36 protein-coding genes, 1 tRNA gene and 1 pseudogene (2 of these 38 cut by a window edge) are annotated in these 57671 nt (G+C 67.2%); 18 read left to right on the top strand and 20 right to left on the bottom strand.

Annotated elements, in window-relative coordinates; translation table 11 throughout:
• Together U0177_RS10850 and U0177_RS10855 are read right to left on the bottom strand one after the other, a co-directional pair.
• Positions 1-362, bottom strand: the start of a protein-coding gene (locus tag U0177_RS10850) for an ABC transporter permease (RefSeq protein ID WP_409570646.1). 754 nt of this gene lie to the left of the window's left edge; 362 of the gene's 1116 nt are visible here — the first part of the coding sequence; it begins with the start codon at positions 360-362; its stop codon lies beyond the left edge, outside the window.
• A 201-nt stretch (positions 363-563) separates the two neighbouring features.
• Positions 564-3248, bottom strand: coding sequence for a helicase (locus tag U0177_RS10855; protein ID WP_409570647.1), 2685 nt, complete (start codon positions 3246-3248; stop codon positions 564-566).
• A gap of 760 nt (positions 3249-4008) precedes the next feature.
• Between U0177_RS10855 and U0177_RS10860 the strand changes: the two genes are divergently transcribed.
• Positions 4009-8121 carry a S8 family serine peptidase gene (locus U0177_RS10860; RefSeq protein WP_409570648.1) on the top strand — a complete coding sequence of 1371 codons (4113 nt, stop codon included), beginning with the start codon at positions 4009-4011 and terminating at the stop codon, positions 8119-8121.
• 212 nt (positions 8122-8333) lie between these two features.
• Here the strand turns inward: U0177_RS10860 and U0177_RS10865 are convergent, their stop codons facing one another.
• Both U0177_RS10865 and U0177_RS10870 read right to left on the bottom strand, forming a co-directional pair.
• The gene (locus tag U0177_RS10865; RefSeq protein ID WP_409570649.1) at positions 8334-9671 is read right to left on the bottom strand and encodes an NAD(P)/FAD-dependent oxidoreductase; all 1338 of its coding nucleotides are present in this window, start codon (positions 9669-9671) and stop codon (positions 8334-8336) included.
• Positions 9672-9877: 206 nt separating this feature from the next.
• A tRNA-Leu gene (locus U0177_RS10870) sits at positions 9878-9961 on the bottom strand.
• A 155-nt stretch (positions 9962-10116) separates the two neighbouring features.
• Between U0177_RS10870 and U0177_RS10875 the strand changes: the two genes are divergently transcribed.
• The 15 genes and pseudogenes from U0177_RS10875 (at position 10117) to U0177_RS10945 (ending at position 25319) form a co-directional block, all read left to right on the top strand.
• Positions 10117-10422, top strand: coding sequence for a hypothetical protein (locus tag U0177_RS10875; RefSeq protein ID WP_409570650.1), 306 nt, complete (start codon positions 10117-10119; stop codon positions 10420-10422).
• A gap of 21 nt (positions 10423-10443) precedes the next feature.
• On the top strand, positions 10444-11454 hold the full coding sequence (locus U0177_RS10880) for a peptidase C39 family protein (protein ID WP_409570651.1): 1011 nt from the start codon (positions 10444-10446) through the stop codon (positions 11452-11454).
• Positions 11455-11872: 418 nt separating this feature from the next.
• The gene (locus U0177_RS10885; RefSeq protein WP_409570652.1) at positions 11873-12055 is read left to right on the top strand and encodes a hypothetical protein; all 183 of its coding nucleotides are present in this window, start codon (positions 11873-11875) and stop codon (positions 12053-12055) included.
• A gap of 207 nt (positions 12056-12262) precedes the next feature.
• On the top strand, positions 12263-13621 hold the full coding sequence (locus U0177_RS10890; RefSeq protein WP_409570653.1) for a glutamine synthetase family protein: 1359 nt from the start codon (positions 12263-12265) through the stop codon (positions 13619-13621).
• A 37-nt stretch (positions 13622-13658) separates the two neighbouring features.
• Positions 13659-14501, top strand: a complete 843-nt coding sequence (locus U0177_RS10895) for an ABC transporter ATP-binding protein (protein ID WP_409570654.1) — start codon at positions 13659-13661, stop codon at positions 14499-14501.
• 83 nt (positions 14502-14584) lie between these two features.
• Positions 14585-15283 (top strand): ABC transporter ATP-binding protein, encoded by a 699-nt coding sequence (locus tag U0177_RS10900; RefSeq protein WP_409570655.1) that lies wholly within the window; start codon positions 14585-14587, stop codon positions 15281-15283.
• Between the two features lie 112 nt (positions 15284-15395).
• Positions 15396-16373: a branched-chain amino acid ABC transporter permease gene (locus tag U0177_RS10905; protein WP_409570656.1), complete on the top strand. Its 978-nt coding sequence runs from the start codon at positions 15396-15398 to the stop codon at positions 16371-16373.
• Between the two features lie 215 nt (positions 16374-16588).
• Positions 16589-17611, top strand: coding sequence for a branched-chain amino acid ABC transporter permease (locus U0177_RS10910; protein ID WP_409570657.1), 1023 nt, complete (start codon positions 16589-16591; stop codon positions 17609-17611).
• A gap of 118 nt (positions 17612-17729) precedes the next feature.
• A complete protein-coding gene (locus U0177_RS10915; protein ID WP_409570658.1) occupies positions 17730-18941 on the top strand; it encodes an ABC transporter substrate-binding protein in 1212 nt (403 codons plus the stop codon).
• Positions 18942-19188: 247 nt separating this feature from the next.
• A complete protein-coding gene (locus U0177_RS10920; RefSeq protein WP_409570659.1) occupies positions 19189-21132 on the top strand; it encodes a PAS domain S-box protein in 1944 nt (647 codons plus the stop codon).
• Between the two features lie 191 nt (positions 21133-21323).
• Positions 21324-22673: a glutamine synthetase family protein gene (locus U0177_RS10925; RefSeq protein ID WP_409570660.1), complete on the top strand. Its 1350-nt coding sequence runs from the start codon at positions 21324-21326 to the stop codon at positions 22671-22673.
• A 258-nt stretch (positions 22674-22931) separates the two neighbouring features.
• Positions 22932-22997 (top strand): annotated as a pseudogene (locus U0177_RS10930) (hypothetical protein); the annotation flags it as partial.
• A 152-nt stretch (positions 22998-23149) separates the two neighbouring features.
• On the top strand, positions 23150-23515 hold the full coding sequence (locus tag U0177_RS10935) for an aldo/keto reductase (protein WP_409570779.1): 366 nt from the start codon (positions 23150-23152) through the stop codon (positions 23513-23515).
• Positions 23502-23843 (top strand): aldo/keto reductase, encoded by a 342-nt coding sequence (locus U0177_RS10940; RefSeq protein ID WP_409570661.1) that lies wholly within the window; start codon positions 23502-23504, stop codon positions 23841-23843. Before U0177_RS10935 ends, U0177_RS10940 begins: the two co-directional genes overlap by 14 nt.
• A gap of 348 nt (positions 23844-24191) precedes the next feature.
• Positions 24192-25319: an amidohydrolase family protein gene (locus U0177_RS10945; protein WP_409570662.1), complete on the top strand. Its 1128-nt coding sequence runs from the start codon at positions 24192-24194 to the stop codon at positions 25317-25319.
• Between the two features lie 3 nt (positions 25320-25322).
• Here U0177_RS10945 and U0177_RS10950 read toward each other — a convergent pair whose 3' ends face one another.
• From U0177_RS10950 to U0177_RS11010, 13 genes are all read right to left on the bottom strand, one after another.
• Positions 25323-26579, bottom strand: coding sequence for an ATP-binding protein (locus U0177_RS10950; protein WP_409570663.1), 1257 nt, complete (start codon positions 26577-26579; stop codon positions 25323-25325).
• On the bottom strand, positions 26557-27399 hold the full coding sequence (locus U0177_RS10955; RefSeq protein ID WP_409570664.1) for a response regulator: 843 nt from the start codon (positions 27397-27399) through the stop codon (positions 26557-26559). The genes U0177_RS10950 and U0177_RS10955 overlap by 23 nt, the downstream gene beginning before the upstream one ends.
• Positions 27396-31358 (bottom strand): PAS domain S-box protein, encoded by a 3963-nt coding sequence (locus U0177_RS10960; protein ID WP_409570665.1) that lies wholly within the window; start codon positions 31356-31358, stop codon positions 27396-27398. Before U0177_RS10960 ends, U0177_RS10955 begins: the two co-directional genes overlap by 4 nt.
• Positions 31336-32490, bottom strand: coding sequence for a PAS domain-containing sensor histidine kinase (locus tag U0177_RS10965; protein ID WP_409570666.1), 1155 nt, complete (start codon positions 32488-32490; stop codon positions 31336-31338). Before U0177_RS10965 ends, U0177_RS10960 begins: the two co-directional genes overlap by 23 nt.
• 42 nt (positions 32491-32532) lie before the next feature.
• Entirely contained in the window at positions 32533-33333 is an 801-nt protein-coding gene (locus tag U0177_RS10970; RefSeq protein WP_409570667.1) for an alpha/beta fold hydrolase, read from the bottom strand.
• 13 nt (positions 33334-33346) lie between these two features.
• A complete protein-coding gene (locus U0177_RS10975) occupies positions 33347-37324 on the bottom strand; it encodes a PAS domain S-box protein (RefSeq protein ID WP_409570668.1) in 3978 nt (1325 codons plus the stop codon).
• A gap of 592 nt (positions 37325-37916) precedes the next feature.
• Positions 37917-39614: a glycoside hydrolase family 66 protein gene (locus U0177_RS10980; RefSeq protein WP_409570669.1), complete on the bottom strand. Its 1698-nt coding sequence runs from the start codon at positions 39612-39614 to the stop codon at positions 37917-37919.
• 124 nt (positions 39615-39738) lie between these two features.
• The gene (locus tag U0177_RS10985) at positions 39739-41616 is read right to left on the bottom strand and encodes a glycoside hydrolase family 66 protein (protein WP_409570670.1); all 1878 of its coding nucleotides are present in this window, start codon (positions 41614-41616) and stop codon (positions 39739-39741) included.
• Positions 41613-42680 carry a glycoside hydrolase family 15 protein gene (locus tag U0177_RS10990; RefSeq protein WP_409570671.1) on the bottom strand — a complete coding sequence of 356 codons (1068 nt, stop codon included), beginning with the start codon at positions 42678-42680 and terminating at the stop codon, positions 41613-41615. The genes U0177_RS10985 and U0177_RS10990 overlap by 4 nt, the downstream gene beginning before the upstream one ends.
• A gap of 65 nt (positions 42681-42745) precedes the next feature.
• Complete coding sequence (locus tag U0177_RS10995; RefSeq protein ID WP_409570672.1) at positions 42746-43579, bottom strand: carbohydrate ABC transporter permease; 834 nt, start codon at positions 43577-43579, stop codon at positions 42746-42748.
• 64 nt (positions 43580-43643) lie between these two features.
• Entirely contained in the window at positions 43644-44576 is a 933-nt protein-coding gene (locus U0177_RS11000) for a carbohydrate ABC transporter permease (protein WP_409570673.1), read from the bottom strand.
• A 92-nt stretch (positions 44577-44668) separates the two neighbouring features.
• Positions 44669-46060, bottom strand: a complete 1392-nt coding sequence (locus U0177_RS11005; RefSeq protein ID WP_409570674.1) for an extracellular solute-binding protein — start codon at positions 46058-46060, stop codon at positions 44669-44671.
• Between the two features lie 181 nt (positions 46061-46241).
• Positions 46242-47459, bottom strand: a complete 1218-nt coding sequence (locus U0177_RS11010) for an ROK family protein (RefSeq protein ID WP_409570675.1) — start codon at positions 47457-47459, stop codon at positions 46242-46244.
• A gap of 493 nt (positions 47460-47952) precedes the next feature.
• Here U0177_RS11010 and U0177_RS11015 point away from each other — a divergent pair, with 493 nt between their 5' ends.
• The gene (locus U0177_RS11015) at positions 47953-52632 is read left to right on the top strand and encodes a glycoside hydrolase family 66 protein (protein ID WP_409570676.1); all 4680 of its coding nucleotides are present in this window, start codon (positions 47953-47955) and stop codon (positions 52630-52632) included.
• A gap of 547 nt (positions 52633-53179) precedes the next feature.
• On the opposite strand, the gene U0177_RS11020 is transcribed toward U0177_RS11015, so the two are convergent.
• The 3 genes from U0177_RS11020 to U0177_RS11030 all read right to left on the bottom strand — a co-directional run bounded on the left by U0177_RS11020 (position 53180) and on the right by U0177_RS11030 (position 57403).
• Positions 53180-55219, bottom strand: a complete 2040-nt coding sequence (locus U0177_RS11020; protein WP_409570677.1) for an SPFH domain-containing protein — start codon at positions 55217-55219, stop codon at positions 53180-53182.
• 195 nt (positions 55220-55414) lie between these two features.
• Complete coding sequence (locus U0177_RS11025; RefSeq protein WP_409570678.1) at positions 55415-55783, bottom strand: VOC family protein; 369 nt, start codon at positions 55781-55783, stop codon at positions 55415-55417.
• 198 nt (positions 55784-55981) lie between these two features.
• On the bottom strand, positions 55982-57403 hold the full coding sequence (locus tag U0177_RS11030) for an NAD(P)/FAD-dependent oxidoreductase (protein ID WP_409570679.1): 1422 nt from the start codon (positions 57401-57403) through the stop codon (positions 55982-55984).
• 145 nt (positions 57404-57548) lie between these two features.
• Here U0177_RS11030 and U0177_RS11035 point away from each other — a divergent pair, with 145 nt between their 5' ends.
• Positions 57549-57671: the start of a lipopolysaccharide assembly protein LapA domain-containing protein gene (locus U0177_RS11035; RefSeq protein WP_409570680.1), read on the top strand. The gene runs 237 nt beyond the window's last position; the window shows 123 of its 360 coding nt (coding positions 1-123); the start codon lies at positions 57549-57551; the stop codon falls past the right edge of the window.

Below are 57671 nucleotides of genomic sequence, written 5' to 3' on the forward strand. Positions count from 1 at the left end.
AGGAACGCCACCTCGGCCGGCTGGCCCTTGCCCAGGTCGCGGCCGAACTCGGCCGGGATGACGATCGCCGCGCGCGCGTCGCCGCGGTCGATCACCTGCTTGGCTTCGGCCAGCGAGCTGGCGACCGGGCCGGGCACGAACTGGCCCGAGGCCATGTACGCCTGGATGAGCGCGCGGCTATCGGCGGTGTTGCTCTGGTCGACGATTGCCAGCGAGATGTTTTTGATCTGGCCGCTGGTGGCGTAGCCGATCACCAGCAGCTGCAGCAGCGGGGTCATCAGAATGAAGATCAGCGTGCGCCGATCGCGCAGCATCTGGTAGAACTCTTTTTTCGCGATCGGCCAGATCCGTGCGGTGCGCATACCAGAGCCTTTCTAGGACTTATGCAGCTGGCACCCTCAGCCCTCGGCAGAGCGGTACTTTTTCATGGATAGTGCTCAGATTTTAGCGCTTTGCGCCAAAATCTGAGCACAAAAGAAAGAGAAGCATCAAATAGTTAGTATGCTAATTGTATGCTGAAGCAAACAGGTTGTCAAACGTGGGAAGGGGCGCAGCAGGTGTGATCAGAGCAAGTCGTCGTCGGGGGCCGGTGCGTCGAGCTTGCGCACCAGGTTGATCATCGGGTCGATCGTCAGCTCGCCGAGGTCGGGGAAGGCGACGGTAAGCAGCTCGCGGCCGTCTTCGACGCGGCTGTCGCGCACTTCGCCATCGCCGTAAGGTAGGCAGAACACCCGGTCGCCGGCGGCGAAGCGCTGCTCGACGGCGAACGAGGCCTGGTGGGGTTGGGGTGCCCGCTCGCGCGCGAGGCCGAGCTGGGCTTCGCGCTGCTGGCGCTGGCGGCGCAGCCGCTCGATCAGCGCCTGTGGGTCGGGCGCGGCGTCGTCTTCGCGCGCGGGCGGCTGCGGCATGCGCGCAGGCGGCTCGTCGCGCTGGCGCGGCGGCGGGGCCGGCTCGCGTGGCGGCGGAGCATTCGGGCGTGGCTCGTCGCGCTGGCGTGGCGGCGGGGCATTCGGGCGCGGCGAGACATTCGGGCGCGGCTCGTCGAGCGGCTCGATCGCGTCCCACAGCGGCATCGGCCGCTGGCCCTGTGGCGGGCGGGCCGGCTCGGGCGGTGGCGGCGGCTCGGGCGGTGGCGGCTCAGGCGCTTCGACATACTCGATCTGGCGGGCGGGCCGGCGCGCCGGCGCGGGCGGATCCTCGCGCGGCTGTGGGGCGGGTGGCTCGGGCGCAGTGCGGCCCAGCAAGATCAGCAGCCAGTCCATATCGACGCGGCACAGCGGCTCGAGCAGCGGGTCGCCGCGGCAGGCCAGCGCCACGTCGTAGGCTAGCGGCAGCAGCTCCTCGGCGTTGGCGTAGGCCCAGGCCGAAAAACCATTGCCGCCGGGCTGAGCGTCGATCAGGTACAGCCGGCGTGCCTCGGGATCGTAGCAAGGCACGACATCGGTGAGATCGGCCAGCGCGCGCAGCTGCAGCGCCGCCGCCAGGCTCCAGCCGACAAACTGGCCCTGCGCTGGGATGTTCGTCTGCAGGTCGAACCAGCACGCCGGCGCGGCCCAGCGCGTATTCAGCTTGTTTGCCAGCGCCACATCGGCCGGCGCGCCGCTGCTGGAGGCCTCGCGGTAGCCGTAGATCTCTTCAGACACCACCACGCGGCCCCAGCTGAGCGTGCGATTGCCGACCATCGCGCGCGTGTCGCGCGTGTCGCGCACGGCGACGGTGCAGCGCCGCAGCGGGTAGGTGCGCCGCCCACTGCCGTCGAGCCGCAGCGTCAGCGCGCCGGTGTCTTCGTTGCGCGCCATCACCTTGAAGCCGCCGGCGCCGGGCGGCAGCGCGGCGTTGGGGAAGGCCCAGCGATCGTAGATATCGGGCTCGACGGTGCCGAGGATCTGCGATTGCTCGTTGCGCGCCAGCAGCGCCGCGCCGCTGGGCGAGCGCACGCTCCACTCGGCGTACGGGTCGTCGGCGGCGGCAGTCGGCTTCCAGGCTACCTCGGGGTCGGGCAGATCGACAAGCTGGCCCTGGCCCACCAGCCGCTCGACGATATCGTGCACGCCCCAGGCGGCGGCCTCGGCTTCGGTGAGCGGCAGCTCGCTGGCGGCGCACAGCACGTGGCTGGCCAGGATGTAGGCATTGGCGCTGGGGGCGACCCAGCTGCTGGCGGGCGCGCTGGCGATCTGCTGAGCCTGGCGCGTGAGCGCCTGCTCGTGCGGCAGCTCGCCGAGCACCAGCACCACTGCCTGGCTGCCGGCGCGCAGCATGCGCCGCAGCGCGCTGTGGCCGGCCGGAAAGCCTGCGGCGATCAGCACTTGCGCCGGCGCAAGCTCGGGGCCGAACGTTACGCGCGGCAGGTCGCCAATAATCGGCGCCAGCAGCGGGCGCTCGAGCGGCCGGCAGACGATATGCACCTGGTAGCCCTGGCGCTGAAACGTCGTGGCTAGCTCGGTCACGTCGCGCCGCCAGCCGGCCCCGCCGCGCCACACCGCCAGCGCCGAAGGGGCGCGCGGCCCGTCGTCGGCCGCCACCACGCGCCAGGGCTGGCCGAGCATGCCTCCCAGCACCGTGTCGGCATCGGCGACATCGTGCAGGGTGGCCAGCAGGCCGGGGGCGTGCCCGCCGTGCAGCGTGGCCACGCGCTGCGCGCGGAATAGCAAGTCGGCCAGGTGCGCGGCGGCCACGCCAGTGAACTGCTGAACATCGGGCAGCAGCACCAGCCGCAGCCGCGCCCAGAAGCCGGCCCAGCCGCGGTCGTGGTGGCGCAGCAGCCGCGCGTGCAGCCCTGCCGGCGCGGCCACCACCGCGCGGGCCAGCGCGTCGGGCCGGCGGTTTGGGCCGAGCGGCAGCGCGTTAAGCTGCATGGCGCGCGGCAGATCCTGGTTGAGCTGGGCGATGCTGGCCCACGCCGACTGCACCACGAGGTCGTCGGGCGCAAGGATGAGCGCGGTGGCGGATGGCTCGGCCAGCAGTGTGGCGTAGAGCAGCAGGTACGCGGTGAGCGCGACATCGGCGTTGGCTGCGCGCAGGGCCACCGGCTCGCCGCGGCGCAGCGCCGTGAGCGCGTGGGCCTGATGTGGCCGGAACGGCTCGCCGGTGAGCGCAACCCAGGCCTGAGCCAGCTCGGCGTCGATTGGCAGGTGCGCGATCCGCTCGCCGTTCGTGCCCTCAAGCGCCACAAATGCAAGCAGCGGGGTTGCGTCGCCGCGCCCACGCTGCCGGGCAATCGTCTGAAGAATCTCGCTGATGCTCTGCACCGCTCGCCGCCTTCTGAAGATCGCCGCTTATGGCCTGCAAATGCGGCTATTGTAGCACAGGCATGCATGTGCGGCAATCCAAGAGTGGTGATTGCCAGGGCTCGTGCAACGCCTGTAGAACCTACGCAGCTGGCGCGCTCGGCCTTCGGCTTCGGCTGTAAAACCACCGGAATAGCGCATTGCTGTACGTTTCTATGTGGATAAATCTTTTTTCATCTAGGCGCGCCGATTTTTTGGCGCGAGGCAACCGATTTATCGCATTGCGATGGGTTAAAACGCGGTTGACAAGGCCAGGCGCGCGCGAAAGAAAGCCTTGACATACTAAGTATGATAGAGGGGAAGTTATACGAATGTTAATAGAGCTACGCCGGCACATGCCGGGCATCGACGGCCCCTCTGAACCGATCAAGAGGCGGCTGGTTTTGCATTGTCTCGCGTGCCGCGTAACGAAAGGAGGCCACCGCTATAACAATAGCGAGCCGGCGTTGCAACGTTTCAGCATGCGTCTCACATTACTCCTCGAACCCGCCCGCCCATCCTAGCAAGCCAGAGCACCCGGAACTTCGCTCGACGCAGAGAAGAGAACCTCAACCTAGCCAGTGCGACAAGCCGTGCACGTTTGCCGCAGCCTGCCCTCGCCCGGCCCTGCCGCGCGGCGCCCATGGCTGTAGCGCGTTCAATGCTTCGCGCACGTGTCGCCGCGGCTACGGCCGCCTTCGGCATGTTGATCATGTTCGAAACGTAGGAGGGAGCTTCTGGTATGACAATAGCCAAACACCGGCTTGCGCACAGGCTGCTGAGCCTGGCGCTGCTGCTCAGCGCGATGCTGGCGTTCCAGCCGGCCGCGCTCGCGCACTACCCAAGCGCCGCGTCGTCGCCGGCCGCCCGGCCCGACCCGCGCACGAAGATTCATCCAAACCTCCTCAACGATATCGCTAGCGCCAACCGCGCGGCGCAGACCAACCGCACCGCGCCTAGCCAGATCGGGTTTGTCGCGCGGATCAAGGCCGGCACCAGCCTGAGCGCCTACACCAGCCGCTGGTTCGCGCGCCCATTTGTCGACCCGACCGGCGGCACGGTGGCGTATGGCCTGGCCTCGCCCGCCGGCATCCTCAAGCTCGCCGCGCTCGACGGCGTGCTGTACCTGCAGCGCCCCGAGTCGCTGATCCAGCGCCCCGTGCCGCCCGACCCCGAGGCGCCGTCGCTGAACCGGGCGCTCAAGCTCAAGCCGGCGATCAACAAGCAGCCGAGCATCGGCCCGGCGCCCGATGGCTGGTACGACACCGGCCGCGCCATCCATGGCTCGAAGCAGGCCTGGGATAAAGGCTACACCGGCGCCGGCGTGCGCCTGATGGTCGACGACTCGGGCGCCGACTACTGCCACCCCGACCTGTACGGCACATGGGCGTATATCAACGATAAGAGCTCGCCCTACAACGGCCTGCCCGAGATGTTCGACTCGATCTCGTCGTTCTACGCTGCGGCCGACTTCTACCTCGGCACGTCGTTTGTGGCCGACGGCCAGGCCGATTTCGTCGATACCTCGACCAAGGTAAGCGGCAGCAGCGCGGCATACCAGCCGCTCGGCGCGGAGGCCGCGCACACCTACAAGCTGCCGCCCGGCAGCAAGAGCGGCGTGTACCATATCGGCTCGCACCCCGACGTCGCCCTCTCGACCGACGCCAGCCTGCTCAGCGGCGCGTTCGGCGATGGCAGCGCCGTCGATGGCGAGCGCGCGGCGGTGCTGGTTGTCGACTCGAAGCAAGCCGGCGTCTACGATCGCGTGTATGTCGACCTGAACTACAACTTCGACTTCACCGACGACAAGCCGGCCACGCTCGACCGGCGCTTCCGCCGCCACGAAGCCGCCTGCCTCGACTATAACAACGACGGCCTGAACGACGTCTCGGGCGGCCTGGTGTACTTCATCTCCGACGGCGCCACCGCCGTGCCGACGCTCGACTGGTACTGGGGCGTGCCGGGCAATGCCTACGGCCCGGGCGACCTGGTGGCGTTCCACGTGATGGACTTCCTCGGCGCTGGCGGCGACCACGGCATGGGCTGCACCTCGGTGGCGGTGGGCCAGGGTCGCGTGCGCGGCTCGATCTACTACACCGACGGCCCGCCGCAGGCCAAGGGCAAGGGCCTTGTGCTTGGCCCCGGCAAAGATGTGGAGACGGTGCAGAATGGCGACACCTACGCGACGCCGTATGTCGAGGATGCCTACATCTACGCCGGCCTGGGCTACGATGGCGAGCCTGGCACCGGCGACGATGTGCAGATCGTCAGCGACTCGTGGGGCTACAGCGGCACCGACAACGACGGCTGGGATGGCACGTCGCGGCTGATCGACCTGATCAACCGCGTGATCGCGCCGAACACCACCATCCTGCGCTCCACCGGCAATGGCGCGGCCGGCTACGGCACGATCACGCCGCCCTCGGGCCCGAACGTGATCAGCGTCGGCGCCTCGACGCTCTACGACGACATCGGCGCGTTTGAGCCGATCGCCTCGGCCAAGCAGATCGTCGGCGGCGACGCGATGTCGTGGTCGAACCGCGGCCCCGGCGCGAACAACACCAACGGCCCCGACGTGCTCGCCACCGGCGCGTTTGGCGTCGGCTCGATCCCGCTGAACAGCATTCTTGATGGATCGATCGCCACCGCCGACTTTGGCGGCACCTCGATGGCTACCCCGGTGGCGGCAGGCAACCTGGCGCTGATCGTTCAGGCCTGGAAGCAGCGCACCGGCAGCTGGCCGACGTTCGATCAGTCGCGCGCGCTGCTGATGGGCTCGGCCCGCGACTCGAACCACGATGTGTGGTCGCAGGGCGCCGGCCTGGTGAATGCCGACGAGGGTACCGACGTGGCCGGCGGCCGCTCGGGCGCGTACGCCACACCGGCCGAGTGGACGGCGGGCGACTACCGCGGCAAGGAGTACGGCGGGTTCACGAATATCATCAAGCCCGGCGGCTCGGACACCCAGACATTTACGCTGTGGAACCCGAGCAACAAGCCGATCAAGATCGACCTCGACGCGCGCTGGTTCAAGCAGATCGGCACCAAGGACTACTCATTCCGCTCGCTCGACGCGTCGCTCGACCACGGCGACTTCGTCAACCCCGACTACGTGCGGCGGATCGACCAGGACATCCCGGCCGGCACCGACCTGCTGCAGGTGCGCGAGGCGTACCCCTACAGCGAGTTCAACCCCAGCGGCAGCCTCGGCGGGGGCGCGGTGTTCAACAACTGGCGCATCCACCTGCTGAACTGGACCGACCTGAACAAGGATGGCAAGTTCTGGAACGACGCCAACAGCAACGGCAAGGTCGACCTGACCTACGACGACCAGGGCAATCTCACCGGCTCGGAGATGGAGCCCGAGGAGTTCGTGCGCTTTAGCTACGGCTACAACACCGGCCCAACCCAGCAGGCGCGCGTCGGCAGCCCGCTCAAGCGCAAGGCCGACGGTATCCTGCTCTCGTTCCGCCACTCGTCGCGGCCCGCCAGCGTGCCGAATACCGACCTGAAGGTCGAGGCGTCGTTCTGGAAGCAGGTGAGCTGGCCGTGGGCGTCGTTCGGCAAGCGCAGCCTCACCATCCCGGCGCGCGGCAAGGCGACGTTCGATGCCACGATCAGCATCCCCGCGAACACGCCCTACGGCATGTACGAGGGCTCGATCGCCGCTAGCTACAAGGGCCACAAGGGCGACGAAGAGGTGCTGATCCCGGTGACGGTGGCCGTGGCCGCGCAGGGCACGAGCTTCAACATCGGCGGCGCGCAGTCGGCGGTTGGGCCGCAGCTGTACGATAACAGCGCGCTGTTCGGCTATACCGACTACACCTGGCGCGCCGAGTCGGGCGACTGGCGCTTCTTCTGGACGGACGTGCAGAGCAGCGATCTGCCGGCCTCGGGTAGCTCGTACCTGCTGGTGAACAACAGCTGGGCCGGCGCGAAATCCGATATCGACACGATCGTGCTTGGGCCGACGCCCGATTGCTACAGCAATGGCTTTGGCTGCACCTCGCCGTTCTCGAGCTTCCCCGGCGCGCCCGACTTCTACGGGCCGTACACGCTCGCGCCGGTGGGCAACAGCACGAATACCTACGTCGGCAGCGGTCGCTGGGCCTACCAGACATCGTCGGGCGGGCCGAACGACCTGATCGCCGCGCCGGCCCAGGAGGGTCTGCACGGCATTCTGCTGCACCAGGTGCGCGTCGACGGCAGCCAGCTCGACGAGCCGTTCGCGGCTCAGGTGGGCCTGGCCAACCTCAACCCGGCCGCAGTCGACGGCGGTGCGGGCACGGGCTCGGCGACGGTTACGCTCAAGAGCGAGCTGGCGCTCAACAACTTCGTGGCCGATGGCTTCGGCCTGAGCCAGCCGGCAACCACCAGCGAGACGGCGAAGCAGGACGACCCGAACGACTACACCACCGCTTCGTTCGTCAAGAAGATCAGCATCAGCCACGGCGCCGAGCTAAATGTCAGCACCACCAGCGATGTCGCCGGGCTGGATATCGACCTGTTCGTGCTCGACGCGGACGGCAATCTGGTGGCGGGCTCCACCTCCTCGACGCCTGACGAAGCCGTGTCGATCCCCTTCCCCGCCGACGGCGAGTACACCATTCTGGTGCACGGCTACAATGTGCCGGGTGGTACGGCGCCGTTCGACCTGACGGTCGACGCGGTGCAGGGTAGCGACGTGACTGTGAGCGGCCTGCCCAGCGCCATCCCGGCGGGCGGCTCAGCCGAGATCACGGTGAGCTGGAACGCGGCCGGCAAGCCGGCTGGTACCTACAATGGTCTGGTATTGATGGGCCCGTCTAACGCGCCGGGGCTGTTCCGCGTGCCGGGGACGGTGACGGTGCCATAGGGCGTTGGCCTGACCTTCACTCCCGGCGCGGCCGAAGCCAGAGCAGCTTCGGCCGCGCCGGGCTTTCTTTTAATACCAACCCGTTTGATTACTTGTGTTTTCTTGTGCGGCGCCCGGCGCCGCTGAAAAGAAATACTGCGTGGCGAAGCCACGCAGTGCAATACAGAAAGATAGCCGGGGCGGCGAAGCCGCCCAAACCCCACCAATTGGCATTATTGCTTGCGCGTAGCGTCGCTGGTGATCAGCCGCACGCCGCGATCGTAGGTGAAGTAGTTATACACCCAGTTTGCCAGCACCACCACGCGGTTGCGGAAGCCGATCAGCTCGATCAGGTGCACGAACAGCCAGCCGGCCCATGCCAGGAAGCCACTCAGGCGAACGCCAAATGCGTCGAACACGGCCGCGCGCCGGCCGATCGTGGCCATCTGGCCTTTGTCGCGGTAGCGAAACGCGCGCATCGGCTGGTCGGCGAGCTGCGCCAGGATGTTGCGCGCGGCCTGCGCGCCCTGCTGGATGGCCACCGGCGCGACCATGGGGTAGGCCTGGCTGCCTTTGTAGCCCTCGAGGTAGGCCATATCGCCGATCACAAACACCTCGGGGCGCCCCGGCAGGTTCAGCGTCGGCGCGATCTTCACGCGCGCGCCGCGGCCCATCTCGGCGCCCAGGCGGTCGCCTAGCCGCGCGCCGCGCACGCCGGCGGCCCACACCACCGTGCTGCTCGCGAGCGCGTCGCCGCCCTTGAATGCCACGGTATCGCCCGCCACGCTCTGCACCGCCGCGCCAAAGCGCACTTCCACGCCCATCGCGCGCAGCCGCCGTAGCGCCGCGCGTTGCAGCTTGGCCGGGAAGCTCGCCAGCACCCGGTCGCCGGCCTCGACCAGGATCACGCGCGCCTGCGCTACGTCCAGCATCGGGTAGTCTTTGCGCAGCACGTGGCGGATCAGCTCGGCGAATGCGCCGGCCAGCTCTACGCCGGTCGGCCCGCCGCCGACGATCACAAATGTCAGCAGCGTCGCGCGACGGGCCGGGTCGGCCTCCTGCGAGGCCCGCTCGAACGCCAGCAGCACCTGGCTGCGCAGCCGCTCGGCCTCGTCGATGTCCTTCATGCCGAAGGTCTGATCCGCTAGCTGCTCGTTGCCGAAGTAGTTGTTCGCGCTGCCCGCCGCCAGCACCAGGTAGTCGTACTCGATCGGCTGGCCGCTGGTATGCACCAGCCTGCGCTCGAGGTCGACGCCGCTGACTTCGGCCATGCGGAAGTTCGTGCGCGGGTATTGGCGCAGGATCGCGCGCGCCGGGTAGGCGATCGACTCAGGCTCAAGGCCGGCGGTGGCCACCTGGTACAGCAGCGGCCAGAAGCCGTGGTAGTTGTTGCGGTCGAGCACCAGCACGTCTACTTCGGCGCGGGCCAGCGCCCGTGCGACGCTCAGGCCGCCAAATCCGGCGCCAACCACCACCACGCGCGGCCGCCCGCTGCGGCGTGGCGCCGCCGTAATCCCAGGCGCGCTGGCTGCGCGCTCGTCGGTATGCGTGTCAAGGTCGATGATCGCCATGGCATTCCTCACTTCGTTCTACCTATCACAATCTATGTATAGTATATGTGAATGATGTCACAATATCAATCGGCCGGATGATGGATGCGTGGCAACCGCCGTGCCATTGGAGGGCGCATATGCGGCGTGAAGCAGGGTGGGCGGGCAGCAGAAAAAAAGCCCCTACCGCTGCAAACGGTAAGGGCGTTTTCCGCTTTGGTATCGTATGGTGGGGACGGAGGGAGTCGAACCCTCACGGATTGCTCCACAAGTTCCTAAGACTTGCGCGTCTGCCATTTCGCCACGTCCCCTGGCCGATCGCATTGTAGCATAGCGTAGCGGCACGCGCAACCGTGTGCTTGGGCGCGGCTGCCGAATGCTTGACGCGCCTGCGACTCGGTGCGATCATGCCGCCAGCGTGCCGCGGCAGGCGTGCGCGCCACTCGTTCGCCAGGAGGTTATAGCAATGGATGCGATGCAGCTTGTGCCCGCAGCTGGCAGCACGCCCTACACCGGCGCGACGATCAGCGTGGCGCGATCGGCCGACGGCTCGATCTTCTGGTCGTGCCAGGCCGACGACCAGCAGAAGGTGTTTCACCAGGTAGGCGCGGCCTCGACGCTTGTGGAGCTGCCGTTCGCGCCGACTGGCCGCGGCCAGCTGGCGGTGCTGGGTGGCGAGCTTTACCTGGTGACGTGGAACGAGCACACGAGCGGCGAGTACAAGGCCGGCGCCTACCTGATCGGCCCGATCGCCGGCTACCAGGCGCCGTAGTGCCGTAGATGGAGCAAGATCATGCGAGGATTTATTGGCTGGGACGCGTTTGGCGCCGAGCAGGGCTGGCGCGCCGAGCCGCTGCCCGAAGGAGCGCCGGGGCTGATGCTCACCGGCCCGGTGGCCGCCGCGCCCGCGCCTTTCAGCGCCGCCGTACCTTCGTGGGTTGCCAGCACACCCCCGGCGAGCTGGATCGAGCTGCAGCTGCGCGCTGGCGCGGGCGAGCGCTGGACGGCGTTCTACCGCGTCGCGCAGTGGGACGATCTGCCCGCCGGCAGCCGCCGCACTAGCTTTGGCCCCCAGCGCGACGCCGATGGCTTCGTCGCCACCGATACGCTGATCCTCAGCGCCCCGGCCGAGCGCGCCCAGGCGCGCGTGCTGCTGTACGGCGCGCCGCCGCCCACGCTGCACCGCCTGGCGCTGGCGCTGAGCGGCCCCGGCGCGCCGGCTGCCGCTGGGGCGCTGCCGGCGCTCGAGCTGGCGGTGCCGCCGCGCGCCCAGCTCGATTACCCCGACGGCCCGAATATCTGCAGCCCGACGTCGGTGTCGATGGCGCTGGCCTACTGGCAGGCGCGCACCGGCGACCCGCAGCTGGCGCCGTTTGCCGAGCGCCGCGCCGTGGCCAAGATCGCCACACCGCGTGTGTACGACCCCGCCTACGACGGGCATGGCAACTGGAGCTTCAACACCGCCTTCGCCGGCAGCCTGGGCTTGGATGCGGCGGTAGCGCGATTTGGCAGCCTGGCCGAGCTGGTGCCCTGGCTGCAGGCCGGCGTCCCGGTGATCGTCAGCGTGGCGTGGCGCGCGGGCGAGCTGGCGAACGCGCCTATTCCGGCCAGCCGTGGCCATCTGCTGGTGCTTGCCGGTTTCGACACCGGCGGGCGCGCGATTGTGGCCGACCCGCGCGGCGATACTGAGGCCGAGGTTCGGCGCCTGTACGACGCGGCCGAGCTTGAGCGCGCCTGGCAGGCCAATTCCGATGGCACTGTCTACCTGATCTACCCGCGCGGCTGGCAGGTTCCAGCGCTATAGCTCGCCCGTCTGGCGGTATACAATGTGCTGAGAAGCTGGTTGAAATCGTTGTAGGAGCTACGCACTTGCGTGTTTCGGCTTCCTAAAGGCAGGAGATTGAGCCTGCGGCACATGGTACTTGTTCATCTTTTGTGTGCGGTTTTTCCGCGCACAGCGCGGAAAAACCGCACATGATACAGAGAATGCGATTTCTGCGCTGCCGCTTGCTGTATGTGCGGCTCGAGGGCGGCGAAGCCGCCCCGAAACGAGGTATAAACAACGCAGCTGCGTAGGTTCTACAGGCGCTGAAAACCGATTGTAACAATCACGAGCGCGTTTCGGTCGGAATATGTATGGCGCGAAGCGCCCGATCGTGGTAAGCTATAGCTGAATGATTTAATGATCATTCACAAACTGTTACAGAATTGGAGTCTTCCCGATGAATGCCGACACTGCCGCTAAGCGTGCATATATTGATCAGCTGATTAACCGGCTGCGCCGCCAGTACGAAGAGCAGCGGCTGCTGCCCGCGCGCGAGGAAGGCGCCGAGGGCGAGCCGCTCTCGATGTCGCTGCTGCAGCGGCTGTATCGCCACGTGCTGAGCGAGGGCTACGGCGAGTAACGCCGCCGCTTTCTCTATAATCACCGAGGCCCGCGGCATCGCCGCGGGCCTCGTTTGATTCGCCCGCAATTTGACACCTGCGCCGCGCTCGGCTACACTATCGGCCATTCCCACACGCAGCCGGCCAAACCAAGCCCTCACAGCGCCTGTGAGCACCCGTGCAGTATCGCGGAGTCTTCGTGTTTTCTGAAACGAGAGGAAGCTGGTATGGAGCTAGCTGACATCAAGCAGGCGATCGCCGACCAGCGCGTCGAGTTTGTGCGCTTCGAGCAGAGCGATACCCACGGCATCTCGCGCTCGAAGCTGATTCCCGCGCGCCACGTCGAGCGCTTCGCCGCCGATGGGCTGAACTTCCTGCTGGGCCAGCTGGGCTTCGACGCGCAGGGCGGCGTCGCGCTTGGCACCGGCTATCTCGAAGACCTGGGCTTTCCCGACAGCAAGATCTTCCCCGACCTCGCCACCTTCCGGGTGTTGCCCTGGCTCGACGCGACCGCGCGCGTGCTGTGCGAGCCGAAGTTCTACGATGGCCGGCCAGCCGGCGCGGCCCCGCGCTACCTGGCGCGCCGCCAGCTCGCCGCGCTGCGCGAGCTGGGCTACCGCATACGCGTGGGCTACGAGTACGAGTTCTACCTGGCCAATACCGGCTCGGGCGCGCCGCCATACACCGGGATCCAGATCTTCGCCACGCTGCGCAACGAGTTCGACGGCGCGTTCATCCGCCAGGTCATCCGCGACCTGCGCGCCGTCGATGTCGATATCATCACCGCGAACGCCGAGTATGGCCCCGGCCAGCAGGAGATCAACTTCGCACCCGATTGGGATATCGCCGCCGCCGACGCCGCGTTCGCGTTTAAGCAGGGCGTCAAGGAGATCGCGCTGCAGCATGGCTACACCGCCTCGTTCATGACCAAGCCCTACGCCGATCAGAGCGCCAGCGGCTGCCACTTCCACCACTCGCTCTATCGCCTCGACGACGGCGCGAACGCTTTCGACGACCCGAACGGCGCCGACGGTCTCTCCGACCTGGCGCGCCAGTTTATCGCCGGCCAGATCGCCCACGCGCCGGCGCTGGCCGCGCTGTACGCGCCAACCGTGAACTGCGCCAAGCGCTACCGCCTGTACTCGTTCGCGCCTACCAACGCGACCTGGGGCCTCGAGAACCGCACCGTCGGCCTGCGCATCAAGGGCATCCGCGGCGCCAATACCCATGTCGAAAATCGTATGCCCTGCGCGGCTAGCAACCCCTACCTCGTGCTCGCCGCCACGATCGCCGCCGGTATCGACGGCATCACGCGCGGCCTCGAGCCGCCTGCGCCAGTGTCCGGCATCGCCTATGGTCTCGCAGGCGTCACCGACCTGCCAACCACGCTGCCAGCCGCGCTCGACGCGCTTGAGGCCGATGCGGTGCTGCGCGCGGCGCTCGGCGACGAGTTCGTCAAGCTGTTTCTGGCGGTCAAGCGCCACGAGATCGCCAAGGCCCAGGCGGCGATCGATAACTTCGATGCGCCTGAGTTCCGCGACACTGTTGGCCAGTGGGAGCGCGACGAGCTGTTCGAGTTCTTATAGAAGACTTCAGCGGTGTGAGCAACTACGTAGTGTAGCTATGCCAGACGCCCTACTCGAGGTCGACAACCTGTCCAAATCGTTCGCGGGCGTGCATGCGCTCGAGGGCTACTCGCTGCGCCTGGCCCCGCTGGCCATCCACGGCGTGATCGGGCCGAATGGCGCCGGCAAGACCACGCTGTTCAACCTGCTCACCGGCTTTCTACGGCCCAGCGCCGGGCGCATACGCCTGGAAGGCCGCGACATTACCGGGCTGCCGGCCTACCGCGTCGCCCGGCTGGGCCTCGCCCGCACATTCCAGAACATCCGGCTGTTCGGCGCGCTGACCGTGCTGGAAAACGTCCGTACCGCGCTGCAGAGCCAGGCGCCCGCGCCGCTGCTCGGCACGCTGCTGAGCAGCCCCGCGTTCCGGCGGCGCGAGCAGGCGCTCACCGAGCAGGCCGACGCGTTGCTGGCGCGGCTCGGGCTGGCCAGCCGGCGCGACCAGCTTGCGCGCAACCTGCCGTACGGCGACCAGCGCAAGCTCGAGATCGCCCGCGCGGTGGCGCTGCGGCCGAAGGTGCTGCTGCTCGACGAGCCAAACGCCGGCATGAACCCGGCCGAAACCACCGAGCTGCTCGGGCTGATCCGCGCGCTGCGCGACGACCTGCGGATTACGATCGTGATGGTTGCGCACGATATACCACTGGTGATGAACCTGTGCGAGCGCATCCAGGTGCTGAACTACGGCCGGCTGATTGCCGAGGGCGACCCGCACGCCGTGCGCACGAACCCCGAGGTGATCGCGGCGTATCTCGGCCAGCCGGCCGAGGCTGTCGGTAGCCTGCCGGCTGTCGAAGCCCCACTCCCTAGCCCCTTCCCCGCGCGCCGGGAGGGGGAATAGGTGTGGCGTGGGCGGCGCTGCGCAGGCGCCGCCAGCGTGTTTGAGAACCGAGCATTTGGCGAACAGGAAGCCGCTGCACGAGCATGCTAGAGATAGATAACATCCACGTCGCCTACGGTGGCATCCGCGCGCTGAACGGCGTATCGCTGCGGGTTGGGCCGGGCGAGCTGGTGGCGCTGATCGGCTCGAATGGCGCCGGCAAAAGCACCACGCTGCGGGCGATCTCGGGGCTGCTGCGCTCGCGCCAGGGCCGCATCGTCTACGACGGCCACGACATCACCCGCGCCGCCACCGACCGGATCGTGGCGCTGGGGATTTCGCACTGCCCCGAGGGCCGGCGGATCTTTGGCGGCCTGAGCGTGCGCGAGAACCTGGTGCTCGGCGCGGTGCGGCGCAAGGGCGCGCTCGAAGAAGATCTCGGCCGCGTGTATACGCTGTTCCCGCGCCTGCGCGAGCGGCTAGCCCAGGCCGGCGGCACGCTCTCGGGCGGCGAGCAGCAGATGCTGGCGATCGGCCGCGCGCTGATGAGCCGCCCGGCACTGCTGTTGCTCGACGAGCCCTCGCTCGGCCTGGCGCCGCTGATGGTCGAGCATATCTTCAACGTGGTGCGCGAGCTGAAGCGCCAGGGCACCACGATGCTGCTGGTCGAGCAGAATGTACACCACGCGCTCGACGTGGCCGACCGGGTGTATGTGATGGAGACCGGCCGGATCACGCTGGAGGGGCCGGCCGCCGAGCTGCGCCGCAACCCGCAGGTCGAGCGATCGTATCTCGGGCGCTAGCAGGTTTGCAACTTAGCAAGTTGCAGGTTTCCGACCGCCGCACACCGATACCGAAGCAAGGAGCGCTCGGCCGAAGACGGAGCGCGCCAACTGCGTAAGCTATACATACGTTATGAGCTTGCTTTACTACTTTATCCAGCAGCTCGTGAATGCCCTGAGCATCGGCAGCCTGTACGCGCTGATGGCGGTGGGCCTGGCGATGGTGTTCGGCATCCTGCGGCTGATCAACTTCGCCCACGGCGATATGATGATGGTGGCGGCCTACCTTGCGGCGTTCGCGCTGTTCGCCGGGCTGCCGCTGGGCCTGGCGCTGCCGCTGATGATCGTCGGCACGGTGCTGATCGGCCTGCTGATCGAGCGCGTGGCCTACCGGCCGATCCGCGGCGCGCCCGACGTGGCGGCGCTGCTTAGCTCGTTCGCGGTTGGCCAGATGCTGCAGAACGGCACGCTCTTGTGGATGCGGCGGATTGGCCGCCCCGACCAGATCGCGTTTCCCGCGCCGGCGCTGCTCAGCGGGGTGTTCGCGTTCGGCCCGATCACCGTGCCGCGCCTCAACGTCGTGAGCCTGGTGTCGGGCGTGGTGCTGCTGGTGCTGCTGTCGCTGTTCGTCACCCGCACGACGCTGGGCCTCTCGATGCGCGCCGCCGCCGAAGACCTCGACGCGGCGCGGCTGATGGGCATCAACATCAACCGCGTGGTGGCCAGCGCCTTCGCGATCGGCTCGGGGCTGGCGGCGGTGGCTGGCCTGCTGTTCGCGGTGCAGGCCGGCCAGATCAACCCGTACATGGGCTTCTCGCCGGTGCTGAAGGCGTTTATCGCCGCGGTGATCGGCGGCTTCGGCAGCATCGCCGGGGCGGTTGTGGGCGGCTATGCGCTCGGCACGCTCGAGGTGCTGCTCACGGCCCTGCCGGGCATCGGCGATATCCTGCCCGCCGGCATGGTGTCGCCGGCTACACAGGCCGCGCTGCGCCAGTGGCTGCCAAGCTCGCTGGCAGGCTACCGCGACGCGTTTGTGTTCGTGGCGCTGATCCTGATGCTGCTGTTCCGCCCGAACGGCATCCTCGGCAAGCGCGGCCGCGACGAGATGTAGACCAAGAGCCAAAAAGCACCAAGGATGAAGTACAGGCTACCGCAGGTTCGATCCGAGTTTTCAGGACGAAGGACAAAAGACAGAAGATGAAACAGCGCCGTCTTTCGTCTTTCGTCAAACCCGGTTTGGATGTGTGATAGCCTGCACCAAGGATACGATGTTCGTTTGGTCGTTGATCTGTGCTTATCGGGCCCGACGCGAGGAAATAGAGAGTGATGAACACCCGCCGCCTGCTCGGCCCGCTGGCCGCCATTCTGCTCCTCGCCGCGCTGCTGGCCGCGCTGCAGGCCGCCGGCCTGGCGTTCTGGCAGGGCCTGTTCGTCAATATTGGTCTGTTCCTCATCCTGGTGCTGAGCCTGAACCTGGCGAACGGCTTCACCGGCGTGTTCTCGCTTGGGCACATCGGCTTCATGGCGCTGGGCGCGTACGGCTCGGCCATCCTCACGCTGCCGCTGCGCGAAAAGCAGAGCTACCTGCCGAACCTGCCGGCCTGGCTGGCCGGCGTGCACCTCGACATGGTCGTCGGCGGCTTCCCGCTGGGCTTCCTGCTGGCCTCGCTGATCGCCGCCGGGCTGGTGGCGCTGGTGGCGCTGCTGGTGGGCCTGGTGCTCATGCGGCTCTCGGGCCACTTCGTGGCGGTGGCGACGCTCGGCTTCCTGGTGATCGTGCGGGTGATCCTGTTCAACGCCGACGCCTTCACGCGCGGCTCGCGCACCTTCTCGAACGTGACGCCCTACACCAACCTGTGGTGGGTGTGGGCCTGGGCGATCGCCACGCTGTACGTGGTGTGGCGGCTGAAGGAATCGCCGTTTGGCCGCGCCATGCTGGCGCAGCGCGAGGATCGGCTGGCGGCCCAGGCGATCGGCATCGCGGTGATGCCGCCGCGCCTGCTGGCGTTTGTGATCAGCGCGTTCTTCACGGCGGTGGCCGGCGCGCTGTACGCCCATTTCATTACCTCGTTCTCGCCCACGGTGTTCTATTTCGACCTGACCTTCCGCGTGGTGACGATGCTGGTGATCGGCGGCATGGGCTCGGTGAGCGGCTCGGTGCTGGGCGTGGTGTTTGTGCTGGCGCTGGCCGAGTTGCTGCGGCGCCTCGAGGATGCCACGCAGCTCTTCGGCATCAGCCAGTCGGTGCTGGCGCTGATTTTTCTGCTGGTGATTATCTTCCGGCGCGAAGGGCTGCTCGGCCAGCGCGAGATCGCGCTCGACCGGCTGTTCGCGCGGCGCGCGCGCTAGGCCGGAACCGCCGGCCGCGCCAGCCTTCTCGATGGTCGTCGATCTGCGGGATGCTTGTGCTCGGCGCGCGAGCGCCCACACCAGATCAGATGTTGCGTCATTTGGAAAGGAACGCACCATGAGAATCAGATTCCTACCAATCCTGTTCGCCCTGGCGCTGATGCTGGCGGCATGCGGCGGCGCGGCGGCGCCGGCTGCCTCGGGTGGGGCGGCCGCGCCTACCGCTGCGGCGGCCGGCGGCGGCCCGATCGCGGTTGGCGGCGGCTTCGCGCTCACCGGCGACGAGTCGGCGCTCGATCTGCCGGCCGCCAACGGCGCCAAGCTGGCCGCCAAAGAGATCAACGCGGCCGGCGGCGTGCTGGGCCGCCAGATCAACCTGGTGGTGCACGATACCCAGTACAAGATGGACGTGACCGCCCAGGTGGCCAAGCAGTTCGTCGAGCAGGACAAGGTCGTGGCCGTGGTTGGCTTCACCGACACCGACTCGGTGCTGGCCGCCGGGCCGACGATCCAGGGCGCCGGGCTGCCGTTCATCACCGCCGGCGCGACCTCGCCGAAGATCCCCTCGCAGGTGGGCGACAAGATGTTCCTGGCGTGCTTCGGCGATAACGTGCAGGCTGCGGCCGGCGCCGAGTTCGGCTTCAAGCAGTACGGCAAGAGCGCCTACCTGCTGTGGGACAAGGGCGTCGAGTATACCACGCTGCTGGCGGGCTATTTCAAGGCGCGCTTCACCGAGCTGGGCGGCACGATCGCACTTGAAGATCAGTACGACGACAAGGCCACCGATTTCTCGGCCCAGATCGCCAAGCTCAAGGCGCTGAGCCCGCAGCCGTCGTTCTACTACATCGCGGCCATGCCCTACAACGTTGGCCCGGTGGTCAAGCAGCTGCGCGACGCCGGCCTGACCGGCCCGGTGCTCGGCGGCGATGGCTACGATACGCCCGACCTGGTGAACGTGGCCGGCAAAGCCGCCGACAACGTGTTCTTCACCACCCACGCGCTGATGGACGCGCAGGGCGGCACCGACGGCATCAAGAAGTTCATCGCGGCCTACAATAAAGAGTACGGCCACGACCCCGAGAACGCCTTCGCGGCGCTCGGCTACGACGCGGTGTACCTGCTGGCCGACGCGATCAAGCGCGCCGGCTCGACCGACGCCGGCGCGATCCAGCAGGCGATCAAGGCCACCAAAGATTTCCCCGGCATCACCGGCAAGATCACCTTCGGCGCCAGCAATGTGCCGCAGAAAGGCGTCACGATCATTGGCGTGAAGGATAGCAAGCTCGCGCTCGCGGCCGAGGTGGTGCCCGAGAAGGTGCCGGCGCCGTAGCGGCCACACGCTAGAAGCCACGAGCGCCTTCGTGGCCGCGACCCGCCAGAAAGGGATGCGCGAGGGCGATGCCCCTCGCGCATCCCTTTCAAGGCCCTAATTGTTATCGAAATGTTTCCTGGGAGTATTCCAATGCGCTCGAGGGCTGTGCTATAGTCGATGTAACCGAACCGCGCGATATCCCATTAGCCTCGCGCTGCCGAGCCCGCAGTGTTATCGTCAGAACCAACGAGGGTGCGTTTGTCCCATGAACAGACTCTTTCGCCCGGCAATTGCCCTCATGAACCGCCTCACATACCCTCGGAAGTTCGCGCTGATCAGCCTGCTGTTCGCGATTCCGCTCGCCCTGCTGAGCACCTTCTACCTCGCCGAGGTCAATGGCAAGATCGCCTTTGCGCAGAAGGAGATCAGCGGCACCCAGTACCTGCGCTCGCTGCGCGGCCTGCTCGAGCACCTGTTCCAGGAGCAGCTGCTGGCGCAAGACTTTGCCGGCGGCGATGTGGCCGCCCGCGCGCCGCTTGGCATGGCTCAGGCCCAGGTCGATATCGACTTGCAGGCGCTGGCCGCGCTCGACGCCCGGCTCGGCAAGCGGTTGGGCACCACCGAGCAGCTGGCGCGGCTGAACGAGCAGTGGGCGACGATCAAGGCTCGCACCGCGACGATGCGCGCGCGCGCCAGCGACGACCTGCATGCCAAGCTGCTCGGCGATCTGCGCGCGCTGATCTCAACCGTCGGCGATAGCTCCAACCTGATCCTCGACCCCGATCTCGACAGCTACTACATGATGGATACCGTGCTGCTCAAGCTGCCCGAAGCCCAGACACAGCTGGCGCGTATTCGCCAGCTCGGCGCTCGGGTGATCGGCCAGGGGAGCGCCAGGCCCGAGGATCGCAGCGAGCTGATCATCCTGAGCGGCCTGCTGCAAACCAACATCGCCGATACGCAGAAGGGCCTCGGCGTCGCGTTTCGCCACACCGCGTCGGCCCAGCTTCAGCCGGTGCTGGAGGGGCGGCTCGACACCTACTTCGCCGCGACCGGGCGCTTTCTCAACTCGATCGGCCGCGACCTGGTCGAGCCGCGCGCGATCACCGCCAACCTGGCGAGCCACCGCGCCGCCGCCGCCGACGCGCTGCGGGCGAGCTTTGTGTTCTGGGACGGCGCGACCGACCAGCTCGATCAGCTGCTGCAGGCGCGCATCGACGGCTTCAGGCAGCGCCGAAGCCTGGCTGTCGGCGTCACGGCTGGCGTGCTGGTGCTGGTGCTGATTGCCTGGCTGACATTCTACCTGGCGGTGATGTCCACCGTGCGCGCGCTGGCCAGCGCCTCCGAGCGCATGATCCGCGGCGATATGGCCCGGCTGGTCGAGCTCGAGAACCGCGACGAGCTGGGCGAGGTTGTGCGCTCGTTCAACAACGTGGCTGCGGCGCTGGTGGCCGCCAACGCCCAGCAGCAGGCTGTGCTCGATAATGCCGTGGATGCCATTCTGACGATCGAGGACGACGGCCGGATCGCGTCGATCAACCCGGCCGCTGAGCGGATCTTTGGGCTGAGCGCGGCCGAGCTGATTGGCCGGCAGATCGCGCGCATCATCCCGCCGCCCTACGACAACGAGTATAGCCAGGTCGGCGTCGGGCGCGAGGTAGCCGGCCTGCGCGCCGACGGCAGCAGCTTCCCGCTCGACCTGGCGATCGGCGAGATGCGGCTGGCCGACCAGCACCGCTACATCGCGATTGCGCACGACCTGACCGAGCGCAAGCGCGCGGCCGAGGAGCGCGCGCATTTGCAGGAGCGGATCATTCGCGCCCAGGCCGCCGCTCTGGCCGAGCTTTCGACGCCGCTGATCCCGATCAGCGACGACGTGGTGGTGATGCCGCTGATCGGCGCGATCGACGACCAGCGCATGCAGCAGGTGCTGGCCGCGCTGCTCAGCGGCGTCGAGCGGCGGCACGCGCGCGCGGCGATCCTCGATATCACCGGCGTGCCGATCGTCGATAGCCAGGTGGCCACTGGGCTGGTGATGGCCGCGCAGGCCACCAGGCTGCTCGGCGCGCGCGTGATCCTGACGGGCATCCGCCCCGAGGTAGCCCAGGCGCTAGTCGATCTTGGCGTCGACCTGAGCTACATTGTGACGCACAGCACCCTGCAGAGCGGCATCGCCTACGCGACCGGCCTCGGGCGGCGCGCGCTATAGGCACACGCGAGCGCGCCGCATACACCAGGCCAATCATCCTCTATACTATACCCTGCTGGCATGCTTCAATTCGCCGGATCCCGTACGGGCGAAGTATATCGCGCCTCTGCGCCTGCGGGGCAATGCGCTGGAGAGCGGGCTTGAAGCATGCCCACATAGGAGCCGCCGCAACTGAAAACACGAGGTAATCGATGACACCGGAGACGATTGTGCAGCAGGCGCGCGATGCCGGCGTACGGCTGGTGCGCTTCCTGTACTGCGACAACGGCGCGACCATCCGTGGCAAAACCACTGCGCTCAGCGGCCTGAGCGGGCGCCTCGCCGATGGCATTGGCCTGACGGTGGCCATGATGGCCATGAACAGCCTCGACCAGCTCCAGGATGTTGAGGGCATGGGCCCGGTAGGCGAGATCCGGCTGGTGCCCGACCCGGCCAGCTTCGCGGTCTTGCCGTACGTGCCGGGCAGCGCCGCGCTGATGTGCGACATGCTCACCGGCGACCGCTCGCCCTGGGGCGCGTGCCCGCGCTCGTTCCTCAAGCGCATGCGCGCGCGCGCCGCCGCGCACGGCTGGCAGCTCCAGGCCGCCTTCGAGGCCGAGTTCTCGCTGGCCACGCGCGACGAGGCCGGCAGCTACGCGCCCTTCGACGACACGCTGTGCTTTTCGTCGATCGCCATGACCCAGGCGGCGCCGTTCGCCACCGCACTCACCGCCGCGCTCGAAGCTCAGGGCCTGACGGTCGAGCAGTACTACCCCGAGCTGGGCCACGGCCAGCACGAGATTTCGATCCGCCACGCCGAGGCGCTTGCCGCCGCCGACAATCACATCCGGCTGCGCGAAACGATCCGCGGTGTGGCGCTGGAGTATGGCCTGTACGCCTCGCTGGCGCCCAAGCCATTCGCCGACCAGGCCGGCAACGGCGCGCACGTGCACTTCAGCCTGTGGGACGCTGCCGGCCGCAATGTGTTCTACGACCGCGCCGCGCCCGACGGGCTCTCGCGCATCGGCCGGCAGTTCGTCGCCGGCGTGCTCGCGCACCTGCCGGCGCTGGTGGCGCTGACGTGCCCGAGCGTCAACTCGTACCGGCGCCTGCAGCCGCAGAGCTGGAGCAGCGCCTATACCGCCTGGGGCCACGATAACCGCGAGGCCTCGGTGCGCGTGGCCTCGCCTTTCTGGAGCGATGTCGAGGGCTCGACCAACCTCGAGCTGAAGGCCGCCGACAGCTCGTGCAACCCCTACATCGCGCTGGGCGGGCTGCTGGCCGCCGGGCTCGACGGCGTGGAGCGCGAGCTTGAGCCCAGCGAGCCGACCGAGGCCGATCCCGCCAGCCTCTCCGAGGCCGAGCGCGCGGCGCGCGGCATCGCGCGCCTGCCCGGCTCGCTCGACGAGGCGCTCGACAACCTCGAGCGCGATGCGCTGCTGATGGGCGCGCTCGGCGACCTGCTGGGCCGATCGTACCTGGCGGTGCGGCGCTCCGAGGCGCGCGCCTACGCCGCGCTCGACGACGCGGCGCAGTTCAAGGGGCATTTCTATAAATATTAGATAGGAGTTACGCACTTGCGTGATTCGGCTTCCTAAAGGCAGAGATTGAGCCTGCGGCAGCATGGTACTTGGTCATCTTCTGTGTGCGGTTTTTCCGCGCGCAGCGCGGAAAATGGACACGATACAGAGAAATAGTACCGCTCTGCCGAAGACTGAGCGCGCCAACTACGTAAGTCCTAATTAGATTTTAGAGGCAAACCATATTATCGACGGTTAGGGCGCGCCGGCCTGCGCGTATCGGCGCCGTGCCTCGGCACCATGCAGTTCGGCTTGACGGCCGACGAGCGCGCGGCGTTTGCGGTGCTCGACGCGTTTGCCGACGCCGGCGGCAATTTTGTCGATACGGCCGATGTCTACTCGAGCTCGGGCGCCGAACAACCCCGGCGGCGTCGCCGAGCAGATCATCGGCCGCTGGATGCGCGAGCGCGGCAGCCGTGCCCAAGTGGTGCTGGCCACCAGCGCGCGCGCGGCCGCATGTGGGGCGGCCCCAACGGCGAAGGGCTCAGCCGCGCGCACCTGCTGCGCGCCTGCGACGACAGCCTGGCCGCCTGCAGACCGACTATATCGACCTGTACCAGACGCACTGGTACGACGCCGAGACGCCGATCGACGAGACGCTTGACGCGCTGAACGACCTGGTGCGCGCCGGCAAGGTGCGCTACATCGGCTGCTCGAACATCCCGGCCTGGCGGCTGGCGCTGGCGCTGGGCGCGAGCGAGCGCCGGCAGCTCGCGCGCTACGACGCGCTGCAGCCGCACTACAACCTGGCCCACCGCGACGAGTTCGAGCGCGAGCTCGCAGGATCTGTGCGCCGACCAGCGGCTCGGCGTGATCCCGTATAGCCTGCTGGCCGGCGGCTTCCTCACCGGCAAGTACCGGCGCGGCGCCGATGTTCCCGCGAGCGAGCGTGCCGGCGGCGTGCAGAAGCGCTACTTCAACGACCGCGGCTGGGCGATCGTCGATGCGCTGCTGGCGCTGGCCGGCGAGCTGCAGGCCGAGCCGGCGCAGGTGGCGCTGGCCTGGCTGCTGGCACGCCCGGTCGTCACCAGCCCGATCGTCGGCGCGAACAGCCCGCAGCAGCTGGCAGCCAGCCTGGGCGCGCTTGATCTGTCGCTTGCTCCCGAGCAGATCGCCCGGCTCGACGCCGCCAGCGACTGGCGGCAGCCCTAATACGCTGTTCGCTTGATCACGTATATAGATTGAGTTGCACGACGTGGCGAAGCCACGTCGTGCAACTCAATGAGGAGTTACGCACTTGCGTGATTCGGCTTCCTCGCGGTACGCGATTGAGCCTGCGGCAGCATGGTACTTGGTCATCTTCTGTGTCCATTTTCCGCGCGGAGCGCGGAAAATGGACACGATACGGAGAAGAGTACCGCTCTGCCGAAGGCTGAGCATGCCAACTGCGTAAGTCCTAACAATAAGAAATTTGGGGGCGGCGAAGCCGCACCCAAACCCCCACCAAAGTGTATGTAATCAAGCGAATTTGGTATAACCAGCAAAGAAAGAGAGCTGAGCATGGATCTGAGCGCGATCGCGATCCTCGATCACCACTGCCACGCCATTATGCGCCCGGGGCAGCCGCTCTACGGCGATGCGTTCCGGCGCTTTTTCGCCGAAACCACCGACCCGCTCATGCCGCCACACATTCGCCACACGCTGTTCTACCGGCGCATGCTACGCGACGTGGCCGCGCTGTTCGGCTGCCCAAACGACGAAGACGCGCTGCTGGCGCTGCGCGCCGCCACGCCGCCCGAGCAGTACGCACGCCGCCTGTTCGACGCCGGCAACTTCCGCGCGCTGCTGATCGACACCGGCTACCGCAGCCCCGAGAGCTACGAACCGGCCGAGCTCGGCGCGCTGATCGGCCGCCCGGCCGCGACGATTATTCGGCTCGAGACGCTGATGGAGGAGCTGATCGGCGCCAGCGCGACATTTGGCCAGGTAGAGGATGCCCTGCGCGCCGAGGTGCGCGCGGCGCGCGAGCGCGGCGTGGTGGGGCTGAAGAGCATTGCGGCCTACCGCGGCGGCCTGCACGTGCAGCCGCGCACATTCGACGAGGCGGCGGCGGCGTTTCCTGCCTTGAAGGAGCTGGCACGCCGCTACGGGCGCGTGCGCTTGTCCGACCGGGCGGTGCTCGACTACCTGCTGCGCGCCGCGCTGGAAGAGGCCGCCGCGCTCGCGCTGCCGGTGCAGTTCCACGTGGCCTTCGGCGACGACGACGCCGACTTGCGCAGCGCCAACCCGCTGCAGCTGCGCGCGCTGCTCGCCGACCCGCTGTTCCGGCGCGTGCCGTTTGTGCTGCTGCACTGCTATCCGTACGTGCGCGAGGCCGGCTACCTTGCGGCGCTCTACGCCCACGTATTCATTGATGTCTCGCTGGCGGTGCCGCTGACGGCCCACGGCTGCGCGGCGGCTTTCAGCCAGGCGCTCGAGCTTGCGCCGATCTCGAAGCTGCTCTTCGCCACCGACGCACACAGCGTGCCCGAGCTGTTCTATGCCGGTGCGCTGCATGGCCGCCAGGGTCTTGGCCAGGTGCTCGGCCAGCTGGTCGGCGATGGGATCCTGAGCGCGGCCGACGCCGCCGATGCCGCCGAGGCGATCTTGTGGCGCAATGCCGCAGCGCTGTACGGCATCGCGGTGTAGCCACTACACCGCTCCGGGCGGCACCGCGCCATTGTGGTAGGGCAGGCGCACCACGAACGTCGTGCCCTGGTGCGTGTCGCTGCGCACCTCGATCGAGCCGCCGTGCAGCCTGGTGAGCTGGCGCACGATCGCCAGGCCCAGCCCGGTGCCACGCTCGTCGGCGGTGCCGCGCGTGTGGATCTGGCGAAACTTCTCGAACAGGTGCGGCAATGTGTCACGCGGGATGCCAATGCCATTGTCGGCCACCTCCATGCGCATGCCCTCGGGCTCGGGGCCGATCGTCACCACCACCTGCCCGCCGCGCGGCGTGAACTTGATCGCGTTGCTCAGCAGATTGTTGGCGATCTGCAGCAGCTTCATGCCGTCGGCGTACACCGGCTGCTCGCCTGGCAGCACCACCAGGTCGGTCGCGATCGTTTTGGCCTGGGCGCTCACCTGCAGGCTGCTGAGCGACTGCCGCGCAATATCGCTGACGAGTAGCAGCGTGGGGTCGAGCTCGACTTTGCCGGCATCGAGCCGCGACAGATCGAGCAATTTGTTGACCATGTCGATCAAGAACTGCGCCGAGCTGTAGATGTTGTGGGTGAAGCGCTGGCGGGCCTCGTCCGACAGCTCGGAGTCGTGCAGCAGCAGCTCGGCGGTGTTCATGATCGCGCCCAGCGGCGAGCGCAGGTCGTGCGAGGTGATCGCCAGCAGGTTGTCTTTCACCGCCACCAGCTCGCTCAGGCGCGTGTTGGCGTCGGCGAGCTCGGCGGTGCGCGATGCCACGCGCTCCTCAAGCTCGGTGTTCAGCGACTCGAGCTCGTCGACTTTTTGCGCCAGTTTGTCGAGCAGCAGGCGCTGGTGGCTGCGGTCGAACTCGTGTGCCGGCGGCGGCGGCGGCGCCTGCGCGGCCATGCCGAGCACCGCCTGTACGGTTTCGATGATCTGCTGCGGCTCGGTCGGCTTGGTGAGCAGGTGCAGCACGCCGCAGGCCTCGGCCAGCGCGCGAGCCTCGGACTCAAGGTAGGCGGCGGTGTAGAAGATCACCCGCGTGTGGGCGATCAGCGGGTCGGCGCGCAGCCGCCGCACAAACTCGAAGCCGTCGACGGCGGGCATCAGCACATCGGCGATCACCAGGTCGGGGTGTTCGCAGTGAAGTGTTACCAGCGCTTCTTCGGCCGTGGCTGCCTCGATCATGGTATGGCCGACATAGCCAAGTAGCGTGATCAGGAATTCGCGGTTGGGTGCGTGGTCGTCAAGCACTAGGATCTTCGCCATCTTGTCGCTCCGGTTGGTCATTGATGCAGGCGGCTATCTCGTTGAGTATAACCTGCGGGTCGATCGGCCGAGTGATAAACTTCGTCGCACCCATCTCGAGTACGTCAAGGCGATGTTGGTCGGATCGGATCGTCGCCGAATGAATGATGATCTTGATATCGCGCAGCACCGGGTCGGCTTTGAACTCGCGAATGAGGTCGTAGCCGCTTTGCCCGGGCATGTGCAGATCCGACATCACCAGCTCCGGCTGCTGTGTTTGGGCGAGGCTAATCGCCTCGGCCACGCTCTGCACGCACAGCACCGCGTAGCCGAAGGGCTCGAGGATGCTTTTGAGCAGCTCCTGGTTCGGCGCGAAGTCGTCGACCGACAGGATGGTGGCGCGGTGGGCTACCGGCGGCCCGGGCGGCGCGGGGCTGGTGATCTCGGCAGCCTGTGGCGCTTGCAAGGCGCGCAGCTCGGGCGTCAGGAATGCCTCTACCTGGTTGATGAATGTTTCGGGAATGATTGGTTTCGAGATATACCCGTCGAAGCCTGACGCTAGAATATGGTCGCGGTCGCCCACCATGGCCAGCGCGGTGACGGCCACCAGCGGGATTGTGCTCAGATCGGCGCTGCTCTTCAGCTGCTGCGCGATCGCGTAGCCGTCGATGCCCGGCAGCTGCACGTCGCAGAGGATCAGGCTGGGGCGCGTCTGGCGAATCAGCGCCAGGCCGCTTTCGCCTTCGGTCGCGCTGAGCGGCTCGTAGCCAAAGGCCGTGAGTAGGTAGACCATAAGCTCGAGGTTGGCCGGGTTGTCTTCGATCACCAGTATCTGCGTCATTGCTGCTGCTCCGGTAGTATCAGCGTGAAGGTGCTGCCGACGCCGGGCGCGCTTTCGAGGGCGATGCTGCCGCCGAGCAGCTCGGCGAGCTTGTGCGCCAGCCGCAGCCCCAGCCCCGTGCCCTCGCGCCAGCTGCTGCCGCTCGGCGGCGCAACCTGCTCGAACGCCTGGAACAGCCGTGCCTGGTCCTCGGGCCGAATGCCGATGCCGGTGTCGCGCACGGCGATGCACACCTGCAGCGCCCCGGCGTCGGTCTCCCGCCGCTCCAGCCGCACCTGCACCTCGCCGGTGTCGGTGAACTTGATCGCATTGCCGACGAGGTTGAGCACGATCTGGCTGAGCGCGCGCCGGTCGCTGATCAGCGTGAGCGGCGCGGCGGGCAGCTCCAGCCGGAAGGCCAGGCCTTTCTGCTCGGCCAGCGGGCGCAGGCTGGCGGCGAGCTCTTCCAGCACCGCCTGGCACAGCACCGGCTCGCGCGTGAGCGTGACCTTGCCGGCCTCGATCTTGGCGAGGTCGAGAATATCGTTGATCAGCGCGAGCAGGTGGCGGGCGCTGGTCTTGATGGTGGTGAGCTGGCGCTCCTGGTCGGCGGTGAGCGGGCCGGGCAGGCGCATGAGCAGGGTGCCGGTGAAGCCGAGGATGGCGTTGAGCGGCGTGCGCAGCTCGTGCGACATACTGGCGAGGAACTCGCTCTTGGCGCGGTTGGCACGGTCGGCCTCGGCGCGGGCCGCCTTGGCGGCGTGAAACAGGCGCGCATTCTCGATGGCGAGGCCGGCGCGGTCGGCGAGGTCTTGCAGGAAGGCCTGGTCGGCGCGGGTGTAGGGCAGGCCGGGCAGATCGCGCGAGACGCCGAGGGTGCCGAGGATGCGCCCGCGCGCCCGCAGCGGCACGATCAGCATGCTGGCGATATTGCATTTCTCAAGGTAGGCATGAAACTCCGGCCGGATCTGCGCGCGCGCCTCGGATGGCGTCATGTTTGAGATCAGCAGCGGCGTACCGGTGTATGCCACGTGGCCAGCCAACCCCTGGCTCACCGGGTAGGCGGTAGCGGTGAACAGATCCTGGAGCAGCGCCCGCATTTCAGCGTTGCCGTGGTGCACGGCGCGGGTCTGAAGCTGCTGGCGATCTTCCGAGAGCACCGCGACGGTGGCAGTATCGCCCATGAGCCACCAGACGTGGCGCGCGAGCGTGTCGAACAGCGGCTGCAGCTCGCTGCCGACCTCGGCCAGTGCCTGCGAGAGCTCGGCCAGGGCGGTGGCCTGCTCGGCCAGCGTGCGGATCTGCTCGGCCAGCGCGGCGCGCTCGGCGATCTCGGCCTGGAGGCTGGCGGTGCGCTCGGCCACGCGCCGCTCGAGCACGCTATTCAGCTGGCGGATCTCGTCCTCGGCGCGGGCACGTTCGGCCAGCTCGCGCTGCACCTGCACGAACAGGCGCGCGTTGATGATCGCCAGCGCGGCGCGGTCGGCCAGGTCTTGGGCCTGCTGGAGGTCGTCTTCGTCGAAGGGCGGCTGCTCAGGGCTATAGCGCGCCACCAGCATGGCGCCGAGCACGCGGCTCTGGTAGCGCATAGGCACCAGTATAATCGAGTGCAGGCCGCCCTGGTTGATGATCGGCCAGCTGTCGAGATCGTCGTCGCTGGCGTCGACCACTGGGATGAATACCTGCTTGCCGCTTTCGAGCACGCTGCGCACTGGCGCGCTGGCCGATAGCACGGCCACATCCATCGTGGATGGCAGTAAGGTGAGCTTGGCCGGGTCGGCGGCATATGCGCTGGCAAGCTGGGCCAGCTTGCCGTCGTCGGAGTACAACCGGATCGCGCATATATCGCCGAGCGAGAGGCACGTTTTGCGCGCCACCAGGTCGAGGGTGGCCTGGTAATCGCTGGTAGCCTCGGCCAGCGCGCGCGATACCTCGGCGAGCACCTGCAGGCGCGCGGCCTGGGCCTGGGCGCGGGCTTCGATGCGTTTGCGCGCGGTGATATCTTCCACCACGCTGATGAAATACTGCGCGCCGGTCTCGTCGCGCTGGAGCGATACCGTCAGGTTGATCCAGATCAGCGCGCCGCTTTTATGGATGTAGCGCTTTTCGAGCGAGTAGGTCTCGATCTCGCCGCGCAGCACCGCGCTGGCCAGCGTCAGGTCGGGCTGCAAGTCGTCGGGGTAGGTGATATCTTGAAAGCGCAGGGCGAGCATTTCTTCGTGGGTATAGCCGACGATTGTGCACAGCCGCTGGTTGACGCGCAGCCACTGGCCGTTGGGCGCCACGTGCGCCAGCCCAACGGCGGCCTGCTCGAAGGTCGCGCGGAAGCGCTCTTCGCTTTCGCGCAGCGCCGCTTCGGCGCGCTTGCGCTCGGTGATGTCGATCATCATGCCCGAGAGCAGCTCTTTGGTGCGCGTGGTGCTCACAAGCATTGTTTTGGGCGTGCCGTCGCGCGTCTTGAGCTCAAGCTCGTAGTTCGAGATGCTGCCGTCGTGCTGTATCAGCCTCAGCACCTTTTCGCGAACCTGCGGATTCTGGTATAGCTGAATGGTTGTCTGGCTCATCAGCTCGGCCTCGGCATCGTAGCCAAGCATGTGCACCAGCGCTGCGTTGACGTACACGATCTTGCCGCTTGGCGTGGCGCGAATAATGCCGAGCAGCGCGTGCTCGGCCAGCGAGCGGAATTCTTGCTCGGATCGCGCCAGGTCGCGGTTCGCGCGCTGCAGCGATTCCTCGATCGCGCGCCGCCGCTCGATCTCTGCCGTGATGTCCAGATCGGCGCGCTTGCGCTCGGTGATGTCGGTGTGCGCCACCACCGCCCCGCCCTGCGGCGTCGCCAGCGGCGTGGCGGTCATCGAGAACCAGCGCTCCATGTCGGGCGAGTGGCAGGGGTATTCGAGCGTAAAGCTGCTCTGCTCGCCTTTCAGCACGGCGCTAATGCCGGCGTATGCGTCGGCGGCCTCCCTGCTGCCGGCGTCGCCGCTGACGCGGCAGATCGCCAGGTAGTTCGCGCCGACATCGATATCTTTTGCCTGATCGCTACCGGGCACGCGGTTTGCGTGGGCGAAGTTTCGCCACGCTTCGTTCACTGCCAGAATCGTGCCCTGGCGGTCGAGCACCGCCACGTGCGCCAGCACTGAGTTGAGCACCACCTGGTTGAATTGCTCGTGCTCGCGCAGCGTCTGCTCGATCTGCTTCAGATTGGTGACGTCGACCACACTGGTGAGCATGACCATACCGTTTGGCGTGTCCAGAGGCATAATTCCGATCTGCACTGTAAATATACCACCATCTTTGCGCTGTGCGTCGAATTGCTTCTGCACATCCATATGCCGGCGCTGGGATGTCGCTATGAATGCCTGGCGGTGGTGCTGGTGCCGGCCGCGCAGCAAGGCCGGCAGGAGGATATCGACGCTGCGGCCGAGCAGCTCGGCGGCGCTGTAGCCAAACAGCAGCTCGGCCAGGTGATTGATCTGCCGGACAACGCCATCGGCGTCGATCACCAGCGCGCCGTGCGGCGCCACGGCCAATATAAGCTCAATATCGAATGGGTCGACAAACTGCCTGGCGCCTGTGGCCGCAGCGGCGTGCGCCCGGCTCTGGCGCGCGGGCAGCTGCTCTGCGCCAGCCGGATGGAGCACGACGCTGGCGCCGGCCACTTCGCCGTCGCTGCCGACAATTGGCGAAAGCGCCAGCGCCATGGCGATGCCCCAGCCGCCTTTGTGCAGCAAGGTGCCGTAGATGAGCGACGGCGCCGCGCCGCGCGCTCGCCGCAGGTCGGGCGCCGGCTGACCGGGCGCGATCAGCCGCGCGATCGGCTGGCCAATGATCTCGCTGGGCGTATAGCCCAGCAGCAGCTGAGCGCCGGCGCTCCAGCCGATCACTATGTCGTCGCTGTCGTAGGCTATAATCGCGTTCTTGGCGCCTGGCATGATCGTGCTCCCAATGATTTCCGGGTTATTGATGCTCGTTTTCTTCATGGTATTCCAGCGGCAGCGTGAGTGTAAAGGTGCTGCCGACGCCGGGCGCGCTTTCGAGGGCGATGCTGCCGCCGAGCAGCTCGGCGAGCTTGTGCGCCAGCCGCAGCCCCAGCCCCGTGCCCTCGCGCCAGCCGCCGCCGCTCGGCGGCGCAACCTGCTCGAACGCCTGGAACAGCCGTGCCTGGTCTTCGGGCCGGATGCCGATGCCGGTGTCGCGCACGGCGATGCACACCTGCGGCGCCCCGGCATCGGTCTCCCGCCGCTCCAGCCGCACCTGCACCTCGCCGGTGTCGGTGAACTTGATCGCATTGCCGACGAGGTTGAGCACGATCTGGCTGAGCGCGCGCCGGTCGCTGATCAGCGTGAGCGGCGCGGCGGGCAGCTCCAGCCGGAAGGCCAGGCCTTTCTGCTCGGCCAGCGGGCGCAGGCTGGCGGCGAGCTCTTCCAGCACCGCCTGGCACAGCACCGGCTCGCGCGTGAGCGTGACCTTGCCGGCCTCGATCTTGGCGAGGTCGAGAATATCATTGATCAGCGCGAGCAGGTGGCGGGCGCTAGTCTTGATAATGGTGAGCTGGCGATCCTGGTCGGCGGTGAGCGGGCCAGGCAGGCGCATGAGCAGGGTGCCAGTGAAGCCGAGGATCGTGTTGAGCGGCGTGCGCAGCTCGTGCGACATACTGGCGAGGAACTCGCTCTTGGCGCGGTTGGCGCGGTCGGCCTCGGCGCGGGCCTCGGCCTCGGCGTGGTTCGCTTCTTCGGCTATCTTCCACGCGCGCGCCAGGTCGTCTTCGAACTGGCGCCGCTGGCGCATCGACACCACAACATAGTCGGTAAGCATGGCGCGCTCGCGCTCGCGGCGCAGTGCGTTCAGCAGCACCGGCGTATCGGCGGCGTCTTTGGCGCGCAGTCGCACATATACCTCTTCTAACGCCCCGGCCAACTTGAGCATCGGTAGCAGGTACGTCTGGTAGAAAATGCGGCCGCCGGCCGGCAAAATTGTGTTGATATGCTGCCCCTGGAGCTCAGCTGGCGTATACCCGAGCATAACACATAATGTCGTGTTCAGATACACGATCATGCCGTTTTCGTCCACGGTTAAGAAACCGCACGGCGCGTTTTCCAGTAGGGCGCTCATAGGTTGTACCTTGGCAGCAAATGCGGCGAAGGCAGCATGGCTCTACCTCAAGAATTGGTTGAGCTGCCGAATCACCTCCGCAGCGTGGCTCACGTGCGGATAATGGCCGGTGGCGTGCAGCTCGCAGAGAGTGCTGGCGGGAATGTGGTCGCGCAGGTATTCGGCCACCTGCTGCGGCACAATCATATCGTCGCGGCACTGCAGCAGCAGCGAGCGAACCGCGACGTGCGGCAGATCTTGGCGGTTGTCGGTAAAGAAAGTCGCCTCGGCGAAATGGCGCGCGATCGTCGGCTCGGTCGCGTGGAAGCTTTCTTCAAGCTCGCGCGCCAGCTCGGGGCGGTCGGCGTTTTTCATCACCAGCGGCGCGAGGTAGCTGGCCCAGCCCCGATAGTTTTTCTCCATCAGGTCGAGCAGGCCCTCGATATCTTCGCGCTCGAACCCGCCGTAGTAATCGGGCGGATCATTGATATACCGTGGCGACGAGCCAATAAGGATCAGGTTCGCGAAGCGCTCGGGCATGCGCAGCGATGCGAGCAGGCCGATCATGCCGCTGACCGAGTGGCCGACGAAAACGATCTCGCGCAGGTCGAGCGCGGTGCAGATGTCGACGACATCCTGCGCGTAGCCCGCCAGCGTGGCGTAGCGCGTGGCCGAGAAGGCGCTGCGATCGGATCGGCCAGCGCCAACATAGTCGAATAACACAACCTGGTGGCTGTCGGCAAACGCTGGTGCCACCAGCCGCCAGATCGGCTGGGCGCAGCCGAAGCCGTGCGCGAACATGATCGGCTGTGTGCCGCTGCCGAAGGTGTGTATATTGTTGCGTGTCACGATGTCGTTAGTCATTGTCTCCTCCATATCATTCTTGAGCTTCGCCCATGAGGGTGAGCGTGAAGGTGCTGCCGACGCCGGGCGCGCTTTCGAGGGTGATGTTGCCGCCGAGCAGCTCGGCGAGCTTGTGCGCCAGCCGCAGCCCCAGCCCCGTGCCCTCGCGCCAGCTGCTGCCGCTCGGCGGCGCGATCCGCTCGAACGCCTGGAACAGCCGTGCCTGGTCCTCGGGCCGGATGCCGATGCCGGTGTCGCGCACGGCGATGCACACCTGCAGCGCCCCGGCGTCGGTCTCCCGCCGCTCCAGCCGCACCTGCACCTCGCCGGTGTCGGTGAACTTGATCGCATTGCCGACGAGGTTGAGCACGATCTGGCTGAGCGCGCGCCGGTCGCTGATCAGCGTGAGCGGCGCGGCGGGCAGCTCCAGCCGGAAGGCCAGGCCTTTCTGCTCGGCCAGCGGGCGCAGGCTGGCGGCGAGCTCTTCCAGCACCGCCTGGCACAGCACCGGCTCGCGCGTGAGCGTGACCTTGCCGGCCTCGATTTTGGCGAGGTCGAGAATATCGTTGATCAGCGCGAGCAGGTGGCGGGCGCTGGTCTTGATGGTGGTGAGCTGGCGCTCCTGGTCGGCGGTGAGCGGGCCGGGCAGGCGCATGAGCAGGGTGCCGGTGAAGCCGAGGATGGCGTTGAGCGGCGTGCGCAGCTCGTGCGACATACTGGCGAGGAACTCGCTCTTGGCGCGGTTGGCGCGGTCGGCCTCGGCGTGGGCGGTTTGGGTGGCGTGAAACAGGCGCGCATTCTCGATGGCGAGGCCGGCGCGGTCGGCGAGGTCTTGCAGGAAGGCCTGGTCGGCGTGGGTGTAGGGCAGGCCGGGCAGATCGCGCGAGACGCCGAGGGTGCCGAGGATGCGCCCGCGCGCCCGCAGCGGCACGATCAGCAGGCTTGCGATCCCAAAGCGATCGAGGTATGGCTGGTAGAGCAGCTGCACCTGATCGCGGATCTGCTCGGGCGGCAGCGTCGCGAGCAGCAGCGCCTCGCCGGTTCTCACAACCTGCGAAGCCATTCCGTTTTTCACCGGGTAGGGCGCCGTAGCCAGGAGCTGGCGAATAAACGCGGTGCCGTCGGGGTTGGAGTGATACATCGCGACTTTATTGAGCCACTGCCCGTCGTCGGTGAGCAGCGTCACGATGCAGGCGTCGCCGATGAGGTTGGAGATATGCTGCGCGAGCGTATCGAACAGTGGCTGCAGCTCGGTGCCGGATTCGGCCAGCGCCTGCGAGAGCTCGGCCAGGGCGGTGGCATAGCGCGCGTGCTCGCGAATCTGTTCGGCCAGCGTGGTGCGCTCGGCGATCTCGGCCTGGAGGCTGGCATTGGCGCGCGCCAGGTCGGCGGTGCGCTCGGCCACGCGCCGCTCGAGCTCGCTGTTCAGCTGGCGGATCTGGGCCTCGGCCTGCTTGCGCTCGGTGATATCGCGGATCAAGCCCAAGACGGCTGGGCGGTTGCCGAACTGCATGCGGCTGGCGCGCACCTCGACCCAGAGCGGCTCGCCGCCCTGGCGCAGAAAGCGCGCCTCGTAGTGCTGCGCTGGCTCCGGGCCATTGCCGATGCGCTGTGCGAAGCGCTCGTTCCACAGCGCCAGAAACTCGGGCGCTACTACGTCGCCAAACGGCCGGTAGATGAATTCGTCGTACTGGTAGCCGAGCATGGCCGGCAGCACCCGGTTAGCGAAGACAAAGCGCTGGTCCTGGGCCACAAACATGCCATCGGCGATCGCCTCGATGACTTTGCGATACTGCTGCTCGCTCTCGCGCAGCGCCCGTTCCGCATCCTGGCGGCGCTCTAGCTCGCGCCGCGCCTGATCGAACAGCTGTGCGTTGCCGATCGCCAGCGCCGCGCGGTCGGCCAGGTCGCGGGCCAGCCGCAGGTCGTCGTCGCTGTATGCCGCCAGATCGAGTCGCTGGCGCGACATGTACAGTAGGCCGATCAGCTGGCCGCGCAGCAGCAGCGGCGCGACGATCATGCTGTGCGTATGCAGCTGCTCATCCGGCGCCTCGCACCCGGCCGACACGGCGCGCATACTCGCCTGGTCGGGCTGCGCGATCAGCACGGGCTGCGATGTATGCAGCAGGTCGCGCAGGAGCGGCTGGTCGTCGGCGCGTAGCTCGGTATCGCCCCACGCGCCCGGCGCCAGGTTGTGCGGGGCTGGGCCGGCATCGTGCAGCGCAGCCAGGCGCAGCGTCTTGCCGTCGCCCGAGAGCATGCGCAGCGCGCAGCTCGCGCGCAGCAGCCGGGCGGTGGCGCGTACCACCTGGTCGAGCACGTCCTGATATTCAGTGCCGGCCTCGGCGAAGGAGCGGGCAGCGTCGGCCAGGAGCTGCAGGTGCGCCGCGTGGGCACTGGCCTGCAGCTCGGCCTGCTTGCGCGCGGTAATATCGCGCTCGATGCCGATCAGGCCGATCGTCTGGTTCTGGCTATCGCGCAGCGGCAGCTTGGTTGTCATCAGCCAGTACGGCTTGCCCGCCAGGTCGAGCTGCGGTTTTTCCCAGCCTGTCAGCGGCTGGCCGGATGTGATGATCTGCTGCTCGATCGCGTAGTACTGTGCTGCCAGATGCTTGGGGTAGAAGTCGAAGTCGCTCTTGCCGCTCAGCGCGGCGGGCGTGGCAACGCCCATAAACGCAGCGGTGGCCTGGTTGGCGATCACAAAGCGGCTGTGGGTATCCTTCAAAAAGATCAGGTCGGGCAGGTTGTCGATCAGCGTGCGCAGCCAGTAGCGCTCGGTGGCAAGCTGCTCTTGCATGCGCCGGCGCTCGCCGATGATACTGAGCGTCAGCAGCAGCTCGGTCGGGCGGCCGGCCGGGTCGCGCGCGATCACCTTCTCGCGGCTGTGCAGCCATTCCCACTGGCCATCCTTGCGCTTCAGCCGGTATTCGATCGGCTCGGTTTCTTCGTCGTTGAGCAGCCGCTGCCAGTGTACCGCCAGCGCCACCGCGTCGTCGGGATGCACAGCGTGCATGATCGAGCCTGGCTCTTGCAGCTCGGCGAGCGTGTAGCCGAGCAGATCGGGCTGGTTAAGGTAGGTCGCCCGGAACAGCGTAAGATCGATGATATAGATGATATCCGGCGAGTTTTCGGCCAGGTTGCGGAAGCGCTGCTCGCTGGCGCGCAGGGCGGCTTCGGCACTGGCCTGGTCGCTGCGGTCGCGCAGTACCAGCACGGCGCCCAGCAGCTTGCCGGCGGTGTCTCTGATTGGTGCGCCGCTGGTGTCGATCGGCAGCTCACGGCCGTCGCGCGCCAGCAGCAGGTGGTTTGAGCGTGTGAGCGCAGCACCGGTGCGCAGCACCGACGCGGCCGGGTCCTCGGCGGGCGCGTGTGTGTGCTCGTCGGCCAGCTGTAGCAGTGTGCCAAGCGCCTGGCCGGCCGCGTTGTGGTTCCAGCCGGTGAGGCGGGCGGCTTCGGCGTTGACAAACGTGACTACGCCGGCCGCGTCGGTGGCGATCACGCCGTCGCTAATGCTGGCGAGCGTCACTGCGTGCAGCTGCTGGCTGGCCTCGGCGTGGCTACGCGCGCGCTGCAGCGCCTCGCTCAGCACGCTCACCAGCAGCCCGGCCGCGATCAGCCCGAGCCACTGGACGATCTGCAGCGACGAGCCGATCGCCAGGCTGTAGTGCGGGGCGAGCAGAAAATAGTTGACGCCCAACGCGGTCGCGATCGTCGCGAGCAGGCCCGGGCCAAAGCCGCCGGCGTAGGCGCACAGAATGATCGGCAGGACAAACAGCACCATAGCCGGCGCGTCGCCGGCGATAAACCCGGTGCCAAGCTGCACCAGCAGAAGCAGCACAGGCGCGCCCAGCGCCAGCAGGTAGGCGCCCCAGGCGTTCAGGTGCGCGCCGGCCGGCCTGTGCTGCGTGCTTGGGCCAGGCGTGAGCTCAACCTGGTGGCCCTGTTGGCGCAGCGCTGTTGCGAGCGTCGCGCACTCGGCAGAGGAGTCGTCGAAGATCAGAATGTGCGCCATTGGCGCTCCGTTTCAGTGAAAAGTATTGTAATGTAATGGGAGGCGCCGATCGTTCATCTGCGGCGAACGGTACGCACTGGCGATCGTATGGGGGTACCGCTGCTTGCCGCGAATGTGCCGTGAGTCGATCACGCGTCGTGAGGCTGCAAGAAGCATTCTGCTCAGTAGTTAGTATATGCTAACTCGCCATATCTTGCGAAACAAGAGCTTCACGGCTGGTTATCGTAGCTTCCTTATTGCTAAAGGCGTATTCATGCTGTAGCGGGCGCGCATCCGAGGCCGCCGAGGTGCCGCGCAGCCACAGATAGAATCAGGCATTGGCGCGAAATAGCGCGGATGCCTTGCCAATAAGCATAGTACAATGTGTATGCGCTGTATAGGCCCGGGAGTTGACGGTTTGTAATCGAAAAATTGCAATAGTATGAGCGGCGCTCGTACTCGCGCCGGCGCAGATCATGCCAGCTCCGCTTGATCGCTTTCTTGTTGCGGTGTCCTGCCCGGCGAAGCCGGGCAGGACACCGCAAAAAAAGTTCGGGTGCGGCTTTGCCGCACCCGAACTCCCTCGATCAAACGCCGCGAATCGAGCCACGCCTCAGCTCTGGCTGTGCAGAACGCACACCACCACCGCCCACACCGCCAGCTCGGCGATAGTGGCCTCGATCTTGGCGCCCAACTGCTGAAATTCCAGCGCGATCGGCCGGCCATGCTCGGCGTCGGGCGTGAGCAGCAGCAGCGCCCGCAGCGGCGGCACGCCGCCCAGGCATAGCACCAGCGGCCCGCGCGGCGCCGGCGGCGTGCGCAGTGCGTTCCAATCGGTTGTGTCCTGGTCGCTCAGGTTGACCAGGTGCACGACACGGTAGCCCGGCCGGCGCCGCGCGATCGCCCAGACGCGGCCGGGCGTGGCTTCGGCCGCAGCCGGCGCGCCGTCGAGCATTACGTCGGCGCCGTCCCAGTCGCTCAGCGCGCCGTCGCTCAGCCACTCCTCGTAGCGCACCACGAAGTCGTAGTAGGCGTGCATACGCGGCACGAACCCTGGCCGCAGCGTGGCATACTTGGGGTAGTACGGGTCGCAGAGAATGCCGTCGCGCTCGCCCAGCAGCAGGTGCGAGCCGCCCACGGCGGCGATCACGGCGGTGGCCAGCAGCGCGGCCGCCTCGGCTTCGGCGATATGCTCGGGCGCGCAGTCGAGGAATGGCGACAGGTACGCCGCCAGGATCACCGGCTTGTTTCGGCCCAGCTGCCGCGCAGCGCGCACGAGCCGGCGCAGGTCGTTGTAGCTTACGTCGGGCGGCCACACCTCGATATACACTGCGTCTTGCGTGGTCGCGGCTACCGTCTCGATCGGCCAGTTGCCGACAGCGTTGAAGATCACACCGGCGCTCGGCCGGGCCTCCACCACGGCGGCGCGCGCGGCGTCGATCAGCGGCGGGAAATGCTCGGACAGATCGGCCGGCGCGCCGCTGGCGTCGGTGGCGGTTTTGGGGAAGCCGTACTGGTCGAGGTGGATGCCGTCGAAGCCGAGCTCGCTCACGCAGCGGGCGAACTCGGCCACGATCGCCGGAACCCAGGGCGATTCGGGCGCGATGTTCATGATATAGAACAGCCCGGCCAGGCTGACGCGCTGGCCGTGGTCGTCGAACAGCGCTAGCTCGGGGTGCGCGTCGGCGTACTCGGGCTCGGCGCCATATACCGCGCCATAGGCCAGCGCTGCGGCGCCGCGCGCCTGCACTGCGGCGATGGCCGCGCGCACAGTCGCCAGCGAGAGCCGGCGCCCCAGCGCGTCGGTGAAGCCGCCGTCGGCCGGGTCGACCTGATCGGCCGGCGGCAGCAGCACGTAGTGCCGCCACATCCAGTCGTAGAACTGCACCACGTTGAGGTGGTTGCGCAGCAGCGAGTCGCAGCGCTCGGCAACATCGTGCTGGCCCGGGCTGAAATCCGAGAGAAAGCCATAGCGCGGGGCCTGCGCCCAACGGTCGAGCACGTCGAGTGCGCCGCTGCCGCGCGCGGCCGGCAGGCCCGCCGCGTCGAGCAGTGCGGCGTCGAGGCCGTAGCCGCGCGGGGTGTCGGGCGGCAGCGCCAGCGCGAACGCCACCTGTGTCACGGTGCCGGCCGCCAGCGCCACGTCCTGCTCCAGCCGGGCAATCGTGCGGTCGAGGTGCGTCAGCTCGAGCGAGATCCGCGCCGGCGCGGCGCTTTCGGCCGCCGCGATCGTCACGAGCACGCGCGCAGGCTCGCCGGGCCGGTAGCTGGCGCGGTCGGGCGCTACATCGACGATGTGTGCGTTAGTCATGGTTCAAACCCGCTTTCCAGCTCGGTGCGTCGAAGGCGTACGGGCGCGATAGGGCGCGCCTGTACTGCGTCACGTCGAATTCCTGGGAATTGAACTGTGCGTGAGGTGCCATTGCGTTGTTCCTTTAGCGCTGTTCGAGCCAGATCATATCCCAGTAGTGCAGGCGCGGCAGCGTAAACCGGATGAACGGCCCCTGCGCGTCGCTGCCGCTGCTGTAGTCGAGCGCGGTCGCGGCGCCGTGGTTGGCGTCGGGCGTGGCGTACCACAGCCGCGCGCCGGGGCCTGGAGGTGTGGGCACACGCAGCGTGACGCTCAGGTCTGCCAGCGTGGCGGGCGCGGGGTAGATCGCGCCGGCGTCGCGCCACAGGCTCAGGCGATTGCTCTTCAGGTTGATCAGGTGTACGATGGCGGCGGCAGGCGTGGCGCGCGGGAGCGCCCAGATCGTGCCGGCGCGGCCGTCGTCGCTGGTTGGCTGGCCGTCGATCGCCACGCGAATTGCGGCCGGGCGCGCGCCGTCGCGCAGCAGGTTCTCGTAGGCCACCAGGAAGTCGTAGCCGTCGCGCATGGCCGATCTGAGCGTGTCGCTCATCACCAGCGGCTGGCTCGGGAAATACTCTTTCGAAAGCATGCCCTCGCCGTCGCCTAGCTCGAGGTGCGCGGCCCCGGCGGCGAAGATCGCCGCGTCGGCGAGCCGCACCGACGGCTCGCGGAAAAAGCGCGTGCCGCCGCTGCTCTGCTCGGCGTAGGCTTTGTTCATATACGCCGGCAGCACCACCGCTTTGTCGGTGTGCGCGCGGGCCTGCTCCACCAGGCCCACAATATCCCGGTAGGTGCTGATGCCGTCGCTCTCCCACAGCTCCGAGTAGATCACGTCGACGTTTGCGCCGTCGGCGATCTGGTTCTGGCCGTAGCCACCGACGCTGTTGAACACGACGCGCGTGCCCAGCGCGGCGCGAGCCTGGTTCACAAACGCCACATATGCGTCGGGCATGTCGACGACCTGCTGATCCCAGTTCCACAGCAGCCCGCGCTTGCCGAGCGTGTCGATATGCCAGCCGTCGAATGCGAAGTGCGCGAATACCTGGCGCTCCTGGCCGAAGATGTACTGCTGCCACTCGCGGTTCGATGGGTCGAACAGAAACAGTTTGCTGGTGGCCCAGCTTGCCGGCAGCGGGTGGAAGTCTTGCTGGGCTGGGGTGTAGCCGCCGCCGCCCTGCTTGAACAGGCCCCACTCGGTTTTCACCCCGCTGCCGTCGCGCCAGTAGCTGTCGTAGGCGCCAAACGCCAGGTTGTAGTTCAGCGCCAGCATGCCGCGGCGGTGGGCCTGCTCGATCAGCGCCGCCACGCTGGCGCGCGCCGTGCTGCGGCCGGCGATGTCGGGCCAGCTGGCTGCGGGCGAGTAGGGCCGGTGGTGCTGCCACTGCCAGTCGTAGAACTGCAGCGCGTTGAGGTGGTAGCGGTTCAGCGCGTCGATCGTCGCGGCAGCGTCGACTTCCGCGCCGAAACGGCTCAGGAAGCCGTAGCGCGGGAAGCGGCGCCAGTCGCTCGACACGTCTACCGCGCTGGCGGCCTGGTCGAGCGGCGTGTCGCCAACGAGCGCCGCCGCCGCCACGCGGTAGCCGCTGAAGTCGGCGGTCGGCGGCTGCCAGCTGAAGCTGAGCGTGGCGGTTGCGCCCGGCGCGAGCTGCGCGACCGGCTGCGACTGCTGCGGCGCGGCCGGCAGCCCCAGGTGCTCGAAGCTCAGCGCGACCCGGCCGCTGAACGGCGCGCCGCTGCGATTGTGCAGCGCCACGTCGATCCGCACCGGCGTGCCCGGCGGGTAGGCCGCGCGGTCGGTGCTGATTGCGTCGATCAGCTGGCCGGGTGTAACCGTGCGCGTGGCCGGCGCGCTCGTGGCGGCTGGCGGCGCAGGCGTGGGCGGCGCCCCCACGCCACCTACGCTGCATCCCGCCAGCCCCAGCAGCAGCAGCGCCAGCGCGATTGCGTGCGGCCGGCGTCTCATTGGCTGTGCAGCAGGCTGTGCAGCGTCAGGTAGGCCGCGTGCGACCACAGCAGCGGGCTGGCGCTTGTTCCCCAGCGCGCGTTCCACGCCGCCAGCATCTCGGGGTGGTTTAGGTTCGCCGCTACCTGCTCGGGCATGTCGCCGGCGCTGCTGGCGTTGCGCTCAACCCAGTCCAGCAGCTCGCGCGCGCGTGCCGTCGCGCCACACTCGACATAATACCAGCCGAGGTAGGCGGTCAGCAGCAGCCACTCGCCGCCGCCGTAGTAGCTATCGTCGGCATAGCGATGCACACCGCCGTCGTTGCGCCGCAGCTCGGCCTCGATCCGCGCGATCGTGGCGCGCATCAGCGGGTCCTCCGGCTCGAGCAGCCGGTACGGCGTTGCTACGTGCACGAGGCTGGCGTCCACCATCGTGCTGCCGACGAACTTGCTGAGGCTGGTGCCGTTCACGCAGCTGCTCAGCACGAACTGCTTGATCTCCGCCGCGGCCTGGGCGTGGCGCGGCTCGTCGAGCAGCGCGGCAGCCGCGTTCAGCCCGCCGTACAGCGCGGCGAGCGTGGCCGTGTGTACTTTGTCGCCGAACTCTTCCCAGCAGTCGTAGCAGGGCAGGCGCCACAGCGCGCCGAGGTAGCGCGCCAGCAAGTCGGCGGCCGTGCGCCAGTGCTCGGGCAGCGCGGCGTCGCCGAGCGCCAGGTGCTGGCGCATGCCCCACAGCAGCGTGCCAAAGCCGTCGAGCTGAAAGTTCGGCCAGTCATCGTCGCCCACCGCGCCGTCGAGCGTGTAGCGCGTGTCGAGTAGATCCGCCGGCGCGGGCTGGCCTTGCGGCGCCGCGACGATCGCGCGCTCCACTGCGTCGGCGCGCCGCGCCACCATGGCGGCCGCCCAGTCGTAGAAGCGCCGCGCGCTGGCGTGCTGGCCCACCAGGTCCATGGCGTAGGCGATATACGTGCCGTCGCGGAACCAGCAGTAGTTGTAGGTTGCGAACGTCGGGCTAGCGACATACGCGCCGCCGTCCGACTGATGCGCGCGGATCAGCGCAATGCTGTGAGCGTACAGGTCTCTCATGGGTGCGCTTTCGTTCGACTTCTTTGTGTCTTCGTGCCTTTGTGGCAACGTGAAACGTATTGCGGCTAGCCCTTCACCGCGCCCGACATCACGCCCTTGATGAACTGCCGCTGGAAGATCACGAACACCAGGATCGTCGGCAGCACCGCCACCGCCGAGGCGGCAAACACCAGCCCCCACTCGGTGCCGTGCTGCTGCTGGAACAGGCGCAGCGCGATCGGCAGCGTGTACAGCTTTTCGTCGTTGATCGCGGTGAGCGCCCAGGTGAACTCGTCCCACGCGCCAAGAAACGAGAAGATCGCCGTGGCGGCCAGCGCCGGCCGCGCCAGCGGCAGCGCGACGCGCCAGAAGGTGGTGAACGGCCCGGCGCCGTCGATCAGCGCCGAGTCGAGCAGCTCTTGCGGGATCTCTTCGAAAAAGCCGCGCAGCAGGAACATATTAAAGGCCGTGCCGGCCGAGTACACCACCACCAGGCCCCAGCGGCTGTTCAGCAGGTGCAGCTGCTTCGCCAGCACGAACTGCGGGATGATCAGCGTGAGCGCCGGCACCATCATGGTGCCGAGCATGGCGTAGAACAGCACGTTGCGGCCGGGAAACTCCCAGCGCGCGAACGCGTACGCCAGCATCGCCGAGAGCACCACGGTGATCGTGGTTGCGCTGATCGACACCACCGCGCTGTTGAGGAAGTACAGCCCGAAGTGGTTGGTCGTCAGCGCGCGCTGGTAGTTCTCGATCGTCGGCGCGCTGGGGATCAGCCGCGGCGGCAGCTCGAGCACGAACGCATGCGCCTTGAACGAGGTGCTGATCATGTACAGAAACGGCATCAGCATCACCAGCGCGCCGAGCGATAGCAGCGCGTAGCGCCAGATATTCCCGATCGTCGATGTGCGTGTCAGCATGCGCGTGCCTCTCTTGGTGCTGTGCTGCAGGCGCTTCTGCGCTGCGCGGCCGCCCCGGCGCGGGCTAGTAATCGACCGGCCGGCGCAGCAGGCGGATCTGGGCCATGCTCAGCGCGAACACCATCAACGCGAACAGGTACGAGAGCGCCGAGCCATACCCCAGGTCGAGAAACTCGAACGCGTTGCTGTACATATACGTCAGCAGCACGTCGGTGCGGTGCAGTGGCTTGCCGCCGGTCATCACATACACCGAGATAAACACCTGGAATCCGCCGATCGTCAGCAGCACCAGGATGAACAGCGTGGTCTGGCGGATGAGCGGCAGCGTGATCGAGCGCAGCCGCTGCCAGCTGCTGGCGCCGTCGATCGCTGCGGCTTCGTAGACCTCTTGCGGGATCGACTGCAGGCCGGCCAGAAAGATCACCATCGTCCAGCCGATGCCCTTCCAGATGCCGAGCGTGGCAATCGCGATGTTCGCGGTGAGCGGCTCGCCCAGCCAGTTGATGTTTGCGTCGATCAGGTGCAGCGCGTCGCGCAGCAGCCAGTTGATCAGCCCGGCCTGGCCGTTGTACAGGTAGGTGAAGATCAGCGACACCACCACCCACGACGTAACCACCGGGATGTAGTACATCGTGCGGAAGAACGCGCGCCCGCGCAGCGGCTGGTCGAGCAGCAGCGCCAGCCCCAGGCCCAGGATCATCTGGCCCGGCACGGTGATCAGCGTGTACGAGAGCGTGTTGCGCAGCGCCAGCCAGAACACCGGGTCGCTGAGCGCGCGGCGGTAGTTCTCGAGCCCGACAAACCGGCTGGGTTTGATCAGGTTCCACTCCGCGAAGCTCATCACAAACGAATACAGCAGCGGGTACAGTGTCCACGCGACAAACAGCGCCATGCCCGGCAGGATGAACAGGTAGGCCGTGGTGGCGTTGCGGTAGCGTCGGCGCGCGCGCCCCTGCGGCGCGCTCGGCACACTGGTTTTCGGCTGCGCAACTTCCATGGGGTTTCCTTGGGTCGGCGAGCCTCCGGGCGGTGCGCGCCGCCGGCTCCAGGCCGGCAGCGCGCACCGCCCGGAGGCTGCGTGGCTCTTGCCTATTTCTTACCAGCCAGCAGGCCGTCGACCGTCGCGGCGGCCTCGTCGAGCGCAGCCTGCGGCTCTTTCTCGCCGCGCAGCACCTGCTGCACCGCGTTGCCGATCGTCTCGTCGATCTTCGGCCACGCCGGGCTGGGCGTGCGCGGGTTGGCGGTCTCGAGCTGCTTCTGGAACACCGCGAAGTACGCTGGCAGCTCGCTGTTGCCGGTCAGGCTCTTCAGCACCGGCATCTGGCCGGTCTTGCCCATGGCGATCTGCTGCGGCTCCTCCAGCACGAACTTGAGGAACGCCAGCGCGGCGTCTTTGTTCTGGCTCTTGTCGAACAGCACAATATCTTCGCCGCCCACCACCGACGAGCTGCCGCCGTCGCCGGCCGGTATAGGCGCCAGGTCGTACTTCAGGTCGGGGAACTGCTCTTTGAAGATCGGCGGCATCCACGGGCCGTCGATGATCATGCCTACCTGGTTCTTGCCGATCGCTTCGCTGGTCTGCAGGCCGCCGCCCAGGATCGAGGGCGAGAGCGTGCCGTCTTTCAGCATGTCGCGCAGCATTGTGACGGCGGCGACGGTGCCTTTGCTGTTCAGGAAGCCGGTGGCTTTGCTGAAGGTCGGGTCGGTGATGTTGCCGCCCTGGCTCCAGATCCACGGCAGTACGTTCCACGCGCCGGTGCCGCCTTCGGCGTAGCAGAAGGTGTCGGGCTTCTTCAGCGCCTTGATCTTCGCGCAGTCGGCCGCGAAGTCGGCCACCGTCTTGGGCGCCGCGTCGATGCCGGCCTCCTTGAGGATCGCCGGGTTGAAGAAGATCACGCGGGTGTTGGTGTCGAGCGGCAGGCCGTAGTAGTGGTCTTTGTAGAAGTTGGTGGCGAGCGGCCCGGCGTAGAAGCCGTCCTTGTAGGTCGCGAAGTCGGGAATGGCCTCGTCGAGCTTGGCCAGCGCGCCCTGCTCGGCGAACTCAGGCACCCAGATGATGTCGGCGCGCAGCAGGTCGGGCGTCTCGCCGCCGGCGATCGCGGCCAGCAGCTTCTTGCGCAGCTCGTCGTAGGGGATGGCCTGCGCATCGATCGTGACGTTCGGGTGCAGCTTCTGGAACGCCGGGATAATCTGCTCTGTCAGGGTCTTGAACTCGGGCGATACGGTGTTGTAGGCGGTCCAGTAGGTGATATTGCCCTTCAGGGCGTCGGCGGCCGGGGCAGCGGTGGGCGCAGGCGCAGGTGCTGCGGTCGGCTCGGCGGGAGCCGGGGCGGCGGTGGGCGCGGGCGCGGGCGCTGCGGTCGGCTCGGCGGGAGCCGGCGCGGCGGTGGGCGCGGGCGCGGCCGGGGTGGCTGCGCCGCCACATGCGGTCAGAATCATTGCCGCGAGCAGCCCCAGTGCTGGAAGTAGTCGACGGAACATCGTCACATCCTTTCTGATTCTAACACCGAACTATAGATCTCGTTGCGAGATCGGGGTATTGGCTAGCCAGGCCGCCAATCGAGGCGCGTTGCTCCTTATATGGCTACTTTAGCTGCGAAAAGGCAACACAAAGCCAGCGCCGGGCGGTTGGGCCGCCGCCCGACGACGATACAGGCGCAGATCAGGCGTTGGTTGGTAAGATCAGCGACGCGCGCGTCTTCTCGTCGCGGTACAGATCCGGCCTGAACAGCTCTTCGAGCATCAGGCTGGCCGCGCCGCGCGCCCACGCGTCGTCGCCCCACGGCTCGACCACCAGGCGCATGTCGTCGAAGAAGCCGTTGAAGCAGTGTGCCTGGAGTGTTTCCTGCAGCGACTCTTGCAGCAGGTCGAGCATGCGCGCGCCCTCGCCGCCGATCACCAGCAGCGGCGGGTTGAAAATATTCACCAGATCGGCGATGGCCATGCCGAGCGTGCGCCCGGCCGCCGCGAAGATGCCCTGCGCCGTCGTGTCGCCGTGGCGGGCCAGCGCCACGGCCGCGTCCATCGTAAACTCGCGATCAAAGGCATTGTGCAGGCGCCGCAATATCGCCGGCTCGGCCACCAGCGCCTCGAGGCAGCCGCGCTTGCCGCAGTCGCAGCGCGGGCCGTCGGGCACCATCGTCAGGTGGCCGAACTCGCCGCCGCCGCCGCATCCGCCGCGGTACAGGTGGCCGTTCAGCACCATGCCCATGCCGATGCCGCGGCCCAGCGTCACCACCAGGAAGTCGCTCACGCCGACGCCCGCGCCAAACCAGTGCTCGGCCATGGTCAGCGTGTTGACGTCGTTCTCGATCACCACCGGCAGGTTCAGCTGCTGCTCGAGCATATGCCGCAGCGGCACGTTGCGCCACTGCAGAAACGGCGAGAAGCGCAAGATCCCCTGGCGGCGATCGATCACGCCGGCCATGCCTAGCCCCACGCCAAAGATCCGCCGCTCGGGATGCGCCGCGCGCAGCTGCTCGACCAAGTCGGCCAGCGCCTGCACTACCGCCTCGGGCCGGTGATCGCTGCCGAGCCCGGTGTCGCGCTGCTCGATCACCTCGGCGTTCAGGTCGGTCAGCGCCGCGACGATCTGTGTTTCGGTGAGCTTGACGCCGATCACCAGCCCGGCCTGCGGGTTCAGCGCCAGCAAGATCGGCCGCCGCCCGCCCGTCGATACGCCGGCTTCGTGCTCGTACAGCAGCCCGTGGTCGATCAGCGCGTTGGTAATGCCCGAGACGGTGGCTAGGCTCAGGTGCGCGGCTTCGGCGATGTCGGTGCGCGAGATCGGCCCGTGATCGCGCACCAGGCTCAGCACCAACGACTGGTTGATCTCGCGGATGAGCTGGCGGTTGCCCGAGCGTAAGCGCAGCGGCATCATACTTTGCTCAGTGATAGAAGTTTCTTTGTTCGGTGAAGCAAGAATAGCACGCGCGCCGGGGGCTGTCAAGAGGCAGTTTGTGCGCGGCGGCGGTGTTCGGCCCGGATAGCGCGCCTGCGCACGGCTTGTCGCCGCCGCACGCCGTCGATTGGCCGGTTGAACCAGGATGCTTTGCCGCCTGACTGAAGCAAGCTTCCGGCGCTGCTGTGCAAACTTGCTTTTGAGTCTTGACAAACCCCGTGTAATCTACTATAGTTTTTTCGTTCACCGAAGTAACCGCAACGTCAATCGCCTGTCTGGAAGGTGTTTCCTTACCCGGCAACGGCCACGCACCGTGCTCGCGCGCGCCGTGCGGCGGCGCGTTGGCGTATGCGAAAGGAGGCGGGCCGCTTTCTACGGCATAGTTCACCGTTTCAGCCAGCACCGCTGCTGCAACACTGCGCTGCTGCCCGTAGCAGCGCAAAACAATGCGTACTCATCGAGGAGGTATTCCGTGATACGACGGGGTCGTCTTGGGCTGATCATTGCGATCATTCTGGCCCTTGTGGCGCCGGCTGTTGTCCCCTCCCCTGCCGGCATTGTCTTCCGCACTCCTACGGCCGAGGCCGCGATCACCGGCAATCTGATCAGCCGGGTGTACGTCGATAAGGCTCGCTATGCCCCCGGAAACGTCGCTACTATTACCGTCGAGTGTCTGAACAAGACTGGCGTGGCCTGGAGCGGCAACCTCGCGCTCACGATCACGCACAACGAGGCTACTACCTACACCGCCAGCCAGGCGGTTACCCTCAACCCGAACGTCGCCACCAATGTCACCTTCACCTGGACAACCCCGGCAGGCGACTTCCAGGGCTACCACGTCGAGGTGCGCGCCGGCACCGCCGACTACGGCGCCTCGGCGATCGATGTCTCGAGCAGCTGGACGCGCTTCCCGCGCTATGGCTACATGACCGAGTACCCCACCGGCGAGTCGGCCGGCACCAGCACCGCGAACATGCAAGAGCTGGAGCGCAACTATCACATCAACGCCATCCAGTTCTACGACTGGATGTGGCGCCACGATAAGCTGATCAAGCGCACCGGCGGCGTGATCGATTCCAGCTGGACCGACTGGAGCGGCAAGACGATCAACTGGCAGACGCTGCAAAATCAGATCAGCGCCGCGCACACGCTCAACATGGCGGCGATGGCCTACGATATCATCTATGGCGCGCTCGATAACTACCAGCCTACCTCGGGCGTCGACCCGCAGTGGGGCCTGTACGACGATGCCAACCACGCCAACCAGTGGAACTTCAACTTCGGCGACGCGTACCCGAACGTGCATATGTACATGTTCAACCCGGCCAACAGCAACTGGCAGAGCTATATCTCGGGCCAGTTCAACGACGCGCTGAACAATGGCTTCGACGGTATGCACCTCGACCAGCTCGGCCAGAACGACAACAAGAAAGACTACAACGGCCAGCTGGTCGACCTGCCGAACACCTTCGCCGGCTACGCCAACAACGTCAAGGCTGCCTTCCCCGCCGGCAAAAAGATGACCTACAACATCGTGAACGGCGGCGTCGGCACCTGGGGCGCCTATAACGTCGCCCACTTCAGCAACAGCGACTTCGACTACAGCGAGCAGTGGGACAACGCGACCACCTACCAGAACCTGAAGGACGAGGTGGCGTCGTTCAAGACGCTCGACGGCAACAAGGCGGTGGTGCTGGCCGCCTACATGAACTACTACGAGGACAACGGCCCGCGCACCGAGGCCGAGACCGCCACCCGCAACGGTGTGACCACGAACACCAACCACACCGGCTACACCGGCACCGGCTTCGTCGACGGCTTCGACGCGATCGGCGACTACGTGCAGTTTTCGGTGACGGTGCCCGAGGACGGCAAGTACGCGCTGGTGTTCCGCTACAGCAACGGCACCGCCAACCTGCCGACCCGCACGGTGTACGTCGACGGCGCGAACAACGGCGCGCTCACGTTCTACCCCACCCGCGACGGCAACGGCAACCCCTCGTGGGACGCCTGGCTGTACGACGCCTACAAGGTCGTAACGCTGACTGCCGGCGCACACACGGTCAAGCTGTCGTACGACGCCGGCAACTCCGGCGCGATCAACCTGGACAACCTGGTGCTCGGCACCTTCGACGAGCCGGCTGTGCGCCTGGCCGACGCGGCCATGGCGGCGGCCGGGGCCACGCACATCGAGCTGGGCAACCGCGACCAAATGCTGGCGCACCCGTACTTCCCGAACAACTACAAGCAGATGCGCTCGGGCCTGCTTGCCGCGATGAAAGAGCACTACGACTTCATCACCGCCTACGAGAACCTGCTGTTCGACCCGAGCGTGCATAACGCCGACAACGGCTCGCAGTTCGTGAAGATCACCGGGCAGACCACCAGCGGCGACGCGTCGGGCAACACGATCTGGACGCAGATCCGCCACGGCGGCGGCTACGACATGATCCATCTGATCAACCTGCTGGGCAACGACAACCAGTGGCGCAACGCCGCCAGCACGCCCGGCACTGTCAACAACCTGCCGGTGAAGTACTATATCGGCCAGGGCACGACGATCAGCGGCGTGTACGTCGCCAGCCCCGAGATCGAGCACGGCGCCAGCACGTCGCTCAGCTACACCACCAGCAGCGACGCCGGCGGCACGTATATCTCGTTCACCGTGCCCAGCCTGACCTACTGGGACATGGTCTACGTCAAGCTGAGCGTGGCGGCGCCGGGCGGCGGCCAGTACGAGGCCGAGTCGGGCATCCGCAGCAGCACCACCACCAACACCAACCACACCGGCTACACCGGCACCGGCTTCGTCGACGGCTTCTCGGCCGCCAACACCGGCGTGTCGTTCGTGATCAACGCGCCGGCCGCCGACAACTACACGCTGCGCTTCCGCTACGCCAACGCCGGGTCGAGCGCCACGCGCGGCCTGTTCGTCGACGGCGCGAGCGCCGGGACGCTGACCTTCCGGCCGCTGTACAACTGGGATATGTGGGAGACGGTCGAGACGACGATCCAGCTCTCGGCCGGGCTGCACTCGGTGGTGCTATGGTACGGCGGGGGCAACTCCGGCGCGATCAACCTCGACAACATGGTGGTGCTGGAGCAGACCACCCCGGCGGCGCGCTCGGCCACCAGCCTGTGGATGAACAACTGGAGCAACCTGGTCGGCGTTCACATGGCCAGCAAGCTCAGCCCGGCCGACAACGGCACCTACGGCCCGCGCCTGGCCGAGCTGCACTGGAGCGGCGACTGGGGCACCAACCAGCTGAACGACGCGACCGGCTTCTTCCGCGACGAGACCAGCGCCACCAAGTACAACAACGCGCACGCCTTCGACTCGGAGGCCTGGATGGAGAGCGACGGCACGATCACCACGCGCTACCTGAACTACAACGGCGCCGGCGTGCCGGTGCAGGTGACCAAGCAGTACGCGATGGTGCCGAACCAGAACTTCCTGGTCGTCAAGTATACCTTCCAGAACCTAACCAACAGCGCGCGCACGTTCAACTTCCTCGAGCAGGCACACCTCAACAACAAGACCAGCGGCAACCAATCGCCGAACTGGCAGCACGGCTGGTGGGACGTAAGCCGCAACGCGCTCGGCACCGACATGAGCCAGTCGGGCCAGTTCTACATCGAGCTGGGCGCGTTCCAGGCGATGGACTCGCACCAGGTCGGCAACGACGCGAACTCGAACCCGGCCGACGTCAACTCGGCGCCGTGGTACCAGTTCGACTCGGCCGGCACGCTGAAGAACAACGGCGACATCTGGAGCCAGAACCTCGACCTGGGCTTCCAGAAGTCGATCTCGCTGGCCGCCAACGGCAGCGCCTCGCTGGCGCTGTACTACGCGATCGGCAGCAACCAGGCCGCCGCCGAGAGCGCCGCCGACACTGCGCGCGCCCAGACTGCGGCGTACTGGTTCACGCAGACGGCCACGGCCTACACCAACTGGCTCAACGCCGGCAGCCGGATCAACCTCGCCGACACCGGCCTGAACACCGCGTTCGACCGCAGCCTGGTGATCAACAAGCAGGCCCAGCAGCCGGCGTTCGGCTCGTGGCCCGCCGCCACCAACCCGGCCTACGCCTACAAGGTGTGGGTGCGCGACTCGGCCGTGACGGCGATGGGCATGGACGCCACCGGGCACCTCGCCGAGGCCGAGAAGTACTGGAACTGGATGGCCTCGGTGCAGAACGTCGACGGCACCTGGCATACCAACTACAGCGTCTGGCAGGCCAACCAGTACATTGCGTTCGTCGAGCCCGAGCACGACGCGATCGGCCTGTTCCTGGTGGGCGTGTACCGGCACTACAACCTCGTGAAAGCCACCAACGCCCCGGCCGCGACGGCGTTCCTGAACGGCATCTGGACACAGGTGACGCGCGCGGGCGACTTCATCCGCAATAGCATCGGTAGCAACGGCTTCGGCGCGATCGACGCGTCGATCTGGGAAGAGTCGCCGCTTGAGTACAACACCTTCACCCAGGTGACGTACGCCGAGGGCTTGAACGCCGGCAAATACCTGGCGACCGAGAAGGCCGACACGACCCGCGCGAACAACTACCTGGCGAGCGCGCAGACCATCCGCAACGCCACCACGCGCTCGTACCAGGCGTCGCCCTACCGCGGCCTGTGGAACGACACCAACCGCTACTTCAACCGCGCCGTGAACGGCGACGGAACCGCGCGCACGCTGGTCGACTCTTCCTCCGACCTGCTGTGGGTGTTCGGCGTGCTGCCCTCCAGCGACACGCGCGTGCTCGACCACCGCATCAAGGTGCTCAGCACGATCACGCACGACAACTGGGGCATCGCGCGCTACCAGGGCGATGAGTTCTATCATTCCAGCATCTACAGCCCTGGCGGCGCAAACGAGGCCAATGCGGCCGAGCCGGTGTGGCCGCAGATGGTGATGTACGCCGCGATGCAAGAGCACTGGAGCGGCAACGATACCTGGGCGCTGGCGCGGCTGCAGTGGTACGCTAGCCGTACCGGGCGCGGCTTCGTCACGCCCGGCGAGGCGGTAGACTGGACGAACGGCCAGCCGCTGATCAGCACCGCCGCCGAGCCGGTGACCGGCGCCTGGTACCAGATGGCCGCGCTGACCTACCTCAACCAGTTCGACACGCGGCTGCCGGCTATTCCCTAGGCCTACGCCGGCGGCTTCTACGGTGCAGTCCCCGCTCTGCCATCGCGGCAGAGCGGGGAATGCGCGGTTGGGCGAGCGGCGCGAGCGCGCCGGTGCCGCTCCGGCGCCGGTGGTCATGCTGCGCGGCGGCTACGGTTTTACCCGCCCGCTCAAACACAAAACTCACTGAGTACCAGCGCTCGCGCACGCACGACCGGCCCGCAGCGCCGCGCACCGCCGAAGCAGTATGCGCGACGGCGGAAGGAATGGCTCGCTACCAGGGAAGCAACGCCTGAACGACACGAAGGAGCACCGCGCACCGCTGAAGCAATGCCCGAATGCGTGCAGCCGGGCCGCAAGCGCGCTGCGGCATAGCCCGAGCGCGGCGAAGCGGCGGCTGAGGCGCGGTGAAGGAGCCACTGAAGCACAGCCGGCGCGGGTGATCGTAGGCGAAGATCGCCATGCGCGCATAGCTTGATCGCGCGTGGCACAGGCAGGAGGGTGCAAGGCCGCCTTGCACCCTCCTGTGGCCGAACGGTGGCTGTGGCGTAGCCGCCTGGCGGCGGCGCTAGCTCTTCGGCCCGAGCGGCGTGGTCGGCACGGTCGCCGGCGACGCGACCGCCGGCGCGGCCTCCTGGGCACGGCTGGCCAGCAGCCCATCGCGGATCTGCCTGCGCAGCGCCTCGACCTCGGGCGCGGCGGCGTTGCCATTGCTGTTGATCTGCACGCCCATGCGCTCGGAGAGCAGCATCGCCAGCAAGCCCTCCATCAGGCTGCCGCCGCCCGCCGCGCCATTGCCGTTTGCGCCGCCGCCCACCACCATGCGCGGCACAACGTCGACCCCGGCGTGCTCGATCGCCTCGGCGAAGCGGCTCATCACCTGCTGTGTCACCTGGAACTGCGGCCCGCCGTAGGCGCGCACCTTCTCTTCGATCGCAATCGCCTCGCCGATGCCAATGCGCGCGGCCTTCTCGGCCTCGGCCTCGGCCAGCGCGCGGATCTGCGCGGCCTGCTGCAGCGAGCGCTGGTACTCGGCCTTGCCCTGGTTGCTCTGCACAGTGATGCTGATCTCCGACTCGGTCAGCGCCTGCTGCTGGCGCGCGCGCGACTCGGCCTCGCGCAGCTCGCGCTCTTTCACGGCGGCCTTCTCCTGGCGATTGTAGGTCTCGATCTGCTCCTCGGCGATCTGGCGCGCGCGCAGCTGCGTCAGGATCTGCTCGATCTTCTGGTCGCCCTGCGACGACGTCGGCGTGCCAATCAGCACCTCTTCCAGCTCGAGGTTGTAGTGCGCGAACTTCTCGCGCATCTGCTCGCCCGAGAGGCTCTGGATCACGCTGCGGTCCTGGATCAGCTGGATCAGCGTGCGCGTCTGGCCGATGTTCTTGAAGTACGCCGACACCATCGGGTCGAGCGTCTGCTCGACCAGGCGCTTCACGTCGCCGAAGCGCTGGATCACCAGCGGCGCCTGGCGGTAGTCGATATGCACCACCACCGAGAGCGGCAGCGATGGCTCGAACGCATCCTTGGTGATCAGCGAGATCTCGGCCAGGTTCTCGTCGAGCCGGTGCGCGCCGGTCTCGCTGCGGTTCCACTTCAGGATGATATTCGTGGTCGGCACCATGATCACCTTGCCGGCGTAGGTGTTGAAGGCGTACTTGCCCGGCAGCAGCGGCGTATTCCAGACGCCCCGGCTGCCCTGCGATACCATCTCGCCGTGCTTGTACTCCTCGCCCGAGAGATCGATGCCGACATCGCCGGTGTACGAGACGACCACGCCAACGTTGCCGACCTCGATGATCGTTTTGGGGATCATCTCGACGGTGGCGAACAGGCGGTTGATGTAGTACGTGCCCTCGACCAGCACCTGCAGCTGGCGGCCGCGCATGCCGCCGGCCAGCAGAAAGCGCTCGGGGTCCTGGAAGTTATTGTGGTAGGTCGCGGTGTCGCTGGCGGTGTCGCCGACGGTGGGCGCGATGATTTCGCCCTGCGGGAGCGACGGCCCGTCGTGTACCGTCACGATGCCCACCAGGTCGTCGGCGCCTTTGATCACCACCGGCTGGAAGCCGCCGCGCTCGCGGATCAGCTCGACCATGCGCTTGAACACCGCGTCTTCGTTGCGGTCGAGCGCAAGGTAGTAGATCGTGTCTTCAGTCAGCACGACGAACTGCGCCAGGTTGATCGCGTAGGTGCCTTCGCGCAAGATCTGGCGCTGCGGGCCTTTCTGGCCGCCGTTTGCGAGGAAGGTGCCAACATCCTGGAAGTCGCCGGCGCGCACATTCGAGCCGAGCGCCTGTGTTGGCTCGAGCGGCAGGCCGTCGCGCGCGAAGACGTAGCCGATCTTGCCCTGCGGGATCGTCACCAGCGGTACGCTGTGGATGCGGAACTGAAACGGCGTGAGCACGTGCCAGCCGCCGCGCAGTACGTTCGGCTGGAAGCCGGCCTCGCCGCGCAGCGCGATAAAGCCGCTCTTGATCGATCCGCGCCCGCTGACCAGCTTCTCGATGATGCCGACGCGGTTGTTCGGGATGTAGCGGATGAAGCCGGATGCGAAGACCAGCAGAAGTATCAGGCCGAGGCCAATGCCTACGATGGTGAGAATGCCTCCCATACAGGTGATCCTTTCTTAGGCGGCTGCTTTCAATGCGGTGCGGCACGTCGCTTTCATGTACGCTTGGCGCGCTGGCGGGTTACACTGTTTCTCTACATACCGAACGTAGCGCACCGCTCGTTTTGGCAAAGCTCGTGTAAAAGAAAACGCGCAGCGACGGTTGTCGCTGCGCGTGCGTGCCGTGTTGCCGAGGAGCTACGCCGCCGAGGTATCGGCCTGCATCAGGCCGAAGGCGTTGCCTTCGCTGTCGGTGCAGTAAGCCAGGTAGCCGACGCCGGGCACCGGGCCTTTTGGCATCATCACTGTGCCGCCGCTCGCCGTGACCTTGGCGATCGTGTCGTCGATCGAGTCGACATTGATGGTGTTGATCACCGGCACGGGCTGCTGCTCGCGCGATACGATTGCGCCGTCGATGCCGGGCGTGCTTGGGTCGCCGGTCGACACCAGCCAGTACTCCATCGGCCCGTCCCACTTGAAGATGTTCCAGCCGAACACCTCGCGGTAGAATGTGATCGCCCGATCCATGTTCTCTGCGCTTAGCTCGAAGTGCGCTACACGGCCCATGCTGCTGCCTCCTTAACTTCGTTCCCACACACGTGGTTTACGGCCGAAGGGTATGCATCGCGGCGAACAGAAGACCGCCGCGGTGAGTGAGTGCTGCGCGCTGAAGGGAAATACTGCCTATAGTATAGAACTTTTGTTCTGTTTTGTCAAGGGTATTACGCGTTAAAATTGTAAAAGATTTGCGAAGGCGGCGCGGCGCTACAGCTGGCCCGAGTCGCCCCAGCTGGCCAGCAGCTGCTGGTAGGCCGGGTCGTCGTAGCGCGCGAGCGCGAGCGCCGGGGCGTAGCCTGGCAGCGCGCCGCCCGCGATGTAGCTCGCCAGCAGCTCGCCGGCGGCGCACGCGGCCATCAGGCCATAGCCCGAGAGCGCGCCGACGACATACGCGCCCTCCACCGGCAGCGGCCCGATCAGCGGGCGGTTCTCGCGCGTCTTGGTGTAGTAGCCGCCGTCGATATACGGCTTGGGCGCGCGGTCGAAGTAGCGCGCCAGGCCCGGCAGCATCACCGACATGCCGCGCAGCGCAAGCTCGGGATAGTACGCCTCGGCGCGCACGGGAAAGGTCGGCTCGACCGGCTCGGCGTGGAAGTTCCACAAGATCAGCAGCACCGCGCCGCCGCTGTGCCCTTCGGGCCGGCAGTGCACGCCGGGCGGCAGCTCGCCCAGCATCCAGGCGCTGTCGGGGTCGTCGGCCAGCGCCTCGCGCTCGTCGGCGCCCCACGGCAGCCGCACCGGGTCGGCCCAGATCAGCATAGGCGCCTCGCGCGGCACCACGCCCAGGTGCTCGTTGAAGGCGATCTTGATATGGCGCTCCGAGAAGATCGGCAGCTCGACGCCCAGCAGCCGCGCGACCTGGCCGGCCAGGGGGCCTGCGGCATTCACAAAGCACGGCGTAGCGATCGCCAGCGCCTCGCCGCCCTCGCGCTCGACGCGCACCCCGCGCACGCGCCCGCCGGCTATGTCTACCCCTACCACACTGCCGCGCAGCAGCCGCACGCCGTGCGCGGGCGCCTGCTCGAGCAGGTACATGCCCAGTTGCTGCGCGCTGAACCAGCCGCAGCGGCGCGCGTGCAGCACCGCCACGACGTCCTCGGCCAGGTACGGGAAGTGCGCGCGGATCAGCTCGCGGTCGAGCAGCAGGTCCGCGCCGTCGAGCGGGCTGTCGAAGCCGTGGGGGCTCGCCGGGATGTACGGCCCATGCGCGCCGGGCGCCGGGTGCCGCGCATCGGCGTTGCCCTGGCTCGCGCGGCCGTGCACGCGCAGCGGCCCGGCCCCCAGGCTCGCCGCCTCCTCGCCCGCGCGCCGCAGCACGTCTACCTGCTCCGGGTCGGCGGTGGCGTAGACGTAGCCGCGCCGGTTCAGGCGGATGGCGTTGTCGCTGGCGCGCGCAATGCCTTCCAGCAGGTCGATACTGCGGCTCATGAAGCGCACCATGGTGTCGCCCGGGCCGGGCCACCAGTTGCGGTAGCACTCGGTCGATTTGTCGCTGGTGAGCGACAGCGGCGCGCCCTGCTCGACCAGCAGCACGTCGGTGATGCCGCGCTCGACGGCCAGGTAGTAGGCCGCGGCCACGCCGGCGATCCCGGCGCCGCAGATCACGACATCGGCGGAGGCTTTGGTCATGGCGGTTGCTCCTGTTGTGGCGGAAAACGCGCCTATTCTAGCATGCTGCTCGCCGCTGATGTACGCCGGTGCGCGGGCTGTGGCGCTTCGAGTATAATGCAGCGTGGTACTATTGCGGATGCAGAGCTACTGCGAAGGAGCCGATATGACGCGCTACCTGGTGCTGATCCCGCTGCTGATTGTCGCGGTGCTGCTGGTGCTGTTTGGCGTGCAGAACACCCAGGTTGTAACGATCCGCTTTCTGTCGTACAGCGTCGAGAATCTATCG

Source organism: Kouleothrix sp., from assembly GCF_046328425.1.
Classification (GTDB): domain Bacteria; phylum Chloroflexota; class Chloroflexia; order Chloroflexales; family Roseiflexaceae; genus Kouleothrix.

Bases quoted from the DNA above. Each gene is read 5' to 3' on its own strand.
- U0177_RS10860 (WP_409570648.1), top strand. From the start codon at position 4,009: ATGACAATAGCCAAACACCGGCTTGCGCACAGGCTGCTGAGCCTGGCG.
- U0177_RS10865 (WP_409570649.1), bottom strand. From the start codon at position 9,671: ATGGCGATCATCGACCTTGACACGCATACCGACGAGCGCGCAGCCAGC.
- U0177_RS10875 (WP_409570650.1), top strand. From the start codon at position 10,117: ATGGATGCGATGCAGCTTGTGCCCGCAGCTGGCAGCACGCCCTACACC.
- U0177_RS10880 (WP_409570651.1), top strand. From the start codon at position 10,444: ATGCGAGGATTTATTGGCTGGGACGCGTTTGGCGCCGAGCAGGGCTGG.
- U0177_RS10885 (WP_409570652.1), top strand. From the start codon at position 11,873: ATGAATGCCGACACTGCCGCTAAGCGTGCATATATTGATCAGCTGATT.
- U0177_RS10890 (WP_409570653.1), top strand. From the start codon at position 12,263: ATGGAGCTAGCTGACATCAAGCAGGCGATCGCCGACCAGCGCGTCGAG.
- U0177_RS10895 (WP_409570654.1), top strand. From the start codon at position 13,659: ATGCCAGACGCCCTACTCGAGGTCGACAACCTGTCCAAATCGTTCGCG.
- U0177_RS10900 (WP_409570655.1), top strand. From the start codon at position 14,585: ATGCTAGAGATAGATAACATCCACGTCGCCTACGGTGGCATCCGCGCG.
- U0177_RS10905 (WP_409570656.1), top strand. From the start codon at position 15,396: ATGAGCTTGCTTTACTACTTTATCCAGCAGCTCGTGAATGCCCTGAGC.
- U0177_RS10910 (WP_409570657.1), top strand. From the start codon at position 16,589: ATGAACACCCGCCGCCTGCTCGGCCCGCTGGCCGCCATTCTGCTCCTC.
- U0177_RS10915 (WP_409570658.1), top strand. From the start codon at position 17,730: ATGAGAATCAGATTCCTACCAATCCTGTTCGCCCTGGCGCTGATGCTG.
- U0177_RS10920 (WP_409570659.1), top strand. From the start codon at position 19,189: ATGAACAGACTCTTTCGCCCGGCAATTGCCCTCATGAACCGCCTCACA.
- U0177_RS10925 (WP_409570660.1), top strand. From the start codon at position 21,324: ATGACACCGGAGACGATTGTGCAGCAGGCGCGCGATGCCGGCGTACGG.
- U0177_RS10945 (WP_409570662.1), top strand. From the start codon at position 24,192: ATGGATCTGAGCGCGATCGCGATCCTCGATCACCACTGCCACGCCATT.
- U0177_RS10950 (WP_409570663.1), bottom strand. From the start codon at position 26,579: ATGGCGAAGATCCTAGTGCTTGACGACCACGCACCCAACCGCGAATTC.
- U0177_RS10955 (WP_409570664.1), bottom strand. From the start codon at position 27,399: ATGACGCAGATACTGGTGATCGAAGACAACCCGGCCAACCTCGAGCTT.
- U0177_RS10960 (WP_409570665.1), bottom strand. From the start codon at position 31,358: ATGAAGAAAACGAGCATCAATAACCCGGAAATCATTGGGAGCACGATC.
- U0177_RS10965 (WP_409570666.1), bottom strand. From the start codon at position 32,490: ATGAGCGCCCTACTGGAAAACGCGCCGTGCGGTTTCTTAACCGTGGAC.
- U0177_RS10970 (WP_409570667.1), bottom strand. From the start codon at position 33,333: ATGACTAACGACATCGTGACACGCAACAATATACACACCTTCGGCAGC.
- U0177_RS10975 (WP_409570668.1), bottom strand. From the start codon at position 37,324: ATGGCGCACATTCTGATCTTCGACGACTCCTCTGCCGAGTGCGCGACG.
- U0177_RS10980 (WP_409570669.1), bottom strand. From the start codon at position 39,614: ATGACTAACGCACACATCGTCGATGTAGCGCCCGACCGCGCCAGCTAC.
- U0177_RS10985 (WP_409570670.1), bottom strand. From the start codon at position 41,616: ATGAGACGCCGGCCGCACGCAATCGCGCTGGCGCTGCTGCTGCTGGGG.
- U0177_RS10990 (WP_409570671.1), bottom strand. From the start codon at position 42,680: ATGAGAGACCTGTACGCTCACAGCATTGCGCTGATCCGCGCGCATCAG.
- U0177_RS10995 (WP_409570672.1), bottom strand. From the start codon at position 43,579: ATGCTGACACGCACATCGACGATCGGGAATATCTGGCGCTACGCGCTG.
- U0177_RS11000 (WP_409570673.1), bottom strand. From the start codon at position 44,576: ATGGAAGTTGCGCAGCCGAAAACCAGTGTGCCGAGCGCGCCGCAGGGG.
- U0177_RS11005 (WP_409570674.1), bottom strand. From the start codon at position 46,060: ATGTTCCGTCGACTACTTCCAGCACTGGGGCTGCTCGCGGCAATGATT.
- U0177_RS11010 (WP_409570675.1), bottom strand. From the start codon at position 47,459: ATGATGCCGCTGCGCTTACGCTCGGGCAACCGCCAGCTCATCCGCGAG.
- U0177_RS11020 (WP_409570677.1), bottom strand. From the start codon at position 55,219: ATGGGAGGCATTCTCACCATCGTAGGCATTGGCCTCGGCCTGATACTT.
- U0177_RS11025 (WP_409570678.1), bottom strand. From the start codon at position 55,783: ATGGGCCGTGTAGCGCACTTCGAGCTAAGCGCAGAGAACATGGATCGG.
- U0177_RS11030 (WP_409570679.1), bottom strand. From the start codon at position 57,403: ATGACCAAAGCCTCCGCCGATGTCGTGATCTGCGGCGCCGGGATCGCC.